The 54,956-nt window shown below is 70.0% G+C and carries 55 protein-coding genes and 3 pseudogenes (2 of these 58 only partly in view); 28 read left to right on the top strand and 30 right to left on the bottom strand.

Translation table 11 applies throughout. The features are described 5' to 3' along the window. On the bottom strand, positions 1-671 hold the 5' portion of the coding sequence (locus AB6L24_RS19650) for a prenyltransferase/squalene oxidase repeat-containing protein (RefSeq protein WP_405656865.1). 850 nt of this gene lie to the left of the window's left edge; only the first 671 of its 1,521 coding nucleotides appear in the window; the start codon lies at positions 669-671; its stop codon lies off the left edge, out of view. Between the two features lie 216 nt (positions 672-887). On the opposite strand from AB6L24_RS19650, the gene AB6L24_RS19645 reads away from it, so the two are divergent. Next, complete coding sequence (locus AB6L24_RS19645) at positions 888-2,363, top strand: DUF4334 domain-containing protein (RefSeq protein WP_405656864.1); 1,476 nt, start codon at positions 888-890, stop codon at positions 2,361-2,363. A gap of 83 nt (positions 2,364-2,446) precedes the next feature. Here the strand turns inward: AB6L24_RS19645 and AB6L24_RS19640 are convergent, their stop codons facing one another. Beyond that, a complete protein-coding gene (locus AB6L24_RS19640) occupies positions 2,447-4,219 on the bottom strand; it encodes an RICIN domain-containing protein (RefSeq protein ID WP_405656863.1) in 1,773 nt (590 codons plus the stop codon). Between the two features lie 137 nt (positions 4,220-4,356). Next, on the bottom strand, positions 4,357-4,812 hold the full coding sequence (locus tag AB6L24_RS19635) for a MarR family winged helix-turn-helix transcriptional regulator (protein WP_405656861.1): 456 nt from the start codon (positions 4,810-4,812) through the stop codon (positions 4,357-4,359). A 70-nt stretch (positions 4,813-4,882) separates the two neighbouring features. Here AB6L24_RS19635 and AB6L24_RS19630 point away from each other — a divergent pair, with 70 nt between their 5' ends. The 3 genes from AB6L24_RS19630 (at position 4,883) to AB6L24_RS19620 (ending at position 7,623) form a co-directional block, all read left to right on the top strand. Next, the gene (locus AB6L24_RS19630) at positions 4,883-5,710 is read left to right on the top strand and encodes an alpha/beta fold hydrolase (RefSeq protein WP_405657232.1); all 828 of its coding nucleotides are present in this window, start codon (positions 4,883-4,885) and stop codon (positions 5,708-5,710) included. Positions 5,711-5,902: 192 nt separating this feature from the next. Beyond that, positions 5,903-6,514, top strand: a complete 612-nt coding sequence (locus AB6L24_RS19625) for a hypothetical protein (RefSeq protein ID WP_405656860.1) — start codon at positions 5,903-5,905, stop codon at positions 6,512-6,514. Positions 6,515-6,756: 242 nt separating this feature from the next. Then, on the top strand, positions 6,757-7,623 hold the full coding sequence (locus AB6L24_RS19620; RefSeq protein ID WP_405656858.1) for a hypothetical protein: 867 nt from the start codon (positions 6,757-6,759) through the stop codon (positions 7,621-7,623). 39 nt (positions 7,624-7,662) lie between these two features. On the opposite strand, the gene AB6L24_RS19615 is transcribed toward AB6L24_RS19620, so the two are convergent. Then, a complete protein-coding gene (locus tag AB6L24_RS19615; protein ID WP_405656856.1) occupies positions 7,663-8,757 on the bottom strand; it encodes a T6SS phospholipase effector Tle1-like catalytic domain-containing protein in 1,095 nt (364 codons plus the stop codon). Between the two features lie 90 nt (positions 8,758-8,847). Here AB6L24_RS19615 and AB6L24_RS19610 point away from each other — a divergent pair, with 90 nt between their 5' ends. The 7 genes from AB6L24_RS19610 to AB6L24_RS19580 all read left to right on the top strand — a co-directional run bounded on the left by AB6L24_RS19610 (position 8,848) and on the right by AB6L24_RS19580 (position 17,087). After that, complete coding sequence (locus AB6L24_RS19610) at positions 8,848-10,026, top strand: caspase family protein (protein WP_405656854.1); 1,179 nt, start codon at positions 8,848-8,850, stop codon at positions 10,024-10,026. Further along, positions 10,023-11,315, top strand: a complete 1,293-nt coding sequence (locus tag AB6L24_RS19605; protein ID WP_405656851.1) for a hypothetical protein — start codon at positions 10,023-10,025, stop codon at positions 11,313-11,315. The genes AB6L24_RS19610 and AB6L24_RS19605 overlap by 4 nt, the downstream gene beginning before the upstream one ends. Further along, entirely contained in the window at positions 11,315-12,355 is a 1,041-nt protein-coding gene (locus AB6L24_RS19600; protein WP_405656849.1) for a ComEC/Rec2 family competence protein, read from the top strand. Before AB6L24_RS19605 ends, AB6L24_RS19600 begins: the two co-directional genes overlap by 1 nt. A gap of 324 nt (positions 12,356-12,679) precedes the next feature. Continuing rightward, positions 12,680-14,587 (top strand): twitch domain-containing radical SAM protein, encoded by a 1,908-nt coding sequence (locus tag AB6L24_RS19595; RefSeq protein WP_405656846.1) that lies wholly within the window; start codon positions 12,680-12,682, stop codon positions 14,585-14,587. A gap of 33 nt (positions 14,588-14,620) precedes the next feature. Beyond that, entirely contained in the window at positions 14,621-15,193 is a 573-nt protein-coding gene (locus tag AB6L24_RS19590) for a hypothetical protein (protein WP_405656843.1), read from the top strand. A 42-nt stretch (positions 15,194-15,235) separates the two neighbouring features. Continuing rightward, entirely contained in the window at positions 15,236-16,102 is an 867-nt protein-coding gene (locus AB6L24_RS19585) for a hypothetical protein (RefSeq protein ID WP_405656842.1), read from the top strand. Positions 16,103-16,172: 70 nt separating this feature from the next. Continuing rightward, complete coding sequence (locus tag AB6L24_RS19580) at positions 16,173-17,087, top strand: hypothetical protein (RefSeq protein ID WP_405656840.1); 915 nt, start codon at positions 16,173-16,175, stop codon at positions 17,085-17,087. A 54-nt stretch (positions 17,088-17,141) separates the two neighbouring features. Here AB6L24_RS19580 and AB6L24_RS19575 read toward each other — a convergent pair whose 3' ends face one another. Further along, positions 17,142-17,804: a response regulator gene (locus AB6L24_RS19575; protein ID WP_405656839.1), complete on the bottom strand. Its 663-nt coding sequence runs from the start codon at positions 17,802-17,804 to the stop codon at positions 17,142-17,144. After that, positions 17,779-18,951 carry a sensor histidine kinase gene (locus AB6L24_RS19570; RefSeq protein WP_405656836.1) on the bottom strand — a complete coding sequence of 391 codons (1,173 nt, stop codon included), beginning with the start codon at positions 18,949-18,951 and terminating at the stop codon, positions 17,779-17,781. Before AB6L24_RS19570 ends, AB6L24_RS19575 begins: the two co-directional genes overlap by 26 nt. A gap of 175 nt (positions 18,952-19,126) precedes the next feature. Between AB6L24_RS19570 and AB6L24_RS19565 the strand changes: the two genes are divergently transcribed. Further along, positions 19,127-21,388 (top strand): MMPL family transporter, encoded by a 2,262-nt coding sequence (locus AB6L24_RS19565; protein ID WP_405656834.1) that lies wholly within the window; start codon positions 19,127-19,129, stop codon positions 21,386-21,388. 32 nt (positions 21,389-21,420) lie between these two features. Here AB6L24_RS19565 and AB6L24_RS19560 read toward each other — a convergent pair whose 3' ends face one another. Continuing rightward, positions 21,421-21,543 carry a hypothetical protein gene (locus AB6L24_RS19560; protein WP_405656832.1) on the bottom strand — a complete coding sequence of 41 codons (123 nt, stop codon included), beginning with the start codon at positions 21,541-21,543 and terminating at the stop codon, positions 21,421-21,423. 101 nt (positions 21,544-21,644) lie between these two features. Further along, positions 21,645-23,258, bottom strand: a complete 1,614-nt coding sequence (locus AB6L24_RS19555; RefSeq protein ID WP_405656830.1) for a tannase/feruloyl esterase family alpha/beta hydrolase — start codon at positions 23,256-23,258, stop codon at positions 21,645-21,647. Between the two features lie 547 nt (positions 23,259-23,805). Between AB6L24_RS19555 and AB6L24_RS19550 the strand changes: the two genes are divergently transcribed. Both AB6L24_RS19550 and AB6L24_RS19545 read left to right on the top strand, forming a co-directional pair. Then, complete coding sequence (locus tag AB6L24_RS19550) at positions 23,806-25,443, top strand: ABC-F family ATP-binding cassette domain-containing protein (protein WP_405656828.1); 1,638 nt, start codon at positions 23,806-23,808, stop codon at positions 25,441-25,443. A 294-nt stretch (positions 25,444-25,737) separates the two neighbouring features. Continuing rightward, the gene (locus AB6L24_RS19545; RefSeq protein WP_405656825.1) at positions 25,738-26,286 is read left to right on the top strand and encodes a hypothetical protein; all 549 of its coding nucleotides are present in this window, start codon (positions 25,738-25,740) and stop codon (positions 26,284-26,286) included. Between the two features lie 56 nt (positions 26,287-26,342). Here AB6L24_RS19545 and AB6L24_RS19540 read toward each other — a convergent pair. After that, positions 26,343-26,456 (bottom strand): annotated as a pseudogene (locus AB6L24_RS19540) (aldehyde dehydrogenase family protein); the annotation flags it as partial. On the opposite strand from AB6L24_RS19540, the pseudogene AB6L24_RS19535 reads away from it, so the two are divergent. Beyond that, positions 26,456-26,693: pseudogene (locus AB6L24_RS19535) on the top strand (TetR family transcriptional regulator); the annotation flags it as partial. The pseudogenes AB6L24_RS19540 and AB6L24_RS19535 overlap by 1 nt on opposite strands. Before the next feature lie 172 nt (positions 26,694-26,865). Here AB6L24_RS19535 and AB6L24_RS19530 read toward each other — a convergent pair. Both AB6L24_RS19530 and AB6L24_RS19525 read right to left on the bottom strand, forming a co-directional pair. Beyond that, complete coding sequence (locus AB6L24_RS19530) at positions 26,866-27,414, bottom strand: CGNR zinc finger domain-containing protein (protein WP_405656823.1); 549 nt, start codon at positions 27,412-27,414, stop codon at positions 26,866-26,868. 105 nt (positions 27,415-27,519) lie between these two features. Next, on the bottom strand, positions 27,520-27,981 hold the full coding sequence (locus AB6L24_RS19525) for a cupin domain-containing protein (protein WP_405656820.1): 462 nt from the start codon (positions 27,979-27,981) through the stop codon (positions 27,520-27,522). Between the two features lie 289 nt (positions 27,982-28,270). On the opposite strand from AB6L24_RS19525, the gene AB6L24_RS19520 reads away from it, so the two are divergent. The 4 genes from AB6L24_RS19520 to AB6L24_RS19505 all read left to right on the top strand — a co-directional run bounded on the left by AB6L24_RS19520 (position 28,271) and on the right by AB6L24_RS19505 (position 32,444). Next, positions 28,271-29,674 (top strand): amidohydrolase family protein, encoded by a 1,404-nt coding sequence (locus tag AB6L24_RS19520; protein WP_405656819.1) that lies wholly within the window; start codon positions 28,271-28,273, stop codon positions 29,672-29,674. Positions 29,675-29,879: 205 nt separating this feature from the next. Further along, on the top strand, positions 29,880-31,058 hold the full coding sequence (locus AB6L24_RS19515; protein WP_405656818.1) for an acyl-CoA dehydrogenase family protein: 1,179 nt from the start codon (positions 29,880-29,882) through the stop codon (positions 31,056-31,058). 94 nt (positions 31,059-31,152) lie between these two features. Further along, the gene (locus AB6L24_RS19510; RefSeq protein ID WP_405656816.1) at positions 31,153-31,743 is read left to right on the top strand and encodes a GrpB family protein; all 591 of its coding nucleotides are present in this window, start codon (positions 31,153-31,155) and stop codon (positions 31,741-31,743) included. A 116-nt stretch (positions 31,744-31,859) separates the two neighbouring features. After that, positions 31,860-32,444, top strand: a complete 585-nt coding sequence (locus AB6L24_RS19505) for a DinB family protein (protein ID WP_405656815.1) — start codon at positions 31,860-31,862, stop codon at positions 32,442-32,444. 55 nt (positions 32,445-32,499) lie between these two features. Here AB6L24_RS19505 and AB6L24_RS19500 read toward each other — a convergent pair whose 3' ends face one another. Together AB6L24_RS19500 and AB6L24_RS19495 are read right to left on the bottom strand one after the other, a co-directional pair. Then, positions 32,500-32,874, bottom strand: a complete 375-nt coding sequence (locus AB6L24_RS19500; RefSeq protein WP_405656814.1) for a hypothetical protein — start codon at positions 32,872-32,874, stop codon at positions 32,500-32,502. After that, positions 32,871-33,545 carry a TetR/AcrR family transcriptional regulator gene (locus tag AB6L24_RS19495; RefSeq protein WP_405656813.1) on the bottom strand — a complete coding sequence of 225 codons (675 nt, stop codon included), beginning with the start codon at positions 33,543-33,545 and terminating at the stop codon, positions 32,871-32,873. The genes AB6L24_RS19500 and AB6L24_RS19495 overlap by 4 nt, the downstream gene beginning before the upstream one ends. A 70-nt stretch (positions 33,546-33,615) precedes the next feature. On the opposite strand from AB6L24_RS19495, the gene AB6L24_RS19490 reads away from it, so the two are divergent. Next, positions 33,616-34,278 (top strand): O-methyltransferase, encoded by a 663-nt coding sequence (locus tag AB6L24_RS19490; RefSeq protein WP_405656811.1) that lies wholly within the window; start codon positions 33,616-33,618, stop codon positions 34,276-34,278. 41 nt (positions 34,279-34,319) lie between these two features. Here AB6L24_RS19490 and AB6L24_RS19485 read toward each other — a convergent pair whose 3' ends face one another. The 6 genes and pseudogenes from AB6L24_RS19485 to AB6L24_RS19460 all read right to left on the bottom strand — a co-directional run bounded on the left by AB6L24_RS19485 (position 34,320) and on the right by AB6L24_RS19460 (position 37,248). Beyond that, positions 34,320-34,490, bottom strand: a complete 171-nt coding sequence (locus AB6L24_RS19485) for a hypothetical protein (protein ID WP_405657242.1) — start codon at positions 34,488-34,490, stop codon at positions 34,320-34,322. 53 nt (positions 34,491-34,543) lie between these two features. Further along, a pseudogene (locus AB6L24_RS19480) lies at positions 34,544-34,702 on the bottom strand (YrhB domain-containing protein); the annotation flags it as partial. Between the two features lie 142 nt (positions 34,703-34,844). Then, positions 34,845-35,255: a hypothetical protein gene (locus tag AB6L24_RS19475; RefSeq protein ID WP_405656810.1), complete on the bottom strand. Its 411-nt coding sequence runs from the start codon at positions 35,253-35,255 to the stop codon at positions 34,845-34,847. A 93-nt stretch (positions 35,256-35,348) separates the two neighbouring features. Then, positions 35,349-36,089, bottom strand: coding sequence for a class I SAM-dependent methyltransferase (locus AB6L24_RS19470; protein WP_405656808.1), 741 nt, complete (start codon positions 36,087-36,089; stop codon positions 35,349-35,351). Positions 36,090-36,130: 41 nt separating this feature from the next. Further along, entirely contained in the window at positions 36,131-36,463 is a 333-nt protein-coding gene (locus AB6L24_RS19465) for a DUF1330 domain-containing protein (RefSeq protein WP_405656807.1), read from the bottom strand. Between the two features lie 209 nt (positions 36,464-36,672). Further along, positions 36,673-37,248, bottom strand: a complete 576-nt coding sequence (locus tag AB6L24_RS19460; protein ID WP_405656806.1) for a hypothetical protein — start codon at positions 37,246-37,248, stop codon at positions 36,673-36,675. Positions 37,249-37,347: 99 nt separating this feature from the next. Here AB6L24_RS19460 and AB6L24_RS19455 point away from each other — a divergent pair, with 99 nt between their 5' ends. Continuing rightward, the gene (locus tag AB6L24_RS19455; protein WP_405656804.1) at positions 37,348-37,908 is read left to right on the top strand and encodes a GNAT family N-acetyltransferase; all 561 of its coding nucleotides are present in this window, start codon (positions 37,348-37,350) and stop codon (positions 37,906-37,908) included. A gap of 34 nt (positions 37,909-37,942) precedes the next feature. Here the strand turns inward: AB6L24_RS19455 and AB6L24_RS19450 are convergent, their stop codons facing one another. The 4 genes from AB6L24_RS19450 to AB6L24_RS19435 all read right to left on the bottom strand — a co-directional run bounded on the left by AB6L24_RS19450 (position 37,943) and on the right by AB6L24_RS19435 (position 40,557). After that, entirely contained in the window at positions 37,943-38,515 is a 573-nt protein-coding gene (locus tag AB6L24_RS19450) for a transcriptional regulator (RefSeq protein ID WP_405656802.1), read from the bottom strand. Positions 38,516-38,811: 296 nt separating this feature from the next. Next, entirely contained in the window at positions 38,812-39,165 is a 354-nt protein-coding gene (locus AB6L24_RS19445; protein ID WP_405656801.1) for a PRC-barrel domain-containing protein, read from the bottom strand. Between the two features lie 292 nt (positions 39,166-39,457). After that, complete coding sequence (locus AB6L24_RS19440) at positions 39,458-39,931, bottom strand: carboxymuconolactone decarboxylase family protein (RefSeq protein ID WP_405656800.1); 474 nt, start codon at positions 39,929-39,931, stop codon at positions 39,458-39,460. Between the two features lie 167 nt (positions 39,932-40,098). Beyond that, entirely contained in the window at positions 40,099-40,557 is a 459-nt protein-coding gene (locus AB6L24_RS19435) for a carboxymuconolactone decarboxylase family protein (RefSeq protein WP_405656798.1), read from the bottom strand. Positions 40,558-40,662: 105 nt separating this feature from the next. Here AB6L24_RS19435 and AB6L24_RS19430 point away from each other — a divergent pair, with 105 nt between their 5' ends. Further along, on the top strand, positions 40,663-41,529 hold the full coding sequence (locus tag AB6L24_RS19430; protein ID WP_405656797.1) for a sigma-70 family RNA polymerase sigma factor: 867 nt from the start codon (positions 40,663-40,665) through the stop codon (positions 41,527-41,529). A gap of 34 nt (positions 41,530-41,563) precedes the next feature. Here AB6L24_RS19430 and AB6L24_RS19425 read toward each other — a convergent pair whose 3' ends face one another. Both AB6L24_RS19425 and AB6L24_RS19420 read right to left on the bottom strand, forming a co-directional pair. Continuing rightward, entirely contained in the window at positions 41,564-42,124 is a 561-nt protein-coding gene (locus AB6L24_RS19425) for a hypothetical protein (RefSeq protein WP_405656795.1), read from the bottom strand. A gap of 253 nt (positions 42,125-42,377) precedes the next feature. Beyond that, positions 42,378-43,709, bottom strand: a complete 1,332-nt coding sequence (locus tag AB6L24_RS19420; RefSeq protein WP_405656793.1) for a flavin monoamine oxidase family protein — start codon at positions 43,707-43,709, stop codon at positions 42,378-42,380. A 78-nt stretch (positions 43,710-43,787) separates the two neighbouring features. On the opposite strand from AB6L24_RS19420, the gene AB6L24_RS19415 reads away from it, so the two are divergent. Then, positions 43,788-44,327 carry a hypothetical protein gene (locus AB6L24_RS19415; RefSeq protein WP_405656792.1) on the top strand — a complete coding sequence of 180 codons (540 nt, stop codon included), beginning with the start codon at positions 43,788-43,790 and terminating at the stop codon, positions 44,325-44,327. 236 nt (positions 44,328-44,563) lie between these two features. Beyond that, positions 44,564-45,565 carry a DMT family transporter gene (locus AB6L24_RS19410; protein WP_405656790.1) on the top strand — a complete coding sequence of 334 codons (1,002 nt, stop codon included), beginning with the start codon at positions 44,564-44,566 and terminating at the stop codon, positions 45,563-45,565. Between the two features lie 12 nt (positions 45,566-45,577). On the opposite strand, the gene AB6L24_RS19405 is transcribed toward AB6L24_RS19410, so the two are convergent. From AB6L24_RS19405 to AB6L24_RS19395, 3 genes are all read right to left on the bottom strand, one after another. Beyond that, positions 45,578-46,006 (bottom strand): VOC family protein, encoded by a 429-nt coding sequence (locus AB6L24_RS19405; protein WP_405656788.1) that lies wholly within the window; start codon positions 46,004-46,006, stop codon positions 45,578-45,580. Positions 46,007-46,069: 63 nt separating this feature from the next. Beyond that, positions 46,070-46,909 carry an ATP nucleotide 3'-pyrophosphokinase gene (locus tag AB6L24_RS19400; RefSeq protein ID WP_405656787.1) on the bottom strand — a complete coding sequence of 280 codons (840 nt, stop codon included), beginning with the start codon at positions 46,907-46,909 and terminating at the stop codon, positions 46,070-46,072. 234 nt (positions 46,910-47,143) lie between these two features. After that, complete coding sequence (locus tag AB6L24_RS19395) at positions 47,144-47,914, bottom strand: alpha/beta fold hydrolase (RefSeq protein WP_405656786.1); 771 nt, start codon at positions 47,912-47,914, stop codon at positions 47,144-47,146. A gap of 139 nt (positions 47,915-48,053) precedes the next feature. Here AB6L24_RS19395 and AB6L24_RS19390 point away from each other — a divergent pair, with 139 nt between their 5' ends. Continuing rightward, a complete protein-coding gene (locus tag AB6L24_RS19390; protein WP_405656785.1) occupies positions 48,054-48,686 on the top strand; it encodes a TetR/AcrR family transcriptional regulator in 633 nt (210 codons plus the stop codon). Further along, positions 48,683-49,099 (top strand): Dabb family protein, encoded by a 417-nt coding sequence (locus tag AB6L24_RS19385; protein ID WP_405656784.1) that lies wholly within the window; start codon positions 48,683-48,685, stop codon positions 49,097-49,099. Before AB6L24_RS19390 ends, AB6L24_RS19385 begins: the two co-directional genes overlap by 4 nt. A 94-nt stretch (positions 49,100-49,193) precedes the next feature. On the opposite strand, the gene AB6L24_RS19380 is transcribed toward AB6L24_RS19385, so the two are convergent. Then, on the bottom strand, positions 49,194-50,171 hold the full coding sequence (locus AB6L24_RS19380) for an NADP-dependent oxidoreductase (RefSeq protein WP_405656783.1): 978 nt from the start codon (positions 50,169-50,171) through the stop codon (positions 49,194-49,196). 323 nt (positions 50,172-50,494) lie between these two features. On the opposite strand from AB6L24_RS19380, the gene AB6L24_RS19375 reads away from it, so the two are divergent. Beyond that, complete coding sequence (locus tag AB6L24_RS19375) at positions 50,495-50,869, top strand: DUF6191 domain-containing protein (protein WP_405656782.1); 375 nt, start codon at positions 50,495-50,497, stop codon at positions 50,867-50,869. A gap of 139 nt (positions 50,870-51,008) precedes the next feature. Here AB6L24_RS19375 and AB6L24_RS19370 read toward each other — a convergent pair whose 3' ends face one another. Beyond that, positions 51,009-51,512: a hypothetical protein gene (locus AB6L24_RS19370; RefSeq protein WP_405656781.1), complete on the bottom strand. Its 504-nt coding sequence runs from the start codon at positions 51,510-51,512 to the stop codon at positions 51,009-51,011. 285 nt (positions 51,513-51,797) lie between these two features. Here AB6L24_RS19370 and AB6L24_RS19365 point away from each other — a divergent pair, with 285 nt between their 5' ends. Further along, on the top strand, positions 51,798-54,956 hold the 5' portion of the coding sequence (locus AB6L24_RS19365; protein WP_405656780.1) for a DNA-binding protein. It continues 828 nt past the right edge of the window; only the first 3,159 of its 3,987 coding nucleotides appear in the window; the start codon lies at positions 51,798-51,800; the stop codon falls past the right edge of the window.

The raw sequence follows: 54,956 nt of genomic DNA, 5'->3' as shown, positions 1-54,956 counted from the left end.
CCGTCGGGGAGTTGGCCGGAGACCAGGTGGTGTGCGGCGCGGCGGGCGGCGGGCGTGCCGGGGGCGGCAGCTTGCAGTGCGAGCGCGGCGAGAGCGGTGGTGACCGGGTTGGCGAAGAAGTCGCCCTCCGGGGACTGCTCGTCGGCGATCATGCGGGTGGCGTGCCGGGCGGCCGACCGGTTGCCGAAGTGGGTCTCCACCAGGGCGTGCGCGGACCAGAGTTCCACCCGGGTCCAGCGCTTGAGGCGGCCCGGGGCCGCGAGTTCGGAGGCCAGCAGTGCGCGCAGGTCGGCGGGGCCGGTGCCGCCGCGGGTCGCTCGGCCGGTGTGCAGGGCGATGGCCTGGAGGAACCTGGCGCGGGCCGACAGCGCCCGGTCCGTGAAGGCGGGGTGGCTCATGTCGATGGGGCCGCCGGTCTCCAGAGCGAGCGACAACAGCGCGGTCTCCACCGCGTGGGCCACCGGATGGTGGTCCTGCGGCGCGGCGCCGCCCGCGAGCCAGGCTCTGCCCCGCTCAGCCGCCCGCTCGGCGCCGGGGTGCGGTGAGCGGGCCAGGGCCACCGTGCACAGGGCGGTCTCGGTGACGCGGGCGGCGGGGGCGGCGAGCCAGGAGCCGTTGCGCCGCTGGGTGGCGAGGGCGTGCCGGGTGGCGAGGTCGAGCGCACGGTTCACACGGGGGCCGAGGGTGGGCGACCGACGTGTGGCCGGTGGGGGCGAGAAGGACGGTAACGCCGATAAGTGCGCGTCCGGCGGGGAGGACAACGGGCAGTCTGCGGACATCTGACCTCAATCTTTCGCGGTTCCGCTGTATCCGTTCCGGTGGCGTGGGGAGCGACGGGTGATGTGGGGGTGTGGTTCACCGCCCGGCACGTACGTAGCCTCGAGGGTGTGGACACTTCGTCGCCGACCGGCTACCCGCCCACGGAGATCGTCTCCATAGCGGACACATGCTCCACCGCGCTGCAGAACATGCCGCGCCTTGAGATCTGGCTCAAATCGCACGGTCTGCCCATGGATCCCGCGCTCGTTCCCCTGATGTGTCTTCAGACAGCGTTCATGACGCCCTGGTTGCCTTCGGAATCCTGCTACCGGATCTCCCGGCTCATGGTCTGGCTGATGGCGATCGACAACGTCCTGGACGCACCCGACCACGCGGGGTCGGACGAGACCGCGGCCCGCGTCCAGGCCTGGCACGAAGTCCTCGCGGGCGACACCGACAGCGGCAGCGGTCGCCACGCCGACGACCCGATGGCGCGGGCTCTGGCCGAGATCGCCGCGGACCTGCAGCGCGACGGCCGCCCCGAACTCGTCGCCCTCTGGCGGGAGAGCATGCGTCAGACGCTCGTCGGCATGCGGCACGAAAGCGCGGCGGCCCGCCCCGACGTGGGCGCCGCGACGCCGCAGCTGACCGACTACCTGCGGCACGGCGCCTGGACCATCGGCGTCGAGCAGCAGGTCACCGCTCTGTGGGCCCTGTTGGACGAACCGGATCTGCCGCGGCGCCTCCCCGTCCTGCGCGCCGCGCTGCGCGAGGGCGCCATCGCGATTCGTCTGCTCAACGACCTGCGCGGCCACCACCGGGAGCGATCCGAGGGAAAGATCGACGCGCTCGCCATCGGCCTGAGCGCACAAGCCGCGCGCGACCGGGCCGAGGCGGGTCTGGAGAGCTGCCGACGCGCCCTGGCTCCGCTCAGCTCGGCCGGGTACGGTTCCGCGGTGGCGCTGGAGCGGGTGGTGCTCTGGCACGCGCGGATGTACCACCGCTTCGACCCGGTACGGCCCGGCACGGCGGCCTCGCCGCTGCCGAGCGGAGCGGGAAGCGCCACGGACACCCGGCACACACCGTCCGGCCCCCGGCAGAGGGAGATCCCAGCCATGAGCATCCAGCGTGTCGAGCAGGAAGTCCTGGACATCATCGCGTCCGCGGGAGAGTGCGACAACGCACGGCTCACGGAACTCTTCGACCGTCTCGAACCGGTCGGCGCCGACCTCCTCATCGGCACCTGGCGAGGCGGTGGCTTCGAGCACACCAGCGAGAACGCCGCGCTGCTCGCGAAGATGCGCTGGTACGGCAAGCGGTTCGTCACCCCCGACCACGTGGAACCGCTGCTCTGCCGCGACGAGGAGGGGAACGTCTTCTCGTACGAGGACATGGGTCTCGCGACCCTCCACGAGGTCGTCCACCGCGGCAAACAGTCCACGGCGATGGTCTATGACCAGTTACCGATCATCGACCACTTCCGGCGGCTCACCGACGATGTGCTGCTCGGCCTGATGGACAAGAAGGGGGCGCCCGCGGACTTCTACTTCCACCTCACCCGCGTGCCGTCGCCGACGCCCCGGCCCTCCGGCGACGGCGGGTAGCGGCCACCGAATGGGGCGGCGTTCGGCACACCCAGAAGGCGTGGCCGAACGCCGCGACGCCGCGGAGATCCGTCAGAAGGGTCTCAGCGGGCCGTCTTGGACCACTTCTCGTCCGCCGCGCCGTTGCAGGTCCACTGGATCAGCTGGGAGCCCTTGGTCGCCGCGGAGCCGAGGCCGAGGCACTTGCCCGAATAGACGTTGCGCAGTGCGTGCGTGTCCGGGTCGTGCCACCACTTCTGGTCGACTGCGCCGTTGCAGGTGTACTGCACCATGCCGGCTCCGTTGGCGAGGCTGGACGCGGGGCCCATGCACTTGCCCGAGTAGGCGTTCTGGAGGGTGTAGGCGCGCTTGCCGTTGGAGTCGGTGGTCTCGTCGAACACCCACCTCTCGTCCTGGGCGTTGGTGCATCCCCACTGGATGACCTTCGAACCGTTGGTGATCTTGTTGCCCGCGCCGGCGCAGAGGGCGCTGTAGTCGTTGCTGAGGTAGACGGCGGAGTCGGCCCGCCTGGGCTGGAGGGAGAAGACGACGCGGTGGCCGGTCTGTTCGTTGCTGCCCCACAGGCGGCCCGAGCTGGGCGCGTAGGACAGGTTCTGGGTCAGGGCGGGTGCGCGGGTCAGGACTGACGCCCGGCCGCCCGGCTTGGCCTGGTAGACACAGGAGTAGCTGAGGGTGTCGCCGGGGCGGGCGTCTCCCATGTAGCCGACGGGGCACTCGCCGGAGAGGTAGTAGTAAGTGCCGTCGGTCGCCACGCCCTGGAGTTGGCGGACGGGCGCTACGTACGCGGAAGTCGCCGTGACGGGGTTCGTGCCGCCTTCGCCGAGGGACGCGAGTGGCCAGCTGATGACGCGCGCCGGGCGTGTGTCGATGGGCTTCGGCGGATCGAGGTGGCGCAGTTCGTCGGAGTTGCTGCGGTACTCCCCCGACACCAGGCTCCCGGTGCCGCGGTCCACGCTCAGCGAGCTGAGGCATGCGATGAGCCCGTCACAGGCCCGCAGGGCCTTCCGGCCGGCGTGTGCCTGCTCCCAGGCGGCTTCCTGAGCCTTGGTCTGGTACCCGTAGCGGGCGACCATGGGCAGCGCCCACTGGTGGTGGCCGGCCGACGAGACGCCGCCCTTGATGCCCACGTCCGCGGAGATCGAGTTCATCTTCCACAGGTGGTTCAGGTCGTAGATCTGCAGCTCGCCGCCGTTGGCGACGAACAGCCGGTTGCCGTACCACGCCATGCCGTCGGCATGGACGTTGTCGACCGCCTTGAAGGTGGGCTTGTCCCTGCTGCCCTGGGGCCGGACGAGCAGCACGTGTCCGTAACTCCAGTCCTTGCCGGTCGACTCCAGGATGGAGACGCGGGCCTTCTGGTCACGGACGGTGGACCCGTTGCCGTCGTCGCCGCTGCCGTAGTACCAGGCCTGCATGTACAGGTGGTGGCCGTCCGCGGTGCCGCCCGCGTAGGCGTCGTGCGAGGCCGTCATGCCTTGCGGGTGCCAGCCTCCGCCCTTGTTGAACGCGCTGGTCGCGTCGTCCTTCTCGTCCCAACAGAAGCCGTTGTACTTGAAGGTGCCGTTGAGGCCCGTCGAGTGGCACAGGTTCCGGCCGGTGTGCTGCCGTGACTGGGCGACGCTCAGCGGCGACGCCTTCGCCACGGCCTTCGTCGCCTCCGCGCCCTCGATGACCGACCGGGCCGTCTGGTCCCCGTGCTGCCCCGGGTCGACGCCCGGTATCTCGCGCGGATAGAGCACGAACGTGGACGAGTCCACCTTGGCGAAGGTCCCGTCCTCCGGACCACCCGCGGCAACGGCCTGCTGTGTGCCCGTCATGACCGCTGCCAGGGAGGACAGCGCGACGAGCGTCGCCATGAGACGGCCACGGCGGCGCACGTGTACGCCGGAGTGTCTTGTCTTGCCTGAGTTACGTGAGTTACTTGATTCCACGGAGCGAAACGCTAATACCAGTCTGAGCGTCCGACGAAAACGTGTTCAGGGGAACGAACGCTCTACCCGGACGCGCGGCTCTGTGCGGCGTCACGGACGCCGGCCAGAAAGCGCCGCACGGCGGCGGCTTCACTTTCGTCGAAGGTGCTGAGGAGGTCCAGGGTCCGCGCGATCAGCGGCCCGAAGTGCCCCTGCCCCAGGGCGACGGCCTGCTCGCTGACCTTCAGGCGCACCCGCCGGCGGTCATGCGCGTCCGGCAGCCGCTCCAGGTGCCCGGCCCGCTCGAGGCGGTCGATCACGGAAGTCGTACCGGCGGAGTTGAGCCCGAGCTGCGCGCCGAGCCGCCCCGGGGTCAGCAGGTCACCCGCCCGTCCTGCGTCGAGCAGGCAGATCAGGGCGCGTACGTCGGTCGTGTGCATTCCATGATTGCGAGCGAACTCACCCTGTGTCAGAGCGAGTTCCACGATGGCCTCACGCAGCAGATGAACGATCTCCATCCCGCTGTCGCCTTCACTCATCCCCAGTGCCACCCTTGCTCTAATATCTCGCTCAGCGAGAGAAGTGTACGAGAACGAGTGGGGGCACGTGATGCACGAGGCGTTCTTCGAGGCGTACGAGGGGCTGCTCGACCTGTGGGGCGACGGGGTCGAACACCTCGACATCCGCACGCCGTACGGCATCACGCGCGTCAACTGTGCCGGCCCGCAGGACGCACCCCCACTGCTCCTGCTGCCCGGCGGCGGGGACACCTCGGCCGGCTGGTTCCGCAACGCCCCCACCTGGGCCCACACCCATCGCGTGCTGGCCCCCGACCTCATCGGCGACGCGGGCCGCAGCCTCCCGGAGCGGGGGCGCATCGGCAGCGTCGCCGAGCTCAACGAGTGGCTCGACATGCTCCTCGACGGCCTCGGCATCGAGCGGACCGCCCTCGCCGGGTACTCGTACGGCGCCTGGATCGCGCTCCACTACGCCCTGTCCTCGACCCGGGTCAGCCGCCTCGCCCTGCTCGACCCCACCAACTGCTTCGCCGGATACAGGCTCCAGTACCTGCTCCGTGCCCTGCCGATGCTGCTCGCACCGACCCCCGGGCGCGTCCGCGCATTCCTCCGTTGGGAGACCGGCGACGCGGACCTCCATCCGAAGTGGCTGCGTCTGCAGGAAGCGGGGACCGCCTTCCCGAAGTCTCGCCCGGTCACGGGCCCGCGCCCTACGCCGACCGCCCTGCGCGCTCTCCGGACACCCGTACTGATCATGCTGGCCGCCAACAGTCGCCCACACGACGCCCGCCGGGTGGCGGAGGCCGTGAAAGCGCTGCTGCCCCACGCCGAGACGACCATCCTGTCCGACAGCAGCCACCACGGGCTTCCGCACCGGCAGGCGAATGAAGTCAACGAGGCGATGGCCAAGTTCATCTGACACCGGGTCCTGCCCGACTGACAGGGCCGGCGCCCGGCAGTCTGGGCATCGCCCCGGCCGGGGCTCCTGTTGGTCCCCTTCGCAGCCGCAGCGCCGCCGGGCGCGATGAGTCATCGCCAGGGGTGAAATTACGGACGGCCGGACGCCGCAGGGGGCGTCGATGTCGCCACAGGCCCTGGATACCGTTCTGCCATGACAGAGGAGGCTCCCATCACCACAGCTCAGGACCCGATCGCCGACCACGTCGCCGTCTGCCCCGTCACACCCCTGTTGGTGGAGCAGATCGTCGGCCTGGCGGAACTGCAGTGGGACGACCGAGGGGTCCTCGAGACGGCGATGCGGCGTCTGGGCTGGTGCGAGGGCGACGACTTGCCGTTGGAAGACACTTTCGTCACGGCCGAAGGCCATCTCGCCCACCTCGGGAGCCATCTCGCCCTGTCGTTCGCCCACTTCTACTGGGTGGGCGGCGAGACCTGGGGTGAGGACTTCTGGGGCACGTTGTCCGGCTGGTCCAGCCACGAGAACGCCGGACGGGAGGTGTTCGATGCGCAGATCGACGCCGCCGTCGCCGAGTTCAGTCGGCGACTCGGTCCTCCGGAGCGCGACCTCAGGTCGGAAGGAGGCGCCCTGGCCATGGGACCCGGCGAATGGCGGCACGCCGCCTGGCGCCGCGGGAGCAACCTCCTGGTCATCGGCCCACGCCACGAAGGGCTCTCCTACTTCCAGTTCGAGGAGGCCGTGGTCTACATCGGATCGGTCGAGAAGACCGCTCCATGGCCTGCCCTCCACGATTTCGTCGCCTGACCACCTGGCGACACCTCGCCACGGGCCCGAACGTCGTCGAGACTGAAGGGCCTGGAGCGCTCCGTCCCACCCGAAATGGCTTGTCCCTGGGGCTGATGTCGACCATGATCACCTCATGACGACCAGAAAGGTCCATGCCCTCTAGGCGCCCCGTTCCGCTCTCCGCCGCTCGCGCGCCGCCGATCGCCCGCACCGCAGAGCCCGATGGCCGTGACCGACCGCCCACTCAGGAGAGCCCACCCGTGCAGAAGACTGTCCTCGTTCCCTACGCCCACCTCCCCCGAGCGCACCACGAGCACCACGTCCTGGCCAGTACCGTCGACGTATTCGGCACCGCTCACTGGCTGCTCGCCGAACGCGCTCCGCAGCGCGGCGGCGATGTCCCGCCCTTTGACGCGCTGGTCGTGTCCGTCGATCCGGGCGGCAATGTCGAACTCACCGAGCTCAGCGCCGTGCGAGCCCGCTGGCCTCACCTGGACCGCCTGCCCGACGGCGGGTTCGTCGTCGCCGCGTCTCGCGTCCGCCGGTACGAGGACGGGAATCAGGTCCAGGTCTTCGACGCGCTCGGCCGCGAGACCGCGTCCTTCTCCGTCGGGGACGCCATCGAGCACCTGCTCGTGGACGAGGCCGGCCAGATCTGGGTCGGGCACTTCGACGAGAACCCGATCGGGATCCACCGCTGGAGCTTCACAGGTCAGCACACCTGGACATCGGACGACGCCCGCATCCCCGGTCTCTTCGACTGCTACGCCCTGAACGTGTCGGGCACCGCCGCCTGGGCGTGCCCCTACACGGACTTCCCGCTCGTCGCGATACGCCCGGACCGCACCGATCGGCCCGTGAGGGTGTGGGCGAACCGTATTCGGGGCTCCCATGCGGTAGCCGTCCACGGTGAGCGGGTCGCCTTCTACGGCGGCTACGACGAGGAGCAGGACCGACTCGCCCTCGGAGAGATCGGCGAAGCATCCGTCGAGCCGAGGGACGTCGGCCTGCTCACCCAGCCCGATGGCCCCGCGCCCGGCCGCCGACGGGTCGTAGGCCGCGGAAGCAGGATCTATGTCCAAGCCGAGCCCTTCAGCGCCTGGGGCGTGTTCGACCTCAGCGGCTGATGTGACCTCCGCGCGCCCGGATCGCGCGGTGTGATCCCGTCAGCGGGCGCCCGGGTGCGGCGACAGCCATTCCTTGTCCGCCCACCCGACACCGGCCGGGATCCGCTTCCCGTACGCGGCATCGGACGCGATGCGCAGCCGCACGGTGTCGTGCACCCGGGCGCCGTCGGGGACGCGGCGGCGCCGGTAGGTGAGCAGGGCCCAGACACGGCCCATGCGGTGCACCGTGCCCTGTGCGTGGGCGGGGCTGAGTGTGACGTGCTGCGCGTACGCCCCGTCCTTGAGCAGCAGGCCGGAGTCGAGGGCGCCGTCCACGACCCACTTGAGGGTGACCGTGGACAGCTTCGCGTCGTCTTCCGGTGCCGGCTGCTTCGGTTTGTCGCTCTCGAAGGTGCCGCCCACGTCGGAGTGGACGCCGGCGAACCAGACCTCCTCGATCAGTGGGCCCGGTGCTCCCGGTTCGTCCGGGGGGAGGACGAGGTACTCCTCGTACGGTCGGCGCTTCTCGTCGATGGAGACGGCGTGGCGGACCCGGTCGACGTTGGAGATCCGCCGGGTGTAGAGCCAGCGCAGGTTCCAGCGCAGCAGTCCGGCGGCCTTCACCGAGTCCCACAGCCCCATGAAGTGGACGGGGACGCCCGTCCGTTCGTCGACTTTCCGGCTGAACGCGTCGGCGAACTGGTGCAGTTGCTTCCAGTCGTCCTTGCTGAAGGTGCGGTTCTTGGCGTAGACGCCGATGGCGTACGGGACGAGGTTCTCCGAGCCGGGGCGGAGCAGGCCGACGGACTTGAGCAGCCCTGCGAGGGCGCGGGCGGTGTAGGCGCCCCGGCTGAAGCCGAAGAGGTGGATCCGGTCACCGGGTTCGTAATGGTGCATCAGATACGTGTAGGCCTCGGCGAGATTGGCCTTGAGTCCGGAGCCGAAGGCGAGCCCGAAGAGCTTGGAGAGCTTGCGGGCCGGGAGCGACCAGGCTCCGGCGGCGGAGAACGTGCCGACGCCGGGGTCGTAGTAGGCGATCTGCGCGGTGGGGTCGCGGAGGTCGAGCATCTCGTAGAGCTTGACGACATTGGTGTTGCCGCGCGCCTTGAACTGATTGCCCGTACCGTCCAGGCACACCACGATGTTCTTGCCCATCACGGACTCCAAGGGACAGTTGTCCGCATTTACTTCTATAATAGGAGCAAAGCCTCCCACCGGCGTACCGGTGCATCATGCGGAGGTCCCATGGCCGGTTTCACGGTGCATATGGACGAGAACGCGGGGCCCTCCTCCACGCACGCGCTCGTCATCGGGGTCGGGGCGTACACACATCTGACCGGTGGTCCCTCGCCGACGGACCACCCGGGCGCCACGAAATTGAGGCAGCTGACCTCACCACCTCTCTCGGCGCGCGCGTTCGCCACGTGGATGATCGATCAGTATCACGACGAGCACAGGCCGCTGGCGTCTCTCGCGCTGCTGCTGAGCGAAGCGGCGCCCACCCCCTTCGTCCACCCGAAGACGCAGGCGAAGCATGTAGTGGAACCGGCAACCATCGACAACATCGTGGACGCCGTCACGGAGTGGAAGGACCGGGGTGACCACGACGAGGCCCGGCTGGTCTTCTACTTCTGCGGCCACGGCGTCTCGCTGGGGACCGACTCCTCGCTCCTGGCGGCGGACATGTTCGCCGACCGCAACAGCCCACTGAACGGCGCACTGCACTTCGAGGCGCTGGTCCGGGGACTCAACAACTGCAGGGCCGCCCAGCAGGTCTTCTTCGTCGACGCCTGCCGGGAAGGCTCAGACACACTCGTCAACACGGTGGGCAGGGACACGCTCGGACGGGTCGTCGTCGGCGGGAACCTGCGCCCCGACGGGTTCGATCCGCGCGTGCACGCCGTCCTCTACTCGACCATGCTCCGCGCGGCGGCGGTCGGACGTGCCGGTGGCGTCAGTCTGTTCACCGACGCTCTGCTGCGGAGCTTCGACGGCTCGGCGAGCGAGAACACCGAAGACAGCGTGTGGCGGGTGACCACCTCCACCCTGCTGCGCTCGACCGTCCGCTTCATGCAGGAGCCTTCGTTCGCGGGCACCCTCGTGGGCGCCTCGACACCGACGAGCGGCGAGTCGTTCGACTTCGACTTCCACGAGCTGAGGGGCACCCCGGTCGTCCCGGTGTACATCGGCTGCACGGACCCCGAGGACAACGCGCGCGCCGAGTTCCTCTGCAAGCGCCGCGGCCGGGAAACGCTGCGCCGCCCGCGGCCCGACCCCGACGAAGAACCCGACCTCCGCGAGTGGGCCCCGTTCCTGCAGCTCGGCCAGTACAGGGTCGAGGCCGTCCTGGGCCCCGAAGACCTGCGCAGCAAGAAGCTCGACGCCCGCCCGCCGTTCTTCCGCGTCCGCTTGGCCCGGCCATGAGCACCGCACTCGCCGTCAGGCTCCACCTCGCCCGCTCCCCCACCGGGGAGTCCAACGAGGCGGTGATCGTCGGTGACATCCTCTCGGCCGACCTCAAGGGCGAGAGCCGGCGCAACATCCTGATCCCCTGCGGGATCGACCGCCGCCCCACGGTGTACCCCGTGACGCCCGGCCGCTACCTCGTGTCGGCGACGCTGCCGTCGGGGCTGGTCCTGACGGAGGACGCCGTGGCGGTGGAGGGCGAGGAGACACCGGTGGAGTTCGACATGACGAACTCGCCGTACGAGACGCACTCCTGGCAGTACCTCATGGGCAACATCGAGTCGGGCAGGGTCTACCACAGCCCCGCCGAGGTCCCGCTCGCCACGTCGGTCGCCTCGCGGTCCATGGTCGCCCCCGCGTCCACGCCGCGCGATCCGGCCGTCCAGGCCGATGTGGACCTGACCGGGCTCGCCACCTGGATCGGCGACGCCTCGCCCGCGAGCTGCACCTTCGCGTCGATGCTGGCCCTGGGGAACAACCCGCCGGACGAGCCGGTCGCCCGGCAGATCGCCCGGGGCGAACCTCTCGTGCTCCCGGAGCCCGACGTGCGCGGGGAGGCGGTCTCGCCGCTCTACCGCTTCGATGCGACCGGGCCCGTCGGAGCCGTCGGCGATCCGCCCGGTGAGCGGCAGTTCCTGGTCGTGGAGGCCGAGGAATCCGTACGCCTGGTCACCCTCCCCCTGCCCTGGGGCAGCAGTGAGGTCGAGGTCCTGGTCAATCTGCGGCAGAGCCCGACCGGCAGCGCCGTCGCCATCGCCGTCCGCGATCCGGCGATCGGAGCCGGCCTGGCATACATGTCGCTGGGCGCCCTCGACATGGCCGCCCAGCTCTTCACCGACGTCGAGGCGATGCTCTACTCCAAGCACCAGAACCCGCTCGCTGCGGCCGCCGGGGCCTACGTCCTCATCGGCACCGACCACACGAGGGGCGAGACCTACTGGGACCCCTGGCTGGAGCGGCTTGCCGACTCCTTCCCCTGGATCAGCGACGGGGCGATCCTGCGTGCGATCCGGATGCTGCGCCGCGCCCCCCCGGACCTGCGGCGGGCTCGGGACGGCCTGATCGAGGCGTGCGACCGCGGCATCCCCTTCTACACGCTGGGGCTCGTCTGGCTCGTCGACGGGCTGTCCGCCTTCCCCGACGATCCCGAGTGCGTACGCCGCCTCGACGAGGTGCGCCGCCTGTCGTGGCAGGCCGACATGCGTCAGCCGTTCGTGATTCTCGACCTGAGACAAGGGAGTGCGTGATGATCCGGCTCAGGATGCTGCCCGCGGAGGACGGCGACTGCCTCCTCCTCGAGTACGGCGACGACAACTTCGTACGGAGGATCCTCTTCGACGGTGGACGGCACGGCACCTACGGACGGATCAAGCCCCTGCTCGCCGAGCTGGACGGCCTGATCGACGTGCTCGTGGTGACCCATGTCGACCAGGACCACGTCCTCGGCGTACTGGCACTGCTCGAAGACACCGACCGGACGGTCGAGTTCGGCGATGTGTGGTTCAACGGCTTCGACCACCTCCACGACCGCGAGATATTCGGCGCGGTGGACGGCGAGAGGCTCACCACCGCGCTCATCACCCAGCAACTCCCCTGGAACAAGGCCTTCGAGGGCCGCAGCATCGAAGTCGGCCATCCCCTGACCTGGTTCGACGACGGTTCCACGATGGAAGTGCTCGCCCCGGACCGCCGACTCCTTGAGTCGCTGATTCCCACGTGGAAGGCGAAGTGTCAGCAGGAAGGGCTGATCCCGGGCGTGGACCCCCAGGAGAGGGAGGAGGTGCCCGGCATCGAGCGCTTCGGCGCGATCGACGTCGACGAGCTGGCCGCCGTGCCGTTCAAACGGGACCGGTCCCCGACGAACCCGACCAGCATCGCCCTGCTCTTCGAATTCGAGGACACCCGGATCGTCTTCACCGGCGACGCGGACGACCCGCGCCTGGTGGCCTCGATCCGGCCGCGGGCCGAGGACGAGGGCGGGCGCCTGCGGATCGACGCCTTGAAGGTCGCCCACCACGGCAGCTCCAAGAACGTGTCGAACGATCTCCTCGGCCTCCTCGACTGCGGGCGCTACCTGATCTCCACCAACGGAAAGGTCCACGGCCATCCGGACGACATCGCCATCGCCCGGATCCTGAAGAACGGCGGGGCGAGCAAGGACCTCGTCTTCAACTACCGGGACCGGGCGGCGAACTGGGACCTCGACGAGCTGAAGCAGGAGTTCGACTACCGCGTGCTGGCGCCCGCACCGGCCGACGAGGACGGCTTTGTCACGGTGGAGTTCTGATCGTGGAGATCCGGTGTCGTGGAGTTCTGGTCGTGGTGTTCTGGTCGCCGACCGGGGCTGAAATGAGTCATTCCGAACGGGAAAGTTGTGCACTCAAGACCCGCGAGTGAGACACGGGAGCAGTCATCTCCGTGGCGCGGCAGACGAGTTGGGGTGTGAGAATTATTCGCCCTTGTGGCGCGCGATATGGCTGGTCTTCATCTGCGTTCACTTATTCCCATGGCGGACTCTCAGATCCCTCCGGGAGAATGCGGTTCGACGAGGCTGGTTCGGTTCCCCCGGCCGACCGCTGACGTTTTCATCTGCTACCCGCCGGGAGCCGTGATGAGTCAGAAGCCCGAGACCAGGACTCCCCTCTGCATCGCCCCCTTCGTCTCGCTGGCCATCTGGGCCGACGGCGAATCGATCATCTGCTGTGAGGACAAAGGGCCGCAGGCCGGTCGCCTGGGCCTGGTCGACGACGTGTCCGGTCTGGTCAACAGCGAGAAGATGCGTCTCGCGCGCCGGCAGTTCCTGCGCGGCGAGGTGCCCGCGGGCTGCCGGGCATGCCTCGACGAGGCAACGCGTCAGCCGACCGTGCACAACTACTACCAGCAGAAATTCGACTGGCGGGATGTCGCGGAGGCCTACGACGAGACGACCGGTGACGTCAGCCGGACGCAGTATCTGTTGATCGCCCTCAGCAACCTGTGCACGTACAGCTGCCGGATGTGCTTCGACAAGCTCAGCACGCGGCTGAGTTCGGACCGTCATCGCATGCTGGGTGTGGAGCCGGTCGGGTACCGGCGCAATGACATCGACAAGGTCATCAGCTTCATCCGGGCGAACCCGATCCGTATCGTCACGTTCCACGGCGGCAACCCCATCAACGAGCCCCGTTTCCTGGACGTGCTCAACGAGCTGTCGAGCGAGGTGTCCGTGGAGATCATCTCGAACGGCTCCACGCTGACTTCAGGAAAGGTCGACATCCGTCCGCACCTGTCACGATTCCAGCACGTTCATTTCAACATCAGCCTGGACGGGACGCGTCGGACCACCGAATACGTGCGCATGCACAGCGACTTCGACGCGGTGTTCCGTCACTTCAGCGAAGTGACGTCACTGCCCAACACGACCGTCAACCTGCACAACACGATCACCAACCTCAACCTGTTCGATCTGCCCGCGTACTACGCGATGGTCCTGTCGGGGAAGTTCGCCGACGCCGACTCGATTTCCAGCTACATCGCCACGGAACCGGCCGTCCACCGGATCTCGACGCTCCCGCCCGAGCTCCGACAGTTGGCGCGCGAGCGCATCGAGGACTTTCTGCTCGCTCTCGGCGACGCGGGCGGGACGGCGCCGTCGGACGCGTTCGACTACAAGGCGAACAACGCGCGGGCGTACGCGCGCAACGTCCTGCACCGGATCGACTCGGTTCCCTACTCGCCGCTTCTCTTCGCCGAGTTCCTGGATCTGACGCGCAGAACCGACGCGTTCTACGGTGTCGATCCGCTCCCGGAGTACAGCGAATACCTCACGCCCGGCGCGCCCGGCGAGTCCCGCGCGTCCGGCCCGTCGGGCCCACCCCGGGCGAGCTCCTCCCCCTCATCCGCTTCCCAGCCTGTCGCTCCCGATGCGGTGGCGGCGAAGGGAGTCGTCGTGTCGCATCCCGCCCCCGAGCCCGCCGAAGGCACCCATGCCCTCGCGGGCCCCTGCCCCTACGTCGGCCAGCGCTTCTTCCGGGTGTCCGAGTGCATCTACGCCTGGAACGCCGCGTACTTCCAGAACTGCACCGCCGTCACGGTACGCATCCAGCTCAACCCCGACGCGGGGATCACCCCCGCCACGATGGCGACGCTGCGCACGACGTGGGAGACCGGCATCGAGAACAAGTGGAGCAATCGCTTCGTCTGCGCCGGGCCCTACGGCACCTCCACCATCACCGTCGACGTGCAGTGGGTGACCTCAAGCCCCCACCACGTCGTCCGGGTACGCCAAGGCCCCGCCCAGAGCAACATGACGACGTGGGACACGTCCGACACCGGTGACGTCGCCGCGCACGAGTTCGGGCACATGCTCGGCAATCCGGACGAGTACACCGACGCGAACTGCCCGAGCCGCAACCCCGTCAACACGGGAACGGTCATGGACAACAACACCGGGCCGGCGCTGCAGCGCCACGTCAACCGGATCTGTGTCTCGGCGCCGCTCGCGGCCGAGGTCTTCTCGATCGGCCTGGATCTCATCTAGGCCCGACCGCTTCACGACGAGGACGAGGACGACATGAGGGTAACCATCGAATCCTTCACACGGCCCGACGTCGAGCGCATGAGGGCCGCGGTCGCACGGCTCGCCGACGGGCCGACGGGCGATCAGGAGGGCGCTCCCGCTGACGACGTGACGTTCGACCTGTACATCTTCGGGGGCTGTCCGGGGCAGCGGGTCGAATTCCGGGCCTCGGTCCCTTCCGGGGGCGAGGCCGAGGTGACTCAGGTGGACGAGCTGCGGGACGTCGACGAACGGTTCTCGGACGCTGTCCGCGCCGAGGACCTTTCGGCCCTGGCACGGCACTTGGACGTCGCGTCCCTGATGGAGCTCCCGTCGAACGCGGACGAGGGGTACGTGCCGGACTCGCTCGTCGGCTCGGTCGCCATCACGTCGGCGAACGCCCGGATCACGTTGTGGTTCCCCGTCGAGGACGAGGATCCCCCGGAGGGCGACGAGGTGGTGATGAGGATCGACCGGGGGCAGGTCCCGTTCGTGCTGCGCGCCTCGATGACACCTCCGAGCGTCCGCCCGGCCCTCGCCCAGTTGGCGCAGGTCGTGAACCGGCTCACCGGCCGAGCGCAGCTCTGACGCCGGATGAAGGCCATCCACGTCAACTCCACTTTGCCGTCCGTGCCGTACCTGGGGCGGCTGAAGGGCCCCGACGGCTACGGGGTGGAGGACTTCGAGCTCCTCACGACCGTCCTGTCGGCGGCCGCCTGGCGCCGCTTCAACGGCCCGATCACGCTGTACACCGACCGCGTCGGGGAGGCGTACTACCGGCGTCTGGGGATGGCGGAGCTGTGGGACGGCGGGATCGACACGGACGTACTGGAGTCGCTGCCCGCCGCCATCAACCACGACGTGTTCTGGACGGCCGGACGCGTCGCGGCCCTCCGGGCGGAGACGGCGCCCTTCGTCTCGCTGGACACCGACCTCGTCGTCTGGGAAGCCATCGACACCCTGATCACCTCGGACTTCATGGCCCTGCACCAGGAGCCCCTGCACCACGGCGTGTACCGCCCCCGGTGCGAGCTGAGCACACCCACCGGGTACGTATGGGAGGAGTGGAACTGGGAGGCGTCCCCGTGCAACGCCTCGCTGACGTACTACGCGACCGACCGGCTCACCGAGACGTTCCACGCCAAGGCGATGGAGTTCATCCTGGACAACCCGATCCGGCACGAGGCCGAGCGCCGGCTGCCGGTGCACGACGTGTTCGTGGCCCAGCGGCTGCTGCCGATGTGCGCGCTGAGGCTGGGGGTGCGGCCGGCGTACTTCCTCGACTGGCCGAGGCCCGAGCTCAACAGCGAGACGATGGCCGACGGCGCGAGGAACCGACTGGTCACCCACGTCTGGGCCTACAAGGACGCGCTCAAGAGCGACGCGGACTGCCGGGAGTCCTTCTGTCGGCGGTGCGTGGCACGGATCCGCCGCGACTACCCCGAACTCGTGGGAATGCTGCGCCATATGCCCAGCGTCCGGCGGTATCTGTCGTGAGGGGTGCGTCGGCGGCGGGCCACGGCGGTCCGCGGGGGCGTGGGCCGGAGTGCCGTGGCAGGGGGCGGCCGTGAAGGGGATCCACGTCGTGTCCACCCGGCCGACCACGAACTACTACGTCTCACGGGCCGAAGGCGCCCCCTACCGGCAGGAGGACTTCGAAGTCCTCACGACCGTCCTGTCCGCCCTGGAGTGGCGTCGGCACAACGGAGTGATCCGCCTCTACACGGATCCCCCGGGCCAGGAGTTCTACGACCGCCTCGGACTCCTCGAACTCTGGGACGGCGGGGTCGATGCCCGACTCCTGGAATCGGCGTCCCGGACGATCAACGGCCGCGTCTTCTGGTCCTTCGGCAAGACCGTCGCCCTGCGGCAGGAGGCGGCGCCGTGCTGCGTCCTGGACATCGATCTCATCGTCTGGGACGACATCCGGCGGCTCGTCACCGCGGAAGTGATGAGCCTGCACGAGGAGTCCCTCGCCTTTCCTGCCTACGTCGGCCCGGACCGCCTCGTCGCGCCACCCGGATTCGACTGGAGCGGCCTCGACTGGTCGGTCACGCCGTGCAGCGCCGCGCTGGTCGTCTTCACCAAGGACACGTTCAAGGACGCATACGCCGACCGGGCGCTGTCGTTCATGGCGGGCAACCCGATCCGGTCGGAGCCCGACCCGTCGGTGCCCGCCCACCCCATCTTCGCGGAGCAGCGGCTGCTGCCGATGTGCGCACGGGCGAGCGGCGTGCGCATCGGAGCGTTCCTGCGTGACTACACGGGGGCCGAGCTGTGGTCCGGGCGGAAGAACAGGACCTTCACCCACCTGTGGAACGCGAAGTCCGTGCTGCACAACGACCCGGGGAAGAGGCGGGAGCTCTGCGCGCGGTACGCGCAGAGGGTGCGGCGGGACTACCCGGGGGTCGCGAAGGTGCTCGCGGGGTCTGAGCTGTTGCGGGAGCACTTCTGTACGGGTGACGGGCTGCCGCACGATTAGCTCCGGGGACGTGGGCCCGGGCGGGGACTCAGGGGACATGGCCCGGCACCCGGCTCAGGTTCCGGGGAGGATGCGGCGTGTTTCGTAGGCCCACATCGCGATCTCTACCCGGTTACGGGCGCCGAGTTTGGCCATCAGGCTGGCCAGATGCGTCTTCACCGTGCTGAGGCTGATGTGCAGTGCGTCGGCGATCTCGGTGTTGGTCAGCCCGCGGGCGACGGCGAGGAGCACCTGTTCCTCGCGGGCGGTGACGGGGGAGACCGGCTGGGCGATAGGCCGGCCGGCGGGCAGGTCCGCGAAGGCCTGGAGCAGACGGACGGTGACGCTCGGCGCGATGAGCGCCTCACCGTCGGACGCCGACCGCACGGCCTGCGCCAGAAGGTCCGGTCCCGTGTCCTTGAGGAGGAATCCGCGGGCCCCGGCACGCAGCGCGCCGTAGACGTACTCGTCGAGGTCGAACGTGGTGATGACGACCACGGCCAGCGGGTCGGCGACGCCCGGTCCTGCGACAAGGCGGGTGGCCTCGAGCCCGTCGAGTACGGGCATGCGGATGTCGAACAGGCAGACGTCGGGGCGCAGTTCGCGGGCCAGACGTGCCGCTTCCTGTCCGTCGGCGGCCTCGCCGACCACCTCGATGCCGGGCTGGGCGTTCAGCATGATCCGCAACCCGGTGCGGATGATGGTCTGGTCGTCAGCGACGAGGACGCGAATGGACACCGTTCTCGCTCCTCGCTCTCGGCAGTTCGGCTTCGACATGCCAGCCCTGGTCGGTACCCGGGCCGACTCGTAGTGTGCCGCCGAGCAGGGTCGCGCGCTCGCGCAGTCCGGTAAGTCCGAATCCGTCGCGACCCCGGCCGGTGCGCCGGCCGTTGTCGCGCACGCTCACCCGTACCTTGTGCCGTTCCGCGGCGACCCGGACGACGAGCTCGGTCGCGTCGACCGCATGGCGCAGCGCGTTGGTCACCGACTCCTGCACGATCCGGTAGACGGCCGCGTCCACGGCCGGGGGCAGCGCGTCCAGTTCGCCGTCGAGCCCCAGGTCGACCCTGAGGCGACCACCCGGGGTGCGCACCAGGCGCTCCAGATCGGCGACTCCGGCAGGGGGCGCCAGCTCGGCGCCGACCCCGCGGTCGCGCAGCGCGGCGACCATGGCGCGCATTTCCTCCAGCGTGCGCGCCCCTTCCTCCTCGACCTCTGCCAGCGCCTCCACGGCGGCGGACGTGTCGGTGCCCGCGAGCACCCGGCCCGCCTGGGCGATGATCACCATGGCCGACACGTGGTGGGCCACCGTGTCGTGCAGTTCCCGGGCGAGTTGCTCGCGCTCGCGGGAGCGCAACTGCTCCAACTGCCGCTCGCGAGCGCTCCCCCAGAACCGAACGGCAGCCCCGACCACGCCGGGCAGCAGCAGGAAGACGAAGCCCACGACGTTCTCGCCGACCGGGATCTCGTCCGTGACGGAACACAGCGCGCCGACCGCGAGGATCACCGCGCCGCCCAACACGATCTCGCGTCCCGATCCCCACCGGGGCAGCGAGTACACCAGCACGAGCACGACCGCGCCGGTGTACAGGCCGACGGGCTCGCGCGATGCGGCGACCAGCGAGGCCACCTGAAGCAGGAGCACCGAGCCGAACGCCAGCGTCACCATCGCCAACGGGCGGGTCCGGCGCCACAGGGGCAGCAGGCACAGCCCTGCGGCGAACACCACCGCCACCGGCCGCCACACGACGTTCTCGCGCAGGGTGGCCTCCAGCGTCGCACCGGCAAGGCCCGCGGCGAGCAGCGCCCAGTCCCGCCGCACCCGGGCGGGCGCGTCGGGCGGCCTGGGTTCGGTCCACAGGGTTCGCAGGTCGTCTCGGAGCACGGTTCTCAGCCTAGGGACCGCGGCGCGGCGCGCATCGGCCGAAAGGACGGGTCGTCGCTCCGCCCCGGGGCCGACGGATCCGCGGCCCGCGGGCCGATGCCGCGGAGCGCCACGGCGACGAGCCTCGGCATCGGCGGCCGTACAAGGACGGCCGACGAGGCGGTTGGAGGACCCGATGCTCTCGAAAGCCCTGTTGCGCCTGGGCGCTGGCGCCGCCCGCCGTCCCTGGCGGGTGATCGCGGCATGGCTGATCGCCGCCACGCTCGCCGTCCTCGCCGCCGTCGCCTTCGGCGGGCGGACCGCGGACTCGATGACCGCTCCGGGACTGGACTCCGGGCGGGCCGCGGAACTGATCGAGCGGGCGGGCACCGGCCAGGAGGGGATGACGGCCCAAGTGGTCGTCACCCCCCTCGACGACGGTGCGACGTTCTTCGACGACGACAGTGCGCGCACCGCTCTCACGCGGCTGCGGGCCGAGGTGAAGCGGCTGCCGCACGTGCTCGGCACGAGCGACCCGGCGGGGGCACTCGGCGCTCGCGGGGACACCGCCGTGCGCGGCGGCCTCGTCTCGGCCGACGGGCGGATCGCGGTCGTCCGGGTGCAGTACCCCGACCAGAGCCGGCTGTCGGCCGAGGACCTCGACGCCCTCGTCGATCTCGGCGACCGGCTGCGCGCCGAACTGCCCCTGCGCATCGAGATGGGCGGGAGCCTCTTCTACGCCTTCTCCGACCCCGACGGCGGCGTGAGCGAGTTGATCGGCCTCCTCGCCGCGGCCGCGATCCTGTTCCTGGCGTTCGGTTCGCTCGTCGCCGCCGCACTGCCGATCGGCATGGCGGTCTTCGGGCTGACCGTCGGGGTCGCCACGATGACGGTACTGGCGGGGGTCACGGACGTCCCCACCTTCGCACCGGTCCTGGGCAGCATGGTCGGGCTCGGAGTGGGCATCGACTACGCGCTGTTCGTGCTCGCCAGGCACCGGGAGTACCTCGCGCGCGGGCTCGATCCGCACGAGGCGGCCGGACGAGCCGTGGCCACGGCGGGGCGGCCGGTGGTCTTCGCCGGCGGCACCGTCGTCGTGTCGATCCTCGGCATGGCGGTCGCGAACGTGCCGTTCATGACGGTGGGCGGGCTCGCCGTCTCGATCGTCGTCCTGACCATGGTGCTCGCGTCGGTGACGCTGCTGCCGGCCTTCCTCGGCGCCGCCGGCCCACGCCTGGCCCGGGCCGGCCGGATCGGCCGGGCTCTGCGGACCAGGAAGCCGGGCCGACTCACGCGGCGGCGGGCCACTGCGGCAGGCGCCGCCCCCGCCGCCGGGTGGCGTCGCTGGATCGGGCACGTCAGCCGGCACCCGGTGCCGTACGCGGTCGGCGCGGCGGGGCTGCTGCTGACCGCGACGCTGCCCGTGCTCGGCCTGCGCGTCGGCCTGCCCGACGACGGCTCACAGCCCCACAGCCGTACCGAGCGCCGCGCCTACGACCTCGTCGCCGAGGGGTTCGGCCCGGGCACCAACGGTCCCCTCGTCGTCGCCGCGGACCCCGCCGATGATCCGGGAGTGGTGGACCGTCTCGTCGCGACGGTCGCGGCGGATCCGGGCATCGCGTCCGTCGCGCCTGCGCGCGTCGACCGGGCCACCGGCGTCGCGACCCTCGTGGTGTTCCCGACCACCAGCCCTCAGGACAAGGCCACGGCCGACACCATCGCCCGGCTGCGCACCGACGTGCTGCCCTCGGCGATCGGGCACGGCCCGGCCAGGGCCCACGTCGGCGGCGCCGCCGCGAGCCTGTCCGACGTGGGCCAACGCACCAGCCAACGCCTGCCGCTGTTCGTCGCCGCCGTGCTCGCGATGTCGTTCCTCCTGCTGATGCTGGTCTTCCGCTCGGTCGTCGTACCTCTCAAGGCGGTGCTGCTGAATCTGCTGAGCATCGGCGCGGCCTACGGCATCATGGTCGCGGTCTTCCAGTGGGGCTGGGGAAGCGCACTCATCGGGCTGGAAGCGACGGTTCCGATCGTGTCGTTCATCCCGATGTTCCTCTTCGCCATCCTGTTCGGCCTGTCGATGGACTACGAGGTGTTCCTCCTCTCCCGCGTACGTGAGGAGTACGTGCGCACCGGCGACAACGGCACGGCGATCGTGGAGGGCGTCGCGGGCACCGCCCGGATCATCACGTCGGCCGCCCTCATCATGGTGGCGGTCTTCCTGTCCTTCGCCGTCGCCGACGACCCCTCCACCAAGATGTTCGGGCTCGGTCTGGCCACCGCGATCCTCATCGACGCGACGGTCGTCCGCATGGTGCTGGTACCGGCGACCATGACCCTCCTCGGCCGGGCCAACTGGTGGCTGCCGGGGTGGCTGGACCGACTGCTTCCCCGCGGCCCGGTCGGCGCCGATGCGGAATCCAGGGGTGAGGCGCCGTGTCCACGGCTGGTTGACCGTTGACTCCGTGGTGCTCGCCCTCGGTGTCCGGCGCCTCAGCCCCGCCATGCTGTGAGCAGGAGGGCTGGAACCCAGGCGCCGAACACATGGAAGGCCGCCGCCTCGCCACCGGCGCCGGCGGCGAGGCCGACCGCGACGGCGGCCGGCGTGCTCAGCACCCCGTTGAACGCGGGGACCCGGTGCCCGGTCCGGTCGGGGACGCGGTACGGGCGCTCACGTCCGTTCGGCCTTTCTCGGATCGGGAGGTGTCGTCGGCCGGTCAGCTCCGGGAGGGGACGCAGCGGAACGACGTGGGGAGGGACGGGTCGCCGGAGCCCTTGTACCGGGACACCTGGGGGTAGGCGCAGAGGTCGCGCTCGACCCGCTCGCCGGAGGCGTTGGTGAGCGTGGCGGGCAGGGCCCTCGGCGCCTTGCCCTGCTCGACCCAGGCGGCCAGTGCGGCGAGGCCGTCGGCCGAGCCGTCCTGGCCGTTGAGGCCGCAGTGGCTGGTGCCGGGGGCGAGGAAGAGACGGTAGAAGTCGTCGACCCGCTGGGTGCCGCCCATCTTCCGCTCGACCTGCTTGCGGTACCGCACGGTGCCCTGGGTGGGGATGTACTCGTCGTCAAGACCGTGCCAGGTCAGCAGCTTGCCGCCGGACTTGCGGAAGCCCGACAGGTCCAGGTCGTCGGTGCCGATGACGTGGTCGTACTCGGCCTGGGACTGCTCGAACAGCTTCGTGAACTCGCTGTACGTGATCTTCGTGAGGTCGAAGGACGGGTCCTTCTTCAGGAAGAGCTTGACCCACAGCGCGGGCACCTGGAAGGGCTCGCCCTTGACGGTGCCGTCGATGCCGGTGACGGAACGCGCCAGGCCCTTCAGATCGGCGCCGACCGGGACGCCGGACCACAGCTTCCGGCCCGAGGTTGTGCGCGGGCCGTCCCAGATCTTGCGGACCACGGCCGCGTCCGCCGCCGTGACGGTGAGCTCCTTGCCGGCGCACACCACCTTGCTGCCGATCAGGCGGCGCGGGTCGAAGTCGCAGCGGGAGGGGTCGCCGACGAGGCCGTCCCGGACGCCGTCGAGCTTGTCACAGGCCTTGACGGCCGCGCCGGTGAATGCGTCCAGCTCGCAGTCGGTCGGGTAGGTCTTCTCGTTGTTCAGGACCACCTGTGGCCACAAGGTGGCGACCTCGAACTCGTCCCAGTTGACGGCGGGCGCGTCCGCGAGGATGCCGTCGTAGTCGTCGGGGTGGGCCTGGGCCTCCATGTAGCCCTGGCGTCCGCCGGTGGAGCAGCCGGTGAAGTAGGAATAGGCGGCGCGCTTGCCGTAGACGCGGTCCACGACCGCCTTGCCGACAACCGCGGCCTCGTGCTGCGAGCGGGACGCGAAGTTCTTCAGCGGCGTGCCGGCGACCTTCCCCTTGCCGTCGAGGACCCAGCCGGTGTCCAGGACGTCGCCGACACCGGCGTCCGTGGTCGTCACCGCGTAGCCGTTCTTCACCGCCGTGCCGAGGCCGACACCGTTGTCCCCGGCGCTGTAGGCGCTGCCTCCGATCGCCTGGAAACGGCCGTTCCACTTCGCCAGGGGCAGCCAGGTCTGCACCTTGGCGTGGTCGCCCTCTCCCGGGTGGGTGAGGGTGACCGTCACCTGGCAGAAGGCCGGGACTCCTGAGACCTCGCCGCCGAGCAGTCCGGTGCCGTGGATGGTGCCGCCTGCCCGGCGGACCGCTGTCACGGACTCGGCCTTCGTGCCGGCCGGAGCCCGCACGGACGGCGCCGCACAGGCGGCAGGGGTGGCGGTGTCCCTCGTCTCGTCCGCCGAGGCGGTCGGCAGGTACACCGCCGCGGCGACCAGCGGCACACCGGCCGCGAGTGCCGTCAGAGCCTTCTTCATTGCTTTCCCATCCAAGAGGTAGGTGTGCGTCTGGTTACGACGACACATGTGTCACGTCGTACGGGACTACTGGGAGGCGGGCGGCAGGGCGCCGACCCGCTATCACTCTGGCCGCGAGTTGGCCGCGGGACATCAGTCAGTTGACGGTCCCACACGCGAGGTAGCCGTCGTCACCCTCCTAAGCGGTTACGAGCGTGGCACGGGCCTCCTGTGGGTGTCAACGGAGGCATCGCAGGAGATCCGCGGCGAACACACAGCCGACTTGGATCGACACACGCGCATATGAGGTTGGGCCGGTCCCGGTACGTCGGGCGAGCCCGGATCCATGGCCCACGCAGCTGTTACTCTGTGCGGCACATCGACTGTCTATCGAGGAGTCGCAGACGTGGCGGGTGACGACGACATCTCGGGGTGAGCCCCGTTCCGACGACCACCGGCAGGCGCTCAGGAGCGCCGCTGACGTGGTCCGTCTCGTCGCACCCCTTTTCACACGTCTGCCCAGGGCAGAGGTCTGTTCCCTGCCCTCACACCCCTCGAGGTCACCTCCATGTCCCACACCGCCGCCGTCGTCTGCTCGAACGTCTCCTTCGCCTGGCCCGACGACACCCCGGTCTTCCACGACCTGTCCTTCACCGTGCCCACCGGCCGCACGGGGCTCGTCGCACCCAACGGAGCCGGTAAGAGCACCCTCCTCAAGTTGATCGCGGGCGAACTCAAGCCCGCCACCGGCTCGTTCACCGTCAGCGGCACCCTCGGCCATCTGCCGCAGAGCCTCCCCCTGACCGGAGGCCTCACGGTCGCCGAGGTGCTCGGCGTCGACGCGGTGATCCGCGCCATCGACGCCGTGGAGACCGGCGACGTCGCCGAGGAGCACTTCGCCACGATCGGCGACGACTGGGACATCGAGGAGCGCTCCCGCGGCCACCTCGACCGACTGGGCCTCGCCGGCCTCGCCCTGGATCGCAGGCTCAGCACCCTCAGCGGCGGCCAGGCCGTCTCCCTCGGCCTCGCCGCCCAGTTGCTCAAGCGCCCCGACGTGCTGCTGCTCGACGAGCCCACGAACAACCTCGACCTCGAAGCCCGGCACAAGCTCTACGACGTGCTCTCCGACTTCTCCGGCTGCCTGCTACTGGTCAGCCACGACCGCGAGCTGCTCGACCGGATGGAACGCATCGCCGAACTCGGCAGCGACGAACTGCGCCTGTACGGGGGCGACTTCACCGCGTACGAGGAAGCCGTGCGCGCCGAGCAGGAGGTCGCCGAGAAGAACGTCCGCAACGCCGAGCAGGACCTCAAGCGCGAGAAGCGGGAGTTGCAGCAGGCCCGCGAACGCGCCGAACGCCGCGCGAGCAACGCCGCCAAGAACCTCAAGAACGCCGGTCTGCCCAAGATCTTCGCCGGCAACATGAAGCGCGGCGCCCAGGAGGCAGCCGGGAAGTCCGGCACGACGCACGCCTCCCGGGTCAGCGAGGCCAAGGCCCGCCTCGACGAAGCCGGACGCGCCCTGCGCGACGAGCAGCGCCTCACCCTGGAGCTGCCCGACACCCGGGTGCCCGCGGGACGCAACCTGTTCCTCGGCCACGGCGCCCAGGTCCGTCTCGGGGGCATCGACGTGTTCGCTCCGGGCGGCGTCGACCTGACCGTACGAGGCCCCGAGCGGATCGCGCTGACCGGGCCCAACGGCGCCGGGAAGACCACCCTCATGCGTCTGATCACCGGTGAACTCACGCCGGACAGCGGGGACATCAAGCGCAACGACGGCCGTATCGCCTACCTCTCGCAGCGTCTGGACCTGCTGGACCTGGACTGCACCGTCGCGGAGAACTTCGCCGCGTTCGCACCCGAGCGGCCCGCGGCGGAGCGGATGAACCTGCTCGCCCGCTTCCTCTTCCGGGGCGCCCGGGCACACCTGCCGGTCCGGGTGCTCTCCGGTGGAGAGCGCCTGCGCGCCACGCTGGCCTGCGTCCTGTGCGCCGAGCCCGCCCCGCACCTACTGCTCCTGGACGAGCCCACCAACAACCTCGATCTGGTCAGCGCGGGCCAGCTGGAGAGCGCGCTCAACTCCTACCAGGGCGCCTTCATGGTGGTCAGCCACGACGAACGGTTCCTCGCCGAGATCGGCGTGAACCGCTGGCTGCGGCTTGCCGACGGGCAGCTCCAGGAGACGGGGGCCCCGACGGTGTGAACCGTCGACTCGTGCGACGGTCCGCGCCCGGCTCCGTGCCCGGCGCGGACCGTCGCACCCATCACGACTACCGGGCCCCCGCATCCGGCCATGTCGGAACGACATGTCTGTGTGAACACTGAAGGCATGTGTCTACTCGCCCGGGCCCGCCCGGCCTGGGTACGCGAGCACATCAGCCCTTATCGTGAAGAGCGAACATGCCGGACGCATCGTCGGGCGTCGACACTTATCTGCACGGCCCCCTCGGCATGGGTACCATGCGCAACGTCATTCATATCGAGGGAGTGAACGGTTGTGACCAGCCAGTCGGCCGCCGCGCTCCGGTCGCGATACGTGGCACAAGCCGTATCGGACCTGGAGGAGAACCGCCGCCTGCAGCAGGAGCTGCAGGAGAGGATCTCGATGTTGAAACAGGAGGAGGCCCTCCTGGGAGACATCATCAGCCTCGCCGAGCGCCACAAGGGCTTCATGGATGCGTCCCGACTGCCCGAGCAGCCGCAGGACGAGCGTGTCGCGGCGAAGCCGAAGCAGGCTGCGGCCGGGGCGACTTCGCCACACGCGGCACGCGCGAAGACCTCGTCGTCGGATACCTCGGCGAAGTCCGGCACGAAGGGGAAGCCGCGTCAGCCCTTGCTCGGTGACCTGCTCACGAAGCTGCTCGCCAAGTACGACGAGCCGCGCCTGGCGAAGGAGCTCCGGGACGAGCTCCTGAAGAAACACCCCGACCGCAATCCCACACCGCAGGTGGTGCGGAACACCCTTGAGTCACTTGTCGCCAAGGGACGCATCCAGCGGCACAAGCAGCAGCGGTCCGTCATGTACACCCTGGTGAAGCAGGGTTGAGCACGGGCCGTGCCCGAACAGCACCGTGATCGCAGTCCAGCTCCTTCGTCACTGGTTCACACGGTGATGGTCTTGTACTCGGCGTACGTGCCGAGGCCGACCTCACCGTACTCACGGCCGATGCCGCTGGCCTTGAATCCGCCGAACGGGCCGTCGAAGGCGACGGAGGCGCTACGTCAAGAACATCATCACCGTCAACCGCATGTGGCCCGCCGCAGGAAGTCGACGCCTTCCTGGAACGCGCCACCGCCGAGGGCCTCTTCCACCAGGACCAGCCGCAAGGCTGGGCGGCAGCCCTCCTCCCCCAGCTGATGCACCTCGTGTCCCGGCAACAGCCCGGGCTGAGCCCCGCGCAGGCAGCGGACATCGTCGTCGACACCCTGCTGAACGGTCTCGGCTCGTCCTGACACGCCGGCCACCGCGGCGATCACCGACAGCTCGGTGCGCAGGCCGGCGAAGTCCGACGGTCAAGTTACTTATGTACGACCATCCCGCGGGGACGAAAGCGGGCCGGGCGAAGTGCGGCGCCGCAGGGCGCCCCGGTCAGCGGATCCGGATCCGGGGTGCCCTCCGGGCCGGTCAGCCCTGGCTGACGTGCTGGCGAGCCCGGTAAGCGGCGGCCTTGACCCGGTTGCCACAGGTCTTCATGGCGCACCACTCCCGGCGGCGGCCACGCGAGCGGTCGAGGTAGACCTGGGTGCACTCAGGGCGGGCGCACTCGCGCAGCAGGGCCCCGTCGTCGCCGCCGAGGATCACGATCATCTCGCGGGCCAGTGCCGCGAGCCCTTGCGAAACCGAGCCGGTACGCGTCATGCCGTGCGGACCGAGCCGCAGCGTCACCGGCAGGCCCGACGCCTGGAGGTTCAGCTCGGCGACCGCTTCGGTGGGCATCGGCTTGCCGTCCAGGCAGGCGGCGACCAGGTCGTAGATGGATTCGCGCAGGTCGACAGCGATGGCGAGGTCCACCTCGCTCGCGCACGGCGCGAGGTCGAGCATCCCGGACTCGACGAACCAGTCGTCGAGCAGCTCGGGGGTGGCGAGCTTCTCCATCGGCTCGCCGTTGCGCCGCGCACGCAGCGTGCCGACGAAGTCGAGAGGGAGCGTCCCGCAGGGAAAAGCGTGGTTCACGTAACCATACTGGCCAGTGATGGGCGAGAACACAACCCGTCACGCGCGTCGACGCCACGCACTCCCCTGCCGTCGCCGCGCAGCGCTCCGTCCCGACGCCCTCGATCAGTACATGGTCACCAGGGGCTTGGTCTCGTCGACGACGTACGTGGAGAGCATCATCGTGGTCACCTTGCCGACGTTGACGGCGTTGTGGATCGCGCCGGAGGGGATGAAGAACGGGTCGCCGGTGCACAGTCGCAGCGCGGGCCTGTCGTCGAACTTCATCAGGACCTCCCCACGGATGATGTAGCCGACCTCCACTCCGGGGTGGCTGTGTCGCCCGGACTCCCTGTGCCGGGGAATCTCGACGAGCGTCTGCACCGCCTCCCAGCCCTTGGCCGGAGACGGGTGCTCCTGAAGCAGCGTCCGGGTCACACCTTCGGTCGGGTCCGAGCCGACCTGACGCGGGACGTGGGTCAGGTCGCCCGTCTCGGCGGCGCGTGCGGACGGCGAGAGCGCGGCGGCAGCGAGTGCGCCGGTGGCCGCGGCACCGCTGGTACGGAGGAGAGAGCGTCGGTTGATCATCACAGATTCCTCGCTGAAGACGGTACGAGCCGAACTGAGACGAACACGTGTTTTCTCACCGGTTTCAATGTACTTCACCGAGTGCGCGCCTCCGACTGCATAGTAACCATCCCAACTGGTGACTATGCAGTACGTCAATCATAGGCGCTTGAACACTAACCCCTTAGAAGAGTTACCCACGGCATGCTTGCGGCAGCACTCTCGGCGTCCACATCACGGAACTTCACCATTGAACTGTGGTCCGCATGCCGCCTGTTGATCGCCTCGCGCCGAGCGGTATAACGTCGCAATGACTCTCAGGAACCCCATGCGCCTCAACCGTCGCAGCCTTCTCGCCGGGGCCGGCGGACTCTCATTGGCCGCCGTCTCCAAGACCGCCGCGCCGGCGGGCGCCGCGACCGAGCGACCCGGGCAGGCCACCCTCCTCCGGGGCGCCGCGCTCGTCCTGACCATGGACCCCCACATCGGCGACGGGGAGCTCGGCGTGCTCAAGGACGCCGATGTGCTCTTGCGGGACGGCAGGATCGCAGAGGTCGGCCGGCAGTTGAAGGCGCCGCGGGGCGCCCGGGTGCGGGACATGAAGGGGCAGTTCGTGCTGCCGGGGTTCGTCGACATCCACAACCACCTGTGGCAGTCCAGCATCCGAGGCGGCTGCTCGGACCAGGACCTGGTCGGCTGGCTCAAGACGTGCAACCTGTCGACCCTGCCGAAGATCGACCCCGCCGGCATGTACGCCTTCGTGCACCTGGCCGCGCTCGACGCCCTCCAGGCGGGCGTGACCACGCTGGTCGACTGGGTGCACGCGATCCCGCTCGCGACGAGCGAGCGCTACGTACAGGCTCTGGACGACGCGGGTCTGCGTTTCGTCTACGCCATGGCCGCCTTCAAGGGCGCGGAGGAACAGGTCCGCACGGTCAAGGAGCGACTCCTGGACCCGCTGCCGCTTGCCTCCGCCCAGATCGCGGTGCACGCGCGCAAGGGAAGCATCGCCACACTGCGCGCCTCCTGGAAGCAGGCACAGGACCTGGGGCTGATGCTCAACTCGCACGTCCTGGAGCACCGCACCGACCGCGCCGACGAACAGATCGCGACCCTGCGCGAGATCGGCGCCTTCGGCCCCAGCCTGCTGATGAACCACGCCGTCCACCTGAACCGCGAGGAGATCGCACTCCTGGGTGACCACGACGTACGCGTGGCGCACTGCCCGCTGAGCAACATGCGCCTCGCCTCGGGGGTCGCGCCCCTGCCGAAGCTGCACAAGGCCGGGGTGAAGGCGGGTCTGGGCCACGACGGCGGGACGAACGACACCTCCGACATGTTCGCCCTCATGAAGGCCGCAGTCGGCCTCCAGCGCGCCGTGCACGAGGACCCTCAGATCCACCCCACGCTGCCCGCCGTCCTTCGCATGGGCACGCTGGGCGGCGCCGAGGCCATCGGCATGGCCGACCAGGTGGGCTCGCTGACCCCCGGCAAGCGCGCCGACGTCCTCGTTCTCGACCCGGGCACCTTGAACTTCGCTCCCCGCTTCGACTGGACGAGCCAGATCGTCCTCAACGGCCAGCCGCTCAACATCACTGACGTGTACGTGGACGGCCGACTGCGCAAGACGGGCGGCGAACTGGTGCATGTGGACACCGAGAAGGTGGTCCTCGCGGCCGAGGAAGCGGCGGCCCGCCTGACTTCCGCTCCCTGACTGCCGGAGCCTGCGTCTGCCCCAACCCTCGGCGCCCTATGCAGCCTCGGGCGGAACTGCGGACTTCGCACTCCGGGCGAGGGAGGGCAGGTGGTGCAGCTGCCAACAGCCATACGGTGAGGGCTTGTTGGAGTCTCCGCCCTGGTCCGCCCGTCGGGCTGCTGCGTGAGACGATCGGGAATCAGGCCACGAGGAGAGGAACTTCATGGGGGACAAGGGTCAGCTGCACGTCAGCGCGGAACTGGCGGACGTACTGGAGCGGATCGACGCGCTCGGCGGGATGCTCGATGAACGGGCCGATGCCGCCGAGGAGTTGGGGAGGCTCCCGGAGGACACGGCGCGGGCGCTGCTCGACACCGGGATCGTGCGGGCCGAGCTTCCGCTGAGCCTCGGCGGATACGAGTTCGCGCCGCGGCAGCTGATCGAGACGGCGGAGCGGGCGAGCTATCACGACGCCTCGGCCGGGTGGACCATGTTCGCGCTGCAGATGATGACGGGGACCACCGCGGCGTACCTCGCCGAGAGCGCGGCGGCCGAGCTGTTCCCCGACGTGGCGAACGGGAAGTACGCCCTGCTCTCCGGGCACGGCACACGCCCCGGCCGTGCCGTGCCCGTGGAGGGCGGCTACCTGGTCAGCGGCCAGTGGCAGTTCGCCTCCGGGATGGCGCACGCCACCCACATCCACAGCGCGATCCAGGTCGAGGGCACCGGTGAGCTGCGCGTCCTCGCGATGCCGAAGTCGCAGGTGACGCTGGACGGCAACTGGGACGTGCTCGGGCTGCGCGCGACGCACAGCATCGACTACCACTGCACGGACGTGTACGTACCGCACGAGTACACCTACGTCGCGACCACGGACACCCCCGTCAACGGCGGCGCCATCTACCTCCTCGGCCTGGTCAACATGTCCGCGATCGGGCACACGGGCTGGGCCCTCGGCGTCGGCCGACGCCTCCTGGACGAGCTGAAGCGGGTCGCCGCGGCGCGGACCGGTTCGCGGGGCGCCGCGGTCGACACCTCGCAGTTCCACGCCGAGTACGCGACGGCGGAGGCCACACTCCGGGCAGCCCGGGCCTGGGTGTACGACGTCTGGCAGGGCGTCGAACAGACCCTGGACCGGGGCGAGTTGCCGAGCACGGAGCAGGACACTCTGATCCGTCTCGCCCTGAACCACACGACATCGACCGCGTACGAGGTGGGCCGCACCGTACACCGCTGGGCCGGCTCGGCGGCGATCCGCCGCGGCCCCGTCGACCGCTTCCTGCGCGACCTCGGGACGGGCGCGCAGCACATCACGTCGAGCCCGGTCGTGCTCCAGAACTGCGGCAAGTGGCTGAGCGGTGCCCAGCCGGACGCCCGGTGGAGCTTCCTCGACCTGACCTGACCCTTCGAGGGCCTGTGAGCGGGGCCGGACCGTCCGGGGCCGGGCCCACGGGCGATCCGGTCCCCTCGTCTCGTCGGCGGTGCATGCTGGAGCCATGCCGTTCCCTGATGAGCCGAACACCGTGGCCGTGTTGGACTACCAGCCGCAGTGGAGAGCGGACTTCGAGTCGCTCGCCGGAAAGCTGCGGGACGCTCTCGGAGGCCACGCCTGCGCGATCGACCATGTGGGATCGACCTCGGTGCCAGGGCTGGCGGCCAAGGACTGCGTGGACGTTCAAGTGCGGGTCGCGACGATCGACGAGTCCCGGTACGTCGGGCTCTTTGCCGCGATCGGCTTCCGTTGCCGCCCCGAACCATGGAACCGCGTGGAGATCTCCGGGCGGCAGGAATGCCGGAAGCTCGTGTTCGCGCCGCCGCCCGGTGCGCGACGGTGCAACGTCCATCTGCGTGCGGAAGGCGGCCCGAACGCTCGCTTCGCCCTCCTGTTCCGTGACTACTTGCGCGCGGACGAAACCGCGCGCCACGCGTGGGGGGCGTTCAAGCAGCGGCTGGCTCTCAGTGTGCCGGACCTGCCGGGCTACGGGCAGATCAAGGCCGCTGCCACGGAGGTCCTGATGACGGCAGCCGAACGCTGGGCGACCGAGACCGGCTGGGAACCCGGCGCCCAGGCGCCCGCCGTGGGGTAGCGCTCGGGATCTTGCCTAGGCCGGGTCCGGACAGGGGCACTCCTCGGCTCTGCCTGTCGTCGCGGACCACGTACGGATCTTGAGACCACTGGCAGCCCGTGGCAGGCTCACGCCGCATGATCGATGAATTCGCGAAGGGCAACCTGCACGGGAGACTGCGGCGGGACCGCGAGGCGCTGCTCTGGAAGCTCGACGGTCTGTCCGAGTACGACGCCCGCCGGCCTTTGACAGCGACCGGGACCAACCTCCTCGGCCTGGTCAAACACGTGGCCACCGTCGAGGCCAGATACTTCGGCGAGGTCTTCCACCGCCCCTCCCCGGAACCGCTGTGCCGGTGGCAGGACCACGACGGCAGCGATCAGTGGGCGGCCGAGGACGAGACCCGCGCACAGATCATCGGGTTCTACCGGCGTACGTGGGAACACTCGGACGCGACGATCAACGAGCTTCCCCTCGACGCCCCCGGCCACGTGCCGTGGTGGCCGGAGCCATCTCCCAACACGAACCTGTTCGCCATCATGGTCCATGTCCTCGGCGAGTCCATCCGGCATGCCGGGCACGCCGACATCCTGCGCGAGAGCCTCGACGGCCGGACCGGGGTGCGCTCGGAGAACGAGCAGCCGATCGACGAGGAAGCCCGGGCGGCCTACCGCGCGAAGATCGAGCAGGCCGCCAGGTCGGCCATACCGGCCAAGGCTTGATTGAGGGCGGACCTGGGTGCCGGGAGAGCAGGTGGCAACGGTCCGGTACGCGCCCTCAGGCGGGGACGAAGACGTCCTCCTGGGCCCCGTCGAGGATGAACCCGTTGTCGAAGCGGACCCGCACGCTCACGCGAGGCACCCGTTCCTGGAAGGCGGTCCACGCGGGTTCGAGCGAGCCGACCTTCTCCTCGAGCTGTCTCCTGCTCTCGGTGGGCATCTGGCCCCCGAAGGAGTCGAGCAGCGACTTGAGCCGCTCGTACTCGCGCACGTCGTCGTCGCTCTCCTCCTGGTGGCCGACCACCTGCTCGACGGTCCCTCCGGTGCCCGCCGCGAGGGACAGGAACCCGACGACGAGCCCCGACACCTCCACCGAATCGGTCAGCCGGGTGTCCGCTGCCAGCACCACCCGCTGGCCTGCCTTGAGAGTCATCGGCTCCCCCTCTCCCCCGCGTCGGCTGCCTCCGCTACGTCCGCCACGTCCGCGCGGCGCAGGAACTCCTCGACGAGGCGGTCGGTGAATGCCTGGTCGACGGGTTCCGCCGTGACCAGGACGCGGTGGTAGACCGGTCCCACGAGTTGGTCGATCTCCGCCGCCAGGTCGAGTCCGGCGGCGAGCTGACCGCGTTCCACCGCGCGTTCCAGCGGGAGTCGGTCGCGTCGGCGCTGTTCGTCGAGGTACCCGGACCGCAGGGCGGCGGCGAACGCGGGATCGTGCTGGGCGTGCCCGATGAGAGCCTTGAAGACGGCGCCCGCGTCGGACCGGGTGAGGAACAGGGCGAGTTGGCGCAGGTGGGCGCGCAGGTCCGGGGCCAGGTCGCCGTGGTCCGGCGGGGTCAGGGCTTCGGCCGCGTCCTGGAGGAAGGCGTCCAGGAGGACGTCGGTCTTGGTCTTCCACCAGCGGTAGACGGTCTGCTTGGCGACGCCCGCCCGGGCGGCGATGCCCTCGATGGTGACGCCGGTGAAGCCCTTCTCGACCAAGAGGTCGTCGGCCGCCTCAAGGACCGCCTGCCGGGCCTGTTCACTGCGGCCGTGCCTGTTGCCGTGGTGGCGTGCCGCCGGTTGCGGCCCGGCCGCCGCGGCGGCCGTACTTCCTCGTCCCATGTCTGCCTCCTGGGGCCAGGGTAGGCCAGAATCCCTAGACGCTACGCAACGGTGCGTCTACTCTAGATTCATGACACCGACCAACACCCTCGAAGACCCCCGCGTCGCCTCCGCCCTCGACCGGATGTTCCGGTATGCCGAGCAGGACGAGGAGACCGGCAAGCGCGCCCGGGCGGCGCTGCCCCAGGGCTCCGCGCCCCTCGGCCCGCAGGAGCAGGCCGACGTCAACGCGGAGGTGTACATGCCGATTTCCGCCCAGGGCGGCCGCCTTCTCTACAACCTGATTCGGGCCGTCCGGCCCGCCACCGTCGTCGAGTTCGGCACGTCCTTCGGCATCTCGACGCTCCATCTCGCCGCCGCGGTGCGCGACAACGGGGCGGGGCGCGTGATCAGTACGGAGTTGAGCGCCGCCAAGGCCGCGGCCGCCCGCCGGACGTTCGCCGAGACGGGTCTCGACGACGTGATCACCGTCCTCGAAGGCGACGCCCGTGACACCCTCGCCGCACTCACCGACCCCGCGGACTTCGTCCTCCTCGACGGCTGGAAGGACCTGTGCCTGCCCGTCCTGCGGCTCCTCGAACCACGCCTCGCACCCGGCACCCTCGTCGTCGCCGACGACGTCGACCTGGAGGACCTCGCGCCCTACCTCGACCACGTCCGCGACTCCCGGAACGGCTACCAGAGCGTCACGTTCCCCGTGGAGGACGGGATGGAGATCAGCTGCCGGCTCTAGAGCTGCGTGACGTCGTATGACCACAACGCCCACACAGACCTTTAGTCCTCCCTCGGGTAGGCGCACGCCTGCAACGTGCTCTCCTCCGACTCGGCCGGGCTCGGGCAGCGGACGTAGTCGTAGGTGGCTGATGGAGTGTCCGAGGGCGTGCTGTCCTGGTCGGCCGCTGGGCGGTCGCCGCTCTGCAGATACAGCGTGAGGAGCCCGCCCACGATTGGAGGCCGCCGTCGGCACGGTCCACGAGACAGGGGCCGTTGCCACCCACCATGTGAGCGGTATCTCCCGTTCGTGCGTACTCTGCGGATTGGTAGTAGACGATCCAGACGAGCTCGTGCTTCTCAGCCTCGGTCACCACCAGCCACCCCGAGTACCTGCGGTCCAGGTCTTCCTGGGCCAGCCGTATGGCGAACGCGCGGTCAATCATGGCGGCAGCATCCCGCGTTCGCCCGCGCACGAGCACCTGATTTCTGCCCTGTGCTCGTCACAGGCCCATCGCTGCCTGCTGCGCATACATTTCCCCCGCCCCTGACGGTTACGGAAGCGGTCACGGCACAGACCGCGGCCGGTCAGCCTTCGGGAGGATGCACCCACGGCGCGAGACGTTCACCGGCGGTCAGTTCGCGCCAGTAGCGGAAGACAGTGCCCTGGACCATGTCGAGTTGCTCGGCAGCGATCAGACAGGCGGCCCGGTCCGGACCGCCCGCATCTGCCTCGAAGGCACAGACGACAGGGGGCAGCTCCCCTACCTGGTCGGCGACCAGCTGCGTCTCTCCCGGCGTCGGCGCACGGAAGACCGGGTCCTGGAAGCTGGACGGGCACCTCACCAAGACCGGTTCGGTGAAGACCAGTTCGAGATGGTGTGCGTACGAGATGTCGTGCGCAGCACCGAGGCGGAGTCGGCCTGCGTTCCACTCCACGACGTCCCAGTCCCACCAAGACCCCTCGGGTAGCTGGATCGCCGCATGGCCTTCGCTCATGTTCCGGCGTCCGGGACGACGGAACCCGACGCGGACAGGCGCCTTCCTCGGGCTGCTCGGACACACGGTTCGCCCCTCTCAGCGCGATGGACCTTACGGTTTGTGGGTTACCCAGAGCAGTTCCGCCGGCCAGCGGTGTGCCCAGTCGAGTGGGTCGGTCTCGTTGTAGCCGTTGAGTGTTCCGGGTTCGGGCCGTGGCTCGATGAGGTCGTCGATGATGAGACCCGCGCCGCGCAGGAGCCTGACCCAGTCGCCGTAGGTCAGCTGATAGCTGGTCGCGCCATCGCCTTCGGCGATGGTGTTCAGTCCGAAGTAGTCCTGCTGCAGCGTCGTGGTCACGCGGCTGGCGGCTTCGTCGTAGCAGGCTTCGAACCATGGGCTGGCGACGTTGAACACCAGGCGCCCACCTCGGTCCAGGACGCGTGCGGCCTGCGGGACGGCCAGGTGCGGGGGCGCCCAGCTGAGTCCGCCGAAGTCGCAGAACACCAGGTCGAAGCTGCCTGCGGCGAAGGGGAGTTGTTCGGCGGCGCCTTGCACCAGCGGGTAGCGGGCCGCTCCCATCGCGCGGGTCGCTGCGGCGAGTTGGGCCTCGGACAGGTCGAGCCCGACCACGGTGGCGCCCTCGGCGGCGAGCGCCCTGGACCACTGGCCGGCGCCGCAGCCGAGTTCGAGGACGCGTTTGCCGGTGACGTCGCCCAGGGCCTGCAGGTGCGCGTCCGGGATGGAGTACATGCCCCACAGTCGGGGTGTGGCGCCGATTCGTGGGTCGTGCTCGTCCTGGTAGGCGCTGCTGATCTGGTTCCAGAGCCGCCGGTTGGCGGGGATGCTGTCCACGTGCCGACTCCAGCACTGCCTGCCGGGGACGGTCAACACGATTAGGGCGCCGGCCGGCCCTGGGCCGGGAGGGAGAAGCCCTCGGGTGGGGCGCCCTCGACGAACAGCATTCCCACCCGGACCTTGCCCTCCCGCATCTCTCGGGCCCGCCGGTACTCGGGCGACTCGTACCACTCCCGGATCCGGTCCATGTCGGGAAACTCGATGACCACGAACCGGGACGAGTCCCAGGTGCCTTCGACGGGCTCGGGCGTGGAGCCCGCGACCAGGTAACGGCCGCCGTGGCTGAGGATGGACGTCTGGGCCACGGACGCGTAGGCCAGGCCGGCCTCCTCGTCGAGCACATCGACGTTGACGATGACGTAGGCAGGCATGGGGTTCCCCGTTCCCTTGGACACGGCATGTACTGCTGTCACGGTAGAGGCTGTTGTCCACCGTGGCTCTGCTCGGCAGCGCGGGTGCCGCCGCCCGACAGGTGAGGCGTGTCCGCTCCGTCGAGCGTTGACCAGAGCACGTATGAGCGCCACGGGTTGTGGTCGGACGACGGCACCCGGGAGCGTTTGCTCCACGGAGCCCGGCACACCTAACAGGCTTTGATGTCGTCCTCACATCCTTCGACGTCATCCGGGGAGATGGTGTTCAGCCGCCAGAGGAACAGGCCGGCACCGCCCTTCACCGGCGCTGCGCTGATCTTGAAGGGTTTGCCCGCCGGGATATTGAATTGATCGGCTTCGGGGTCTCCACACCCGATGCCGTACGGCTGTTCTTCGTCACCGCGCGTCAACGTGAGGGTGAGTTCCTCGACGTCGTCGGTGTCACAGGTGATGTCCAGCCGGTAGGGCCTCTCGCCGGGGGTGGCGTAGGTCTTGGTGAGGCGATCGGCGATGTACGAGGTGTCGGCGTCGACGAGGTCGGGGTGGGTGCCGTCATCCTCGTAGGCGTCCAGGGCCCGTTCTGCCCGCTGGAGGGCGTCGTCGGGTTCCCATGCCCGGGCGTTTCCCTGCGACGGGTCTGCGCCTGAGCGGGACGCGGCGGGCCGATGCGCAGACCCCTTGTCGGCTTCCTTGCCGCGGGTTTCGTGCTGGTCCGAACAGCCGACCAGGAAGCCGGCTGTGGCGGCAGTTGCGAGGCAGAAGCGAAGGGTTGGACGTATGCGCATAAATGCACCCTACGAGTTCCGCCATCAGGCGTCGCGGGATCAGTGTCGCGGATACGACGCGGAAGAGAGGCAGTAGGGCGTCCGTGCGAGGATCGTGGCGTGAATGATCTACGTTTCCGTCTCGCCGACGACGCCGACCTTGCTGCTCTCGTCCGGCTCCGTGACGATGCCGCCCGCTGGATGATCGCCCAGGGCATCACTGGGCAGTGGCAGCCCGGTGAGTTGGGCGGGGACCACTTCCGTCGGGTCATGGAGAGCGGGGAGGTGTGGCTCGCGGAGGCGGGTGATCGTGTGGTCGGTGCTTGGGAGTTGTGGTGGGAGGACGAGGATGCCTGGGGGCCGCAGCCTCCGACGGCCGGCTATGTGCACAGGCTGATGGTGGATCACCGCCGTGTTCCGTCCGGGACCGGGCAGCACCTTCTGCGGTTCGCGGAACGCCGCGTCGCCGACGTCGGTCGGCCTCTCGTACGTCTGGACTGCTTGGCCGGCAACGCCCGTCTGAGTGCGTACTACCTCAGGGCCGGCTATCAGGTGGTGGGGCACAAGGAGGGCAAGCCGCAGCCGGGCGGTGCGACGAAGTCCTTCACGCTCCTCGAGAAGTCCGTCCGGGACGGGAAGGGGCTGGAGTCGGCCGCCGCAGTCGGCCGACCGCACTCGTGAACGTACGGCGTCAACGGGCTTCGCGCCGTCTGTCTCAGGCCGCGAATCCCACGTTGGTCACGTACTCGTACTGACCCCACTGGCTGCCCAGATCCACGATCTTCTCCACCCAGGCGTCGTCGAGCGCCTCGTCATTCGCGTCCGTCCAGGCCCGAACCAGCGCGTCCCACTGGCGGACATTCAAGCTCCGGAATTCCACGACCCGCTGGCGCGGCCTGGGCACCTGGGACTGGTTCAGCGGGTGAATCTCCACGCGCGTGCCCCGGCCTTCCGCGTTCAGGCGCCGCAGCAGATATCGGGCCACGTTCTGCCGCCGCACCGTGCGGTAGGCGGCCTCGACGCGCTCCACGTTCCGCTGAGAAGGCCTGCGCTTGCCGTCCAGCCAGGCCTTGAGCGTGCGGTCGGTCACCGTCAGGCCGGCCGCTCGTGCCGCCTGGCGTGCGTGGTCGCTGCGGGTCAGGTAATGCAGCCGCGCCAGCAGGCCTCGGCGAGATGTCACGGGCGTGGTGAAATAGCCGGCGAGGGCATCGAGTTGACGCGCGACGGCCTCATGGCCTTTGACGCCACGAGCGCCATACTTTCCGAAATCGCGGACCCTCTCCGACACCCAGGACCTCCCGCACAATAATCCACTCACTCAGCAGGCGCACCATCCATAATACCTCAACTCCCGCCGCCACACACGCAATTACGCACCCATTCGAGTATCCCCTCCTAGGGGTGCAACCCACCGCATGAACATCACCTTCGGCGCATCACCATGATGATGGCGACGATAATCACTATGACGACGACCGTGCCGAATCCTATGTACATTCTCGTCCCCTCGATCGTTTTCGTAAGAGCTGCAGTGCGGCCGGATGTTCCCGGCCGCACTGCAGGTTCTCGGTTTGGCTGTGTTCGTCAGATGCGGCGGTGGCGACCGTAGTGCTCACTGAGCTGGTCGTGATAGGCGGTGTCGCCGATGTGCTTGTCCTTGTCGAACTCCGGGGAGTCCTTGATCTGCTCCTTGGTGAGGTCGACGGAAATCCTCTTGTTCTCGGTGTCGACGTGCTTGACCGTGCCGGCCGGAAGCAGGACGTGCTTGCCCAGGATCCAGACGCCGGTGTCGACTACGAGGTAGGCGGAGCTGACATCGTCGGAGTGCTTGTCGACTTTGCCGATGGTGCCGTCCGTTGCGTCGACCTTGAAGCCGATCAAGTTGATGCCCGCGGTGTGCCCGGACGTCGGGTGATAGCCCCAAAGATTGTCGGTCATTGCACAGGCTCCTAGCTCGAATTTTCGCGTGACGGCAGATCGGAAAGCTGCTTCTGCCGCTCAGCGCGGCGGGTGTCCGGTCGGGCCGGTTTCACACACGCCGATGCGCCCCAATCGCGGATCGTTGAGCCGGGGCCGCAGGAGTGGCTGCTGCTCGCGCGGTGCGGCACCGCCTGCTGGGCAGGTCTTTCCTGGGCCGATGGCCGGAGCCCGGTGAGTGGGCGTCCGGCCATCGATGTTTTCCGTCCGCACCGGCCGATCGTCTGCGGCGATCGGCCGGTGCGGCCGCCGGTTACCCGAACTGACCCGGCTGGTAATCCCCCGCGGGCTGCTGAATCATCACGTTCAAACGGTTCAAGGCGTTCATCAGCGTGATCACTGACACCAGGGCGACGAGCTGGTCCTCGTCGTAGTGCTGGGCCGCGGCCGCCCAGGCCGCATCGCTCACGCCGCCCGCGGCGTCGGCGACGCGGGTGCCCTGTTCCGCCAGTTCCAGGGCGGCGCGCTCGGCTTCGGAGAAGACCGTCGCCTCGCGCCAGGTCGCCACCAGGTTCAGGCGTACCGGGGTCTCCCCGGCGTGGGCGGCGTCCTTGGTGTGCATGTCGGCGCAGAATCCGCAGCCGTTGATCTGGCTGATCCGCAGGGCCACCAGCTCCATCGTCGCCTTGGGCAGCGATGTGGCGAGCAGCGCCTGGCCCGCCGACGCCAGGTACTTCACGTGCTTGGCGCCGATCGCGTTGCCATGGAAGTCAATACGGGCCTTCATCGTCGTCTCCCCATCTCGGGCCTGACCGCTCCCCGACAGGAGCGGAAACGGCTGTTCGCGGGACCGTGTGCGTCCCTGCACATCCGACGAGGCAGCCCCGCCGGATGTCAGGGAGGGAGAGAAGGGCGCGACCTGTGGGTGATGTTGGTGAGTCAGAGGGATGTGGCTCAGCTCCAGGTCCGTCCCGCCGGTTCCTTGATGGTGCGGTTGATCCGGTTGAAGAAGTTGGTCAGCGCGATCTCCAGGTTCAGTGCGCCGAACTCCTCCTCGGTGAAGTGGGCGTTGACCTCGTCCCAGATCTCGTCGGTGACTCCGTCCACGCCGTCCTGCAGCCGGGTCGCGGCCTCCGCCAGCGACAGCGCCGCGCGCTCCGCGTCCGTGTAGAACGGCGCCTCGCGCCACGCCGCCACGTTGTGCAGTCGCTCGTCGGTCTCACCGGCCTTCTTCCCTCCGGTGGCGGCGGCGTGGACGCACGCCGAGCAGCTGTTGATCTGGCTCACGCGCAGGTGGACCAGGGCGAGCAGCTTCGGGTCGACGCCCCCGGCGGCGATCGCCTTCTGGAGGTGCTGAATCGCGGTCCATACGTCGGGGTTGTTCGTGTTCTTGTTCTTGAGTCGGTTCTCCATGCGAGGGTGCTCTCCTTGATCGGGGTTACGTTCCGGGGCCGGTGCCCGTCACCCCTATGACGGAGCAGTTTCGAGGAAGGTAACAACGTGTCTGAAGCTCATCCCGTGGATTCGATCTCCGAGGCCTTCGAGTCCCACCGCGTGCGGCTGCGAGCCGTCGCCCATCGCGTGCTCGGCTCGCACGCCGACGCGGAGGACGTGGTCCAGGAGGCATGGCTGCGGCTGTCCCGCCAGGACACCGGCACCATCGACAACCTCGGCGGCTGGCTGACCACCGTGGTAGGCCGCATCAGCCTCGATGTGCTGCGGTCGGGCCGGAGTCGCCCGCACGTCGGCCTCGACGACCAGGGGCCCGAATTCACCGTGGTGCTCGACGACGCCCCCGCTCCGGAAGAACTCGTGGAGCTCGGGGACTCCGTCGGCCTCGCGCTCCTCACCGTCCTGGACTCGCTGCGTCCGGACGAGCGCCTGGCGTTCGTGCTGCACGACGTGTTCGCCGTGCCCCACGCCGAGATAGGCACGATTCTCGGCAAGTCCGCCGACGCGACCAAGATGCTCACGAGCCGTGCCCGCAGGAAGGTCCGGAACGTACAGGGTGTCGAGCCGCCGGCGAGCACCGCGCGGCAGCAACGCGAAGTGGTTCACGCCTTCTTGGCCGCCGCCCGCGACGGTGAGTTCGAGCGGCTCCTGGAAGTCCTTCACCCCGAGGTGAAGTTCACCGTCCACACGCCGCAGGGTCGGTTCGTCACGCTCGGAGCCACCGAGGTCGCCACCCGCGCGCGCGTGGCCGGCGGCGCGGCTCATGGACGTACAGCGACCGTCAACGGCCGCCCCGGGGTCATCTCCTGGAAGGAAGACGGCACCCCGGCGTCCGTCCTGGCCTTCACCGTCGTCGACGGCCGCATCACCGAGGTCACCGCGGTGATCGACCCGGCAGAGCTCGCCCTGATGGAGCTGCCGGCCCCGGCCTGACTCCCTGGCCGGGGTCGCGCACGGCGGGTCGGGTTCAGTCGGTGATGTACCAGTCCTTCTTCAGGTACTCCAGGGTGTAGCTGCCGAGGTCGCTCTCGGAGAACGTGGCGGAGGACTTCACCGCTGCGACCGGCATCTCGATCCTGGCGGGCGTGCGCACCACGACGCGCCGCGGGTCGACCGTCGCGGTCCTGAGGGCCTTCTTCTGCGTGGGCGAGATCATCTTGAAGACGGTGGCGTACGACGACTTGCAGGGGCCTGCGCCCTCGTCCTCCGCCTTCTTCGCGGCGGGCCCGGCCACCTCGCAGACCGTGTCGACGTCTTCACGGCCGAGGGCGTGGAGGTACTGCTCGTAGCGCTCGATCGCGCCCTTCTTCGTCCTGGGGGCGGGCTGGTCGCCGGTCGGGGTGGCCGACGGCTTCTTGGAGGGTGTGGACTCGGACGGTGGGGACGACGGCTCCTTCTGCTCCGTGGACGCGGACGGTCGCTCCGGCTTCGTGTCCGCGTCGTCCTTCGACTTGTCCGGGCCGCACGCGCACGCCACCAGCACCACACCCGCCGATACCGCCACATTCACCCACGTCCGCGCTCTCATCCTGGCCCCTCCAGTCACTCTGCCACCAGCCGACAACACACCAACCTCTCACGCGGGGCGTGGAGGAACGGTTCCCTGACCAGCCGAGGTGCTGTGGCCTGACCGGTCCGGGTGCTGTGAGCGGTATCCCGCGGATGTCACCGGGTACGAGCACTTCGGGCCGTCCCGTTCCCAGGGGCGGGGAGGCGTCTTGGGCGGAAGCGATCCGCACATCCATGTCGAGGTGAAGGTGGTCCACGGGGGCAGGGGCCGGTCAGTCCGGTACGACGAGGCGGTCCTGGAACCTCGTCTCCGCCTGGAGGACCTCGTCGGCTGCCCGTTCGCCCGAGCGGATCGCGCCCTCGATGTAGCCGGCCCACTCGGTGGCGGTCTCGCTGCCGGCCCAGTGGACGCGTCCGACGGGGGTGCGCAGGGCGGGGCCGACGGTGGTGAGGACTCCTGGGGGGAAGTAGGCGTTGTATCCGCCGCGGCAGTACGGGTCGTCGGACCAGTTCTTCTCGTGCCAGTCGACGGGGTGGGCGGCGCGGGGTCCGTATCCGCGGACGAGGGACCGGACGATCGTCGCCTTGCGTTCGGCCGGGCCGAGGCCGGTCAGGCGCCTGGCCGCGGGTCCGTTGGCCAGGGTGCACAGGAGGCCGGGGCCGCCCGGGCGTGAGGCGTCGAAGGTCATGGGGCCGTCGAGGTCGAGTGCGAGGCCCGAGAGTCCGTCCCCGCGCCAGAAGGGGGTGTCGTACACGGCGAAGGTCTTGAGGGCCGCGCCCATGGGCATGCGCTGCGTCAGTTGGTCGCGGGCCGCGGGCATGGCCGGGCTGTAGTGGATGCGGCCGGCCAGGGGTGGTGGGAGCGCGACGATCACGCGGGCGGCGCGTACGCCGGCGATGTGCACGTCGTCGCCGGTGTCGTGGATGGATGTCACCGGTGTGTCGAGGCGGACCGCGTCGCCGAGTTCGGCGGCGATGGACCGGGCGGGACCGTCCGCGCCCTCGATGAAGAGGGACGCTGCCGTCTCGGCTTCCGTGCCCGCCCTCACTCCGCCGGTGCCGCGGATGGCGGTGATCAGGGCGAGCATCGACACGCCGGCCACGTCGACCGACAGTTCCGCGCCCAGGATCGCTTCGGCCAGGCGGTGGGCCCGGGGCACGGGGAGGCGACGGCGCAGCCAGGTGGCGACGGTGGTCGAGTCGAGGCGCTCCGCCTGGGCGGTGGTGAGGGTGCGGGTGGTCAGGCGGTCGAGTTTCCAGAGCGCCATCGCGAGGACCGCGGTCGCGTGCGGGGGCAGCGGGGGGAGTTGGCCGGAGAAGCGGCGGGGCGCGGTCCGGGACAGGAGGAGGTTGTCGCCCTGGGTGTGGCCGGTGAAGGTCTTCGCGTCGTAGGCGCGGGCCAGGGCTGCGAATCGGGTGTGGGCGGGGGCGATCCACTGGCCGCCTAGGTCGAGGGCCCAGCCTCCGGGGAGCCGTGCGGTGAGGGTGCGGCCGCCTACGCGGTCGCTCGCCTCCAGGACGAGGACGTCGAGTCCGGCCGTGCGGAGTCTGCGTGCGGCGCACAGCCCCGCGTAGCCGGCGCCGACGACGACTGCGTTAGGCATCTCCACCCCTCCGTTTTTGCATCATGTGTTTTACAACGAGCGTTGCACGAAGAGTGCGGGACGTGCAAGAGTGGCTGGGTGCCCCGTCAGGTCGACCACACAGCCCGCCGTCGCGACATCGGCGCCGCGGTCCTGCAGATCGCCGCCGAGCGCGGCTTCCGCGAAGCGACGATCCGGGCCGTCGCCTCCGCCGTCGGCGCTTCCACCTCGCAGGTCACGCACTACGTCAGCGGCCGGGACGAGCTGATCCGGATCGCCGTGCGCCACGAGGTCGAGGCCCGGCAGGCCCAGATCACCGAGCTGCTCGCCGACAGTGAACGTCCTCTGCGCGCGCTGGTGGAGTGGGCGGTGCTCGGCACCGGGGCCGACGCGCAGCGGATCTGGCTGGCGATCGTCCTCGGGGCGCGGACCGAGCCGGTCGTACGCGCCGAGCTCGCGGCGTTCAACCGCTGGTGGGACGCCGAGCTGCGGCGCCTGGCGGGCGGTCCTGACGAGGCGGACGTCGTCGATGTCCTCGTCGGCGGGCTGGTCATGGCCGGGTTCGAGGCGGCGGAGGAGTGGTCGCGGGAGCGGCGGTTGCGGGTGGTGGACGCGGTGCTTGGGCCGCTGGGCGCCTAGATTCTCCGCCGGGTGCCAGGTGGCTGAGGCCGGGTGCCTGATATCTGGTGCGGGTCCGCGAACGTGATGTCCGAATGCCGCCGGTGATAGACCTGTCAGCGCGCGAGCCTTTACGTGTGCGGCTCGCTGCGGGCCGCTGACCCACAGAACCGGTGGACCTCGCGAAGCCGTCGGCCACCGCGTCGATGCCGCGAGCTCCCTGCTGTGTCGGAGCGTGAAGAGCACGGGAGTACGTCATGACTCGACCCAGGGCGGAAGGCTCGCGTGCGGTGCTCGGCCAGTTCCTCTTGCTGGCGCTGGCCTGGGGGGCGAGCTTTCTGTTCATCAAGGTCGGCCTGGCGGGGCTCTCGCCCGCTCAGGTGGTGCTGGGGCGCATGCTGGCCGGAGCGGTGGCGCTGCTGGCGGTGACGCTGGTGACCCGGCAGCGGCTGCCACGGGACACGGCGGTGTGGGGGCACCTCGCGGTCGTGTCGGTGCTGCTGTGCGTGCTGCCGTTCTCGCTGTTCGCGTGGGCTGAGCTGCACGTCTCGTCGGGGCTTGCCAGCATCTACAACGCGACGACTCCCTTGATGACGCTGATCGTCGCGTCGGTCGCGCTGCCCGGTGAGCGCCCGAACCGGTCCCAACTGGCCGGTCTGGTGCTGGGGTTCGCCGGAGTCGTGATGGTCCTCGGGCCCTGGCGCGGATTCTCCGGGGGCGAGGGCGCGGCTCAGGCGGCGTGCCTGCTGGCGACGCTCTCCTACGGGCTGGCCTTCGTGTACATCCGCCGGTTCGTCTCGCCGCGCGGCCTGTCGGCGGTCCCGGTGGCGACGGTGCAGGTCTGTCTCGGGGCGGCCGTCATGCTGCTGCTCGCTCCGTTCACCGCGACCGCGCCGGTCCAGCTGTCGTGGAACGTCGTGCTCAGCGTCGCCGCGCTGGGTGTGGCCGGTACGGGACTGGCGTACGTGTGGAACACCAACGTCGTGGCCGCGTGGGGCGCCACCAGCGCCTCGACCGTCACCTACCTCACCCCTGTGGTGGGCGTGACGCTGGGCATCGCGGTACTCGGCGAGGCCATCTCCTGGAACGAGCCGGTCGGGGCGACGGTCGTCATCGCCGGAATCGCCCTCGGCCAGGGCCGCCGCATCCCCTGGCGGCAACGCCTCGGCCCCCTCCCCCGCCGGCCGGCTGCCGCAGCACACCCCGCCGAACAGACCGAACCCACACGCCCCGCGGAACCGACACGTCCCGCTGTGTGAACGACCCGACGCTCAGTCGATGCAGAACTCGTTGCCCTCGATGTCCAGCATCGGGATGCACGAGTCATTGCCGTCGTACAAGGTGCGCACGTGGACCGCGCCGAGCGGGACCAGGCGGGCCCGCTCGGCGTCGAGCACAGCGAGGCGCTCCTCGCCCACGAGCCCGGTGCCGACCCGCACATCGAGGTGCACCCGGTTCTTGGCCGCCTTCCCCTCGGGGACGCGCTGGAAGTACAGGCGCGGGCCCACTCCGGACGGGTCGACGCAGGCGAACCAGGAATCCCGCTCCTGCGGCGGCAGCGACTGCTTGTACTCGTCCCACGTGGCGAACCCGTCCGGAGGCGGGGGTACGACGTACCCGAGCACCTCGCACCAGAAGCGGGCGAGACGCTCGGGTTCGGCGCAGTCGAAGGTCACTTGGAACTTCTTGATCATTGACATCGGCGCACGATAACAGCGGACTCTGACGGCGGTGCGGCCGAGCCCGGCCTCACGCCTCGGGACTCACGCCACAGGTGCCAAGGCCGGGACCGGGGCCGGAACGGCCGCGGGCGCTGCGAGTTCGGGGGCACCGTCCGGCACCGGCACTGCGGCGAACAGCGCGTTCTGCTGCTCCTGGAGTTCCTTCTTGCGCTCGGGGCTGGTCGTGGGCAGCCGCTGCTCCTCGTACAGCTTGTGCGTCTCCTCCTGCGCGTACTTGCTCGCCGGGGTGTGGAACTGCACCTCGAAGCGCTGCCGCGAATCAGGCGCGCGCCAGCCTGTGTTGAGACCCTTGTAGCCCTGGGCGCGCCCCCAGGTGTTGCTCCACTTCGTGGTGTCGTTGCCCCATGCGGACAGCACTTGGGAGGCGATGGTGGCGCCGGTGACGTACTCGTGGTCGGGCCACTGGAGGGTGTAGCGCACCGCGTCGTTGAGGCGGGCGAGCGCCTGGTCGACAGTGTTCTCGGGGTACTCCTTGAGGTCGGTGGCGACCTTTCGCTTGAGCGAGTCGGGCGACTTCAGGCGGTGCTCGAACCCGATGAGATCCGCCCCGCCCAGCTGCGCGGCGGCCCGCACGTCGCGGGTGATCGCCGGCTCGGCCTGGCGGGCGCGCGCGACGTAGGCGTCGACCTTGCGGTTCTCCTCGGCGCTCAGGCGCAGCCCGTCCCCCTCCCAGCCGCCGTCCGGGACGTCCTGGGCCGACCCCGCACCGGCGCGCGGCGCCACGGCTGTCGAGGTGGTGTGCTTGCCGGTCTTGTGGGCGCTGTCGGCGGCGGTCGCGGTGAGAGCAGTGGTCGCCGTGGTGAAGGCGAGGGCGGCGCTCAGTACAGCGGCGCTTCGGCCGAGGCGGTGCCGTGAGGTCATGAGCTGGGAGTGTCCCTTCCTGGCGCATGGCACAGCCCGCCGCAGGAAAGATGGCGGGCTGTGATCGTCGCCAGGGACAACGGGGCGGACTCCGGTGGGGTATCGGGAATCCGCCCGGTCGGTGGATGTTGGCGCGAAGACGGCGCCCGGCGGCGGAATCGCCGGAGGCGCGCGGAGACGAACGGGAGAGGCAGAGGCGAGCCGGAACGTGCGGGGACGGGCGGGGGGGAGCCTCTACCGTTCCGGTTGGTGCGACAGGAACGTGCGTACGGCCGCGGCGAATTCGTCGGGGGCGTCGTGATGCACCACGTGTCCGGCCGCGATCTCCGCGAGCTGCGCCCGACCGCCCCTGCGGGCGATCATTTCCTGGGCGTGGGCCTCGGCCAGTACCTCGCTGTCCGTTCCGCGGATCAGCAGGGTCGGGCAGGTCACCGACTCCCAGTCGCTCCAGTGGTCGCCGGTGAGGGCCTTCTGGGTGAGGACGGTGTCGTCGATGCCGAAGGAGTATCCCCAGCCGTCGTCGAACTGGCGCATCGAGTACGCGAAGTAGGGCGCCGTCCAGCCGATGGCCGAGGCCAACTCCTCACGGGACGGTGCCCTGCGCGGCAGTCGGGCCGTGAACCTCCAGTCGATGTCCACGACGGCGCCGACGTCCTCGACGATGAGGGACTCGACCCGGTCCGCGTTCCGGGCGGCGTACTGGTAGGCGTTCACGCCGCCCAGGGAATGGCCGAGGATCGGCACCGATCCGAGCCCGAGGTGGCGATGGAAAGCCGCGATGTCGGCGACGAAGTCGGCCCGCTCGTAGCTCTCTGCACGGTCGGACTCGCCGTGCCCCCGCTGGTCCAGCGCGATCACTCGCCACTGCGGCGCCAGCGCCTTTGCCAGCGGGCCGAACACCGCCGCCTCGTTGAAGTTCCCGTGGAACGCCAGCAGCGGAAGACCCGGACCGCCGAAGTCGAGGAACGACAACCGCAGTTGACCGACTGTGAAGAACTCACGCATGGCGCTCATGCTACGGGCCGGCCCGCGGTTGCTCTCTCCGGCGCGAGGTGAACACGGATCCCACTGACCGGGTTGACAGGTCCGGGAGCGCACGGAATGCTAACAGCGTTAGATTTTCTAACGTCGTTAGGGGTTCGTGGTGGGGAAGCGGGAAGAGGTACGGCAGCGGACGTTCGCCGAGATCCTGGAGGCGGCGGGCCGGATGGCCGAGACCGAGGGCTGGCGGGCGGTGACCATCCGGCGGATCGCCGCCGAGATCGGCTACAGCGCGCCGGTGATCTACCAGCACTTCCCGAGCAAAGAGGCCGTCCTGCACACGCTCCTTGAGCGGGTCAACGGCGAGTTGGCGCAGCGGCTGCGGGCCGCGGTGGCCGGTGAACCGGCGTCACGGGGCCCGCACCTGGCGGCGGTCGCGTATCTGGAGTTCGCCCGGTCGCGGCCCGGCCTCTACCAGCTCATGTCGGGCGCGCCGGGCACGGACGTCGACGCCTCCACCCGCCGCGCCGCCGCCGACGACGTGATCGCCTTCACCAGGGAGCTGATCGGCGCGTGGGCGGCCGAGACCGGGGCCGAGCCTGACAGCGTCGAGGACGCCTGCGACCTGCTGTGGGGCACGCTGCACGGCCTCGCGGGCATCGGGGCGATCGAGGACGTCGGCTTCGACCGCGCCCTGCGCCTGGCCGACCAGGCCGTGACGGCACTGCTCGGCTACTGGTCAGCGCCGACCACGAACCCCCAAGGACGCCCCCAGACCACCGAGGGAGAGAAATGATCTACCACCACAACCGCTTCACCTTCAAGACGGCCGCCACCGCCTCACAGCGCGAGGAAGCGCTCGCCAGCCTGCGCAACCAGGGCGAGTCGATCGACGCGGTCACGCGGTACGTCGTCGGCAGAGACATAGGCGGCGAGTTCGAGTACGGCGCCGTCTTCGTCATCGAGGACCTCGAAGGCTACTGGGAGTACCTCATGGCGCCCTCGCACGCCCACACCGACCGGATCGGTCTGCCGCTGGTGGAGTCCTTCGTCTCGTACGACACCACCGACAGCGACGACCCCGACATCGCCCGGAAGATCGCCGACCTGCACGCGCGACGCTACGCCGGCGACCCGGCCCTCACCAAGCTGGTGGCCGACCTCCCCTCCTACACCGGCAGCAGCGCGCCGACGCCCAACGGCAGGTAGGCCACACGACCGGCGCCTTCCAGGAGGTACGCGGGGTGGGGGGCTCATGCGCCCACCCCGCCCTCCCGCCAACGACCGTCTGTCCGCCGACCCTCTATGCGCCGACCGCCAGGACGATCTTCCCCGTGGTACGGCCCGTCTCACCCAACGCGTGTGCCTGCGCGGCCTGTTCCAGAGGGAGCACCGTGCCGACGACGACCCGCAGGCGGCCGTCCTCGACGAGGGCGCCGATCTCGCGCAGCCCCTGCCGGTCGGGCTCGACGAGCATGAACACCGCCCGCGCCCCGGCCTCCTCGGCCTGCTGGACGGGGAAGGTGTCGTCCGGCGGCACCAGGGAGATGAGGATGCCGCCCGGGCGCAGGGTGCGCAGCGAGCGGGTCCAGTTGGGGCCGCCGACGCCATCGAGGACCACGTCGACGTCGCGGACGGTGTCGGCGACGTCCTGGGTGCGGTAGTCGATGAGCTCGTCGGCGCCGAGCGTGCGCAGGAGGTCGTGCTTGGCTGCGCTTGCCGTGGCGATGACGTGTGCGCCGCGGGCCTTCGCGATCTGCACGGCCAGGTGGCCGACACCCCCGGCCGCAGCGTGGATGAGCACCCGCTGCCCCGGCCGGACCTGCGCGGTGTCGACCAGGGCCTGCCAGGCGGTCAGCCCGGCCAGCGGCAGGGCGCCGGCCTGGACGGCGTCGAGGCCACGCGGGCGCGGCGCGAAGTGGCGGGCCGGTGCTGTGACGAACTCGGCGTACGCACCCGCCGGATGCGGGAAGCGGGGCATCCCGAACACCGCGTCGCCCGGGTGGAAGATCGTCACGCCGGGGCCCACCGACTCGACGATCCCGGCCACGTCGAACCCGAGGGTGAAGGGAGGTGTCGCTCCGGTGGCGAACATCCCCCGTGCGCGGGTCTTCCAGTCGGCCGGGTTCACGCCCGCCGCCTGCACGCGGACCAGGATCTCGCCCCGGCCCGGCTCCGGCCGCCGGGTCTCCACGACCTTGAGGACGTCGGGGGCTCCGGCCCGGTCCTGGGACACGGCTCGCATGGTGGAGGGGGCGGTGACGGGCTGGGGCTCGGCCATGACGACGTTCCTTGTGCGGTGGGAGGTACTGGGGAGTTGGTGCCCGCGGACTGGGGCACGGCGTAAGGCTCGCTGGTCAGCGGCTTCCCCGGTGGTGGCTCGATGGCCATGTACCGACAGGATCCGGCCATCCGTCGCCGGGTCGGTGGACCGGGGCATGTCCGGCGGACCTCCCACGGCAGCGCCTCCGCCGTACGGGGGAAGCGGATCATTCGCAGGTCCGATCCCCGTGCGCCGCGGATCCAGCAAGGTCGTCCCATGGCCATCAGCGAGACCAGTGCGACGACCACGGCGGCCGCGACAACGTTCGGCGGGGGCCGTCCATGACGATCTGGCTCTTGTCGTTCCCGGCGTTCGTCTGCCAACTGGTCCTGTTCGCCCTGGTGGAGAGCGTGTGGCGATGGTTCACGGGACTGGGGCTCATCCCGTGGCTGCGCCGGCGCACGGGGCGGTCGTTGTCGAACACGGCCTTCGACGAGTTCACGGCGGTCGTGAACGGAAACAAGACGGTCGAGATGGAGCAGCGGCGGGTGGAGTTGCTGCTGCGGGACGAGGAGGGCGACGGTGCGCCGCCCCGCTCCAGCATCGACCTGGCCAAGGGCACGGCGTTCATCGTGGCGCCCCAGGGAGTCGCGGTGCCCCAGGGCGTGGACAGCGCGGGTGCGGACCGGCGCGAGGTCCGTGAGGACCGACGGTGAGGTGCCCGTGCGCCGGTCCTCGGCCTCGCCGACCGGCTCGCCGTCCTCCGGGACACGGACGCGCAAGGGTCTTTGCTCACCCCTGTAGAGCAAAGACCCCTGCGCGACAGCTACGGGCGGGCGGAGAACCGGCCGTCGGTCAGAACCGCCAGGGCTTGCAGTTCAGGAGCCGCTTCGTCCCGACCTTGCGGTCGCAGGCGTACGCGACGACCTTGTCCTTGCCCCTGAACGACCACGACTTGGTGCTGTTGACCACGGCCACGCGGTTCTTGACCGTCCGCCACCCGCCGCCGTTGAACTCGTCGTACTTGAGCGCCAGGACCGCCTCGTAGCCGTCACCCGCCGCCCGGTCCTGCGCCCTCGCGCCCGAGAACTTGCCGTCGTAGAAGGCACGGCCGTGGGCGGAGCCCGCGTACCAGTACTGGTACTTCCCGCTGATCCTGGCCTTGCCGCTGCCGGACGCCCCGTGGAAGGCGAAGGGTCCGGCGCTCGACGAGCGGGGGCTCTTCTCGTCCTGCGCCACCGCGCCGGAGGCGCCGGCGGACGTCGCTCCGCCGAGCACGAGCCCCGCGAACGCTCCGGTGACGCCGATGTTCGTGGCCGCCTTGCGCCAGCGAGTGCGCGGCTTCGTCGCTGCAGACATGTCTCGTCCCTCCCCTTCCGCGGGCCGACCCCGGTGGAGAGGTCTGTGGAACCCGCGGATCGAGAGCGCGGCAGGACCCGCGCCGAGGCGGGTCGTTGCCGTGCTGATGACGAAGAGTTCACAGCGTGCGGCGTTTTTCAGCACCCCGCTTCCGTGCTGGTGAACAATCACGTGGGGGTCGGCACGGACGCGTCGCGTGACCCGCGCGGGGCCGCCGTATTCCTTGCTGGGAGCAGCGGCGGCTCGTAGGTTGACACGGTTCATCAACGGAACAGGGGGCGTGGGGTGGGGCGTCGGGAAAAGCCGCTCGATCCGACGGACGGGCCGGTGGCCCGGTTCGCGGTGGAGTTGCGCAAGGTGCGGCGGGAGGCGGGAGCTCCGTCGTATCGCGTGATGGCGCAGCAGGTGGGCTACTCGGTGACGGCGCTTTCGCAGGCGGCCGCGGGGGAGAAACTGCCGTCGCTCGCGGTGGCGCTGGCGTACGCGCGGGCCTGTGGGGCCGATCCGCAGGAGTGGGAGCGCCGCTGGCGCGAGGTGGAGCGGGAGCGGGCCGAGGAGTCGCTGGACGAGGGGGACGGCGACGTCGGGCAGTCGCCGTACCGGGGCCTGACGCGCTACGAGCCGGGAGACGAGGGGCTGTTCTTCGGGCGTGAGCGGCTGACCGAGGACCTGGTCGAGCGTGTCCGGGCGTCCCGCTTCACCGTGGTGTTCGGTCCCTCCGGGGGCGGCAAGTCGTCCCTTCTGCGGGCGGGGCTCATACCCCGGCTGCGGCGGGCCGACGACGCGGTGGAGCGTCCAGCGGCGCTTCGGATCCTCACACCGGGCGAGCATCCTTTGCGTACGCACACCAAGGTGCTTACGCCCGTCGCGGGGGACGGTGACACCTGGCTGATCGTGGACCAGTTCGAGGAGGTGTTCACGCTGTGCCGGGATCCGCAGGAGCGGGCCGCCTTCATCGACGGGCTCCTGGCGGCGCGGCGTCCCGAGAGCCGGTTGCGGGTGGTGCTCGGTGTGCGCGCCGACTTCTACGGCCGCTGCGCCGAACACCGCGCTCTGGCGGAGGTGTTGTCCGAGGCGAGTCTTCTGGTCACGGCGATGTCGGCGGCCGAGCTGCGACAGGCGGTCGTGAAGCCCGCCCAGGTCTCGGGGCTGATCGTGGAGCGCGAGTTGACGGCCCGGCTGGTGAAGGAGGCCGGGAGCGAGCCGGGGGCGCTGCCGCTGCTGTCCCACGCGCTGCGAGAGACCTGGCGGCGCAGGCGCGGCCGGACGCTGACGTTGCAGGGGTACGAGGACACCGGCGGCCTCCACGGTGCCATCGCCCGCACCGCCGAGGACGTCCACGCCCGGCTCTCGGACAGCCGTAAGGAGTTGGCGCGGCTGATCCTGCTGCGGCTGATCGCCCCGGGGGAAGGATCCCAGGACACCCGGCGGCCCATCCGGCGCGCCGAACTCGACTTCGGTGACCGCGACGAGGTCGACGCCGTGGTCGACCTGTTGGCCCGGGCCCGGCTCATCACCCTCGACGACGACACCGTCGACCTGGCCCACGAGGCGCTCATCACGTCCTGGCCCCGCCTCGGAGCCTGGGTGGACGCCCACCGGGACCGGCTGCGCGCCCACCGCCACCTGACGGAGGCGGCACGCACCTGGGAGGAACTGGCCCACGACCGGGGCGCGTTGTACCGGGGCGCCCGCCTGACCACGGCGGCGGAGCACTTCACCGCCGACGGCGACGGATGCGCCGACCTGACCGGGCCCGAGCTGTCCTTCCTCTCCGCGAGCCGACAGGCCCGCGCGCGTGCGCGGCGCCGGCGCCGCGCCCTGTCCGGTGCGCTGGCCGTCCTGGTGGTCCTGTCGGTGCTCGCCGGTGCCATGGCGTGGCGGGAGAGCCGTACGAGCGAGCGGCGGCACGTCGAGGCGGAGGCCCGCCGCATCGCCGCCGCGGCCGCCACGATGCGCGATCACGACCCGGTCACCGCGATGCGGCTGAGCGTCGCCGCCTGGCGGCTCGCGGAGTCCACCGAGACCCGCTCGGCGCTGCTCGGCGCCATGACGCAGAACGAGGTGTCGTCCTTCTCCCGACCCGAGGGCGGAAAGGAGCCCGTGGCGACCGAGTTGACCGCCGACGGGCGGACGCTGGTGGTGGCGGCCGCGGGGCACGTGCGGACCTGGGACATGCGGGAGCTGCGGCCGAGGGCGCGTACGTATCCCGGGCTCGGCGAGCTGGCCGCGGACGGGCCGGATGTGACGGTGAGCCCGGACGGCCGGACGCTGGCCTTGGCCATGACCGAAGGCACGGTGATGTGGGACGTCCGGGCCGGTCGTGTGCTCAGCCGCCTGCCCGCGACCGGGCCGCCGAGCGTGGTCTTCTCCGCCGACGGCGAGCGTGTGGTGCTGCAGGTGTGGAACGTGGACGGCTCGGACACGGGCGAAGACGAAGAGATGGTGCCGGACGGAGCGGGTGGTTCGAGCTCGTCGCAAGGCGCGGGCGATTCAGGCACGTTGGAAGGTGCGGGCGGTTCGGGCACCTCAGGGCATGGTGCGCGTACGGCAGAGAGCGCGGACACCGCGTACAGCAAGCTCTTCGACGTACGCAGTGGCCGCACCCTCCTGGCCATGAAGCAGCGGCAGCCGCACAAGTCGGAGAGCTTCGCGCTCAGCGCGGACGACCGTCTGCTGGCCCGCTGCGGTGAGGAAGGCCCGCTGGAGGTCTGGGACATCGCCCGGCGCGCGCGGCTCAAGCGCTCCTGGCTGACCGCGGACAAGAAGAGGTTCGACTGCGGCGCCGCCACGTTCGTGTTCACCCCGGACAGCAGGCATCTGGCGCGCGTCACCAACCGTGAGATCCGCCGCTGGGACCTGCGCAGCGGGCGCGAGGCGCCGCGGGTGGCGAGCCGAGGCCTTGAGGACGTCCGGTTCAGCGCGGACAGCAAGTTCGCGGTGGCGTCCACGCCGGACGGGGTCGAGGTGTGGCGCCTTGCCTCGCCGGACGCGCCGGTGGCGCGCCGTGCCACCGTCGGCAGCGCGTCCGTGGGCTTCGCGTTCGACCGGAGCGCGGGAGCCGTGCGCTACTTCAACGAGTCGCAGACGGTCGTGCACTCGCTGAGCGTGAAGTCGGCGGTCGACGCGGTGTGGCGCAAGGAGTACTACTCCCAGGGGCGGCTGGCCGCGGACGGACGCACCCAGGCCGTCGTCCGGCACACGGAGGACGGCAGAAACCTGCGGCTTGTCGACACCGGCAGCGGGCGGACCGTCTTCGAGCCGCCGGTCGAGCCCTGCCCCAGGGCCGCCGAGGACACCCCCGAGCCCGCCGGCCCTGACGACATGGCACCGGACGAGGAACTGGGCGCGGCCAAACTGGCCGACGGTATCCAGGCGCCGGACGACTGCGCCGACCTCATGTCGTTCAGCGCCGGCGGCCGGTACTTCGCCTACGGGCAGGCA

This window comes from Streptomyces sp. RK9, from assembly GCF_045070545.1.
Classification (GTDB): domain Bacteria; phylum Actinomycetota; class Actinomycetes; order Streptomycetales; family Streptomycetaceae; genus Streptomyces; species Streptomyces alboflavus.
Note: the sequence above shows the minus strand (reverse complement) of the source record. Positions and strands in the feature narration are given on the sequence as shown.

What these genes read in the sequence shown, in the direction of transcription:
- AB6L24_RS19385 (WP_405656784.1), top strand. Translation starts at nt 48,683, where the DNA reads ATGATCTACCACCACAACCGCTTCACCTTCAAGACGGCCGCCACCGCC.
- AB6L24_RS19425 (WP_405656795.1), bottom strand. Translation starts at nt 42,124, where the DNA reads ATGAGAGCGCGGACGTGGGTGAATGTGGCGGTATCGGCGGGTGTGGTG.
- AB6L24_RS19420 (WP_405656793.1), bottom strand. Translation starts at nt 43,709, where the DNA reads ATGCCTAACGCAGTCGTCGTCGGCGCCGGCTACGCGGGGCTGTGCGCC.
- AB6L24_RS19600 (WP_405656849.1), top strand. Translation starts at nt 11,315, where the DNA reads ATGATCCGGCTCAGGATGCTGCCCGCGGAGGACGGCGACTGCCTCCTC.
- AB6L24_RS19525 (WP_405656820.1), bottom strand. Translation starts at nt 27,981, where the DNA reads ATGATCAACCGACGCTCTCTCCTCCGTACCAGCGGTGCCGCGGCCACC.
- AB6L24_RS19395 (WP_405656786.1), bottom strand. Translation starts at nt 47,914, where the DNA reads ATGCGTGAGTTCTTCACAGTCGGTCAACTGCGGTTGTCGTTCCTCGAC.
- AB6L24_RS19375 (WP_405656782.1), top strand. Translation starts at nt 50,495, where the DNA reads ATGACGATCTGGCTCTTGTCGTTCCCGGCGTTCGTCTGCCAACTGGTC.
- AB6L24_RS19520 (WP_405656819.1), top strand. Translation starts at nt 28,271, where the DNA reads ATGACTCTCAGGAACCCCATGCGCCTCAACCGTCGCAGCCTTCTCGCC.
- AB6L24_RS19640 (WP_405656863.1), bottom strand. Translation starts at nt 4,219, where the DNA reads ATGGCGACGCTCGTCGCGCTGTCCTCCCTGGCAGCGGTCATGACGGGC.
- AB6L24_RS19405 (WP_405656788.1), bottom strand. Translation starts at nt 46,006, where the DNA reads ATGTCAATGATCAAGAAGTTCCAAGTGACCTTCGACTGCGCCGAACCC.
- AB6L24_RS19590 (WP_405656843.1), top strand. Translation starts at nt 14,621, where the DNA reads ATGAGGGTAACCATCGAATCCTTCACACGGCCCGACGTCGAGCGCATG.
- AB6L24_RS19555 (WP_405656830.1), bottom strand. Translation starts at nt 23,258, where the DNA reads ATGAAGAAGGCTCTGACGGCACTCGCGGCCGGTGTGCCGCTGGTCGCC.
- AB6L24_RS19515 (WP_405656818.1), top strand. Translation starts at nt 29,880, where the DNA reads ATGGGGGACAAGGGTCAGCTGCACGTCAGCGCGGAACTGGCGGACGTA.
- AB6L24_RS19505 (WP_405656815.1), top strand. Translation starts at nt 31,860, where the DNA reads ATGATCGATGAATTCGCGAAGGGCAACCTGCACGGGAGACTGCGGCGG.
- AB6L24_RS19435 (WP_405656798.1), bottom strand. Translation starts at nt 40,557, where the DNA reads ATGGAGAACCGACTCAAGAACAAGAACACGAACAACCCCGACGTATGG.
- AB6L24_RS19380 (WP_405656783.1), bottom strand. Translation starts at nt 50,171, where the DNA reads ATGGCCGAGCCCCAGCCCGTCACCGCCCCCTCCACCATGCGAGCCGTG.
- AB6L24_RS19625 (WP_405656860.1), top strand. Translation starts at nt 5,903, where the DNA reads ATGACAGAGGAGGCTCCCATCACCACAGCTCAGGACCCGATCGCCGAC.
- AB6L24_RS19475 (WP_405656810.1), bottom strand. Translation starts at nt 35,255, where the DNA reads ATGAGCGAAGGCCATGCGGCGATCCAGCTACCCGAGGGGTCTTGGTGG.
- AB6L24_RS19605 (WP_405656851.1), top strand. Translation starts at nt 10,023, where the DNA reads ATGAGCACCGCACTCGCCGTCAGGCTCCACCTCGCCCGCTCCCCCACC.
- AB6L24_RS19445 (WP_405656801.1), bottom strand. Translation starts at nt 39,165, where the DNA reads ATGACCGACAATCTTTGGGGCTATCACCCGACGTCCGGGCACACCGCG.
- AB6L24_RS19440 (WP_405656800.1), bottom strand. Translation starts at nt 39,931, where the DNA reads ATGAAGGCCCGTATTGACTTCCATGGCAACGCGATCGGCGCCAAGCAC.
- AB6L24_RS19500 (WP_405656814.1), bottom strand. Translation starts at nt 32,874, where the DNA reads ATGACTCTCAAGGCAGGCCAGCGGGTGGTGCTGGCAGCGGACACCCGG.
- AB6L24_RS19615 (WP_405656856.1), bottom strand. Translation starts at nt 8,757, where the DNA reads ATGGGCAAGAACATCGTGGTGTGCCTGGACGGTACGGGCAATCAGTTC.
- AB6L24_RS19635 (WP_405656861.1), bottom strand. Translation starts at nt 4,812, where the DNA reads ATGAGTGAAGGCGACAGCGGGATGGAGATCGTTCATCTGCTGCGTGAG.
- AB6L24_RS19610 (WP_405656854.1), top strand. Translation starts at nt 8,848, where the DNA reads ATGGCCGGTTTCACGGTGCATATGGACGAGAACGCGGGGCCCTCCTCC.
- AB6L24_RS19495 (WP_405656813.1), bottom strand. Translation starts at nt 33,545, where the DNA reads ATGGGACGAGGAAGTACGGCCGCCGCGGCGGCCGGGCCGCAACCGGCG.
- AB6L24_RS19595 (WP_405656846.1), top strand. Translation starts at nt 12,680, where the DNA reads ATGAGTCAGAAGCCCGAGACCAGGACTCCCCTCTGCATCGCCCCCTTC.
- AB6L24_RS19565 (WP_405656834.1), top strand. Translation starts at nt 19,127, where the DNA reads ATGCTCTCGAAAGCCCTGTTGCGCCTGGGCGCTGGCGCCGCCCGCCGT.
- AB6L24_RS19400 (WP_405656787.1), bottom strand. Translation starts at nt 46,909, where the DNA reads ATGACCTCACGGCACCGCCTCGGCCGAAGCGCCGCTGTACTGAGCGCC.
- AB6L24_RS19510 (WP_405656816.1), top strand. Translation starts at nt 31,153, where the DNA reads ATGCCGTTCCCTGATGAGCCGAACACCGTGGCCGTGTTGGACTACCAG.
- AB6L24_RS19630 (WP_405657232.1), top strand. Translation starts at nt 4,883, where the DNA reads ATGCACGAGGCGTTCTTCGAGGCGTACGAGGGGCTGCTCGACCTGTGG.
- AB6L24_RS19465 (WP_405656807.1), bottom strand. Translation starts at nt 36,463, where the DNA reads ATGCCTGCCTACGTCATCGTCAACGTCGATGTGCTCGACGAGGAGGCC.
- AB6L24_RS19370 (WP_405656781.1), bottom strand. Translation starts at nt 51,512, where the DNA reads ATGTCTGCAGCGACGAAGCCGCGCACTCGCTGGCGCAAGGCGGCCACG.
- AB6L24_RS19490 (WP_405656811.1), top strand. Translation starts at nt 33,616, where the DNA reads ATGACACCGACCAACACCCTCGAAGACCCCCGCGTCGCCTCCGCCCTC.
- AB6L24_RS19410 (WP_405656790.1), top strand. Translation starts at nt 44,564, where the DNA reads ATGACTCGACCCAGGGCGGAAGGCTCGCGTGCGGTGCTCGGCCAGTTC.
- AB6L24_RS19550 (WP_405656828.1), top strand. Translation starts at nt 23,806, where the DNA reads ATGTCCCACACCGCCGCCGTCGTCTGCTCGAACGTCTCCTTCGCCTGG.
- AB6L24_RS19460 (WP_405656806.1), bottom strand. Translation starts at nt 37,248, where the DNA reads ATGCGCATACGTCCAACCCTTCGCTTCTGCCTCGCAACTGCCGCCACA.